The 54,525-nt window shown below is 72.2% G+C and carries 58 protein-coding genes, 1 rRNA gene and 1 riboswitch (1 of these 60 only partly in view); of the genes, 36 read left to right on the plus strand and 23 right to left on the minus strand.

Going from position 1 to position 54,525, the window contains the following annotated elements; genetic code table 11:
* The 11 genes from rrf to ACFYMU_RS24970 all read left to right on the plus strand — a co-directional run.
* Nucleotides 1–94 (plus strand): 5S ribosomal RNA (gene rrf, locus ACFYMU_RS24920); the annotation flags it as partial.
* A 157-nt stretch (nucleotides 95–251) separates the two neighbouring features.
* Entirely contained in the window at nucleotides 252–860 is a 609-nt protein-coding gene (locus ACFYMU_RS24925) for a CDP-alcohol phosphatidyltransferase family protein (protein ID WP_388377133.1), read from the plus strand.
* A 114-nt stretch (nucleotides 861–974) separates the two neighbouring features.
* Nucleotides 975–3,470 (plus strand): sugar phosphate nucleotidyltransferase, encoded by a 2,496-nt coding sequence (locus ACFYMU_RS24930; protein WP_388377135.1) that lies wholly within the window; start codon nucleotides 975–977, stop codon nucleotides 3,468–3,470.
* 98 nt (nucleotides 3,471–3,568) lie between these two features.
* On the plus strand, nucleotides 3,569–4,471 hold the full coding sequence (locus ACFYMU_RS24935) for a DUF881 domain-containing protein (RefSeq protein ID WP_388377138.1): 903 nt from the start codon (nucleotides 3,569–3,571) through the stop codon (nucleotides 4,469–4,471).
* Entirely contained in the window at nucleotides 4,468–4,800 is a 333-nt protein-coding gene (locus tag ACFYMU_RS24940; protein WP_019708255.1) for a small basic family protein, read from the plus strand. The genes ACFYMU_RS24935 and ACFYMU_RS24940 overlap by 4 nt, the downstream gene beginning before the upstream one ends.
* Nucleotides 4,801–4,805: 5 nt before the next feature.
* The gene (locus ACFYMU_RS24945) at nucleotides 4,806–5,666 is read left to right on the plus strand and encodes a DUF881 domain-containing protein (RefSeq protein ID WP_388377141.1); all 861 of its coding nucleotides are present in this window, start codon (nucleotides 4,806–4,808) and stop codon (nucleotides 5,664–5,666) included.
* 61 nt (nucleotides 5,667–5,727) lie between these two features.
* A complete protein-coding gene (locus ACFYMU_RS24950) occupies nucleotides 5,728–6,600 on the plus strand; it encodes an FHA domain-containing protein (RefSeq protein WP_388377144.1) in 873 nt (290 codons plus the stop codon).
* Nucleotides 6,601–6,643: 43 nt separating this feature from the next.
* Complete coding sequence (locus tag ACFYMU_RS24955) at nucleotides 6,644–7,411, plus strand: MerR family transcriptional regulator (protein ID WP_388377147.1); 768 nt, start codon at nucleotides 6,644–6,646, stop codon at nucleotides 7,409–7,411.
* A 107-nt stretch (nucleotides 7,412–7,518) separates the two neighbouring features.
* On the plus strand, nucleotides 7,519–7,992 hold the full coding sequence (locus tag ACFYMU_RS24960) for a bifunctional nuclease family protein (protein WP_004002801.1): 474 nt from the start codon (nucleotides 7,519–7,521) through the stop codon (nucleotides 7,990–7,992).
* A gap of 280 nt (nucleotides 7,993–8,272) precedes the next feature.
* Nucleotides 8,273–8,959, plus strand: a complete 687-nt coding sequence (locus ACFYMU_RS24965; protein ID WP_388377151.1) for a MerR family transcriptional regulator — start codon at nucleotides 8,273–8,275, stop codon at nucleotides 8,957–8,959.
* A 56-nt stretch (nucleotides 8,960–9,015) separates the two neighbouring features.
* On the plus strand, nucleotides 9,016–10,467 hold the full coding sequence (locus tag ACFYMU_RS24970) for a DNA polymerase IV (RefSeq protein WP_388377152.1): 1,452 nt from the start codon (nucleotides 9,016–9,018) through the stop codon (nucleotides 10,465–10,467).
* Between the two features lie 10 nt (nucleotides 10,468–10,477).
* Here the strand turns inward: ACFYMU_RS24970 and ACFYMU_RS24975 are convergent, their stop codons facing one another.
* Complete coding sequence (locus tag ACFYMU_RS24975) at nucleotides 10,478–10,849, minus strand: PRC-barrel domain-containing protein (protein ID WP_388377155.1); 372 nt, start codon at nucleotides 10,847–10,849, stop codon at nucleotides 10,478–10,480.
* A gap of 112 nt (nucleotides 10,850–10,961) precedes the next feature.
* Nucleotides 10,962–11,057: riboswitch (glycine riboswitch) on the plus strand.
* Nucleotides 11,058–11,232: 175 nt separating this feature from the next.
* On the opposite strand from ACFYMU_RS24975, the gene gcvP reads away from it, so the two are divergent.
* Nucleotides 11,233–14,118 (plus strand): aminomethyl-transferring glycine dehydrogenase, encoded by a 2,886-nt coding sequence (gene gcvP, locus ACFYMU_RS24980; protein ID WP_388377158.1) that lies wholly within the window; start codon nucleotides 11,233–11,235, stop codon nucleotides 14,116–14,118.
* Between the two features lie 92 nt (nucleotides 14,119–14,210).
* On the opposite strand, the gene ACFYMU_RS24985 is transcribed toward gcvP, so the two are convergent.
* Together ACFYMU_RS24985 and ACFYMU_RS24990 are read right to left on the minus strand one after the other, a co-directional pair.
* Nucleotides 14,211–14,417, minus strand: coding sequence for a DUF5999 family protein (locus ACFYMU_RS24985; RefSeq protein WP_388377161.1), 207 nt, complete (start codon nucleotides 14,415–14,417; stop codon nucleotides 14,211–14,213).
* A 395-nt stretch (nucleotides 14,418–14,812) separates the two neighbouring features.
* Nucleotides 14,813–15,397, minus strand: coding sequence for a hypothetical protein (locus ACFYMU_RS24990; RefSeq protein ID WP_388377164.1), 585 nt, complete (start codon nucleotides 15,395–15,397; stop codon nucleotides 14,813–14,815).
* 530 nt (nucleotides 15,398–15,927) lie between these two features.
* Between ACFYMU_RS24990 and ACFYMU_RS24995 the strand changes: the two genes are divergently transcribed.
* Both ACFYMU_RS24995 and ACFYMU_RS25000 read left to right on the plus strand, forming a co-directional pair.
* Nucleotides 15,928–17,445, plus strand: a complete 1,518-nt coding sequence (locus ACFYMU_RS24995) for a glutamate-cysteine ligase family protein (RefSeq protein WP_388377166.1) — start codon at nucleotides 15,928–15,930, stop codon at nucleotides 17,443–17,445.
* 249 nt (nucleotides 17,446–17,694) lie between these two features.
* Nucleotides 17,695–18,495 carry a CPBP family intramembrane glutamic endopeptidase gene (locus tag ACFYMU_RS25000; RefSeq protein WP_388377169.1) on the plus strand — a complete coding sequence of 267 codons (801 nt, stop codon included), beginning with the start codon at nucleotides 17,695–17,697 and terminating at the stop codon, nucleotides 18,493–18,495.
* Nucleotides 18,496–18,549: 54 nt separating this feature from the next.
* Here the strand turns inward: ACFYMU_RS25000 and ACFYMU_RS25005 are convergent, their stop codons facing one another.
* The gene (locus tag ACFYMU_RS25005) at nucleotides 18,550–19,359 is read right to left on the minus strand and encodes a PhzF family phenazine biosynthesis protein (RefSeq protein WP_388377172.1); all 810 of its coding nucleotides are present in this window, start codon (nucleotides 19,357–19,359) and stop codon (nucleotides 18,550–18,552) included.
* A 138-nt stretch (nucleotides 19,360–19,497) separates the two neighbouring features.
* Between ACFYMU_RS25005 and ACFYMU_RS25010 the strand changes: the two genes are divergently transcribed.
* Nucleotides 19,498–20,145, plus strand: a complete 648-nt coding sequence (locus ACFYMU_RS25010; protein WP_388377175.1) for a PadR family transcriptional regulator — start codon at nucleotides 19,498–19,500, stop codon at nucleotides 20,143–20,145.
* Between the two features lie 65 nt (nucleotides 20,146–20,210).
* Here ACFYMU_RS25010 and ACFYMU_RS25015 read toward each other — a convergent pair whose 3' ends face one another.
* Nucleotides 20,211–20,639 (minus strand): SRPBCC family protein, encoded by a 429-nt coding sequence (locus ACFYMU_RS25015; protein ID WP_388377178.1) that lies wholly within the window; start codon nucleotides 20,637–20,639, stop codon nucleotides 20,211–20,213.
* Nucleotides 20,640–20,919: 280 nt separating this feature from the next.
* On the opposite strand from ACFYMU_RS25015, the gene ACFYMU_RS25020 reads away from it, so the two are divergent.
* The 3 genes from ACFYMU_RS25020 to ACFYMU_RS25030 all read left to right on the plus strand — a co-directional run bounded on the left by ACFYMU_RS25020 (nucleotide 20,920) and on the right by ACFYMU_RS25030 (nucleotide 23,715).
* Nucleotides 20,920–21,480 (plus strand): Clp protease N-terminal domain-containing protein, encoded by a 561-nt coding sequence (locus tag ACFYMU_RS25020; protein WP_388377181.1) that lies wholly within the window; start codon nucleotides 20,920–20,922, stop codon nucleotides 21,478–21,480.
* 89 nt (nucleotides 21,481–21,569) lie between these two features.
* Nucleotides 21,570–22,574, plus strand: coding sequence for a DMT family transporter (locus tag ACFYMU_RS25025; protein WP_388377184.1), 1,005 nt, complete (start codon nucleotides 21,570–21,572; stop codon nucleotides 22,572–22,574).
* A gap of 190 nt (nucleotides 22,575–22,764) precedes the next feature.
* Entirely contained in the window at nucleotides 22,765–23,715 is a 951-nt protein-coding gene (locus tag ACFYMU_RS25030) for a DMT family transporter (protein WP_388377187.1), read from the plus strand.
* 102 nt (nucleotides 23,716–23,817) lie between these two features.
* On the opposite strand, the gene ACFYMU_RS25035 is transcribed toward ACFYMU_RS25030, so the two are convergent.
* Together ACFYMU_RS25035 and ACFYMU_RS25040 are read right to left on the minus strand one after the other, a co-directional pair.
* The gene (locus tag ACFYMU_RS25035; RefSeq protein ID WP_388377190.1) at nucleotides 23,818–24,450 is read right to left on the minus strand and encodes an FMN-binding negative transcriptional regulator; all 633 of its coding nucleotides are present in this window, start codon (nucleotides 24,448–24,450) and stop codon (nucleotides 23,818–23,820) included.
* The gene (locus ACFYMU_RS25040; RefSeq protein ID WP_388377193.1) at nucleotides 24,450–25,133 is read right to left on the minus strand and encodes a pyridoxamine 5'-phosphate oxidase family protein; all 684 of its coding nucleotides are present in this window, start codon (nucleotides 25,131–25,133) and stop codon (nucleotides 24,450–24,452) included. Before ACFYMU_RS25040 ends, ACFYMU_RS25035 begins: the two co-directional genes overlap by 1 nt.
* 39 nt (nucleotides 25,134–25,172) lie before the next feature.
* On the opposite strand from ACFYMU_RS25040, the gene ACFYMU_RS25045 reads away from it, so the two are divergent.
* On the plus strand, nucleotides 25,173–26,504 hold the full coding sequence (locus ACFYMU_RS25045) for an aminotransferase class I/II-fold pyridoxal phosphate-dependent enzyme (protein ID WP_388377196.1): 1,332 nt from the start codon (nucleotides 25,173–25,175) through the stop codon (nucleotides 26,502–26,504).
* Here ACFYMU_RS25045 and ACFYMU_RS25050 read toward each other — a convergent pair.
* Nucleotides 26,495–27,475, minus strand: coding sequence for a DMT family transporter (locus ACFYMU_RS25050; protein ID WP_388377199.1), 981 nt, complete (start codon nucleotides 27,473–27,475; stop codon nucleotides 26,495–26,497). The two genes, ACFYMU_RS25045 and ACFYMU_RS25050, sit on opposite strands and share 10 nt — an antisense overlap.
* A gap of 74 nt (nucleotides 27,476–27,549) precedes the next feature.
* Here ACFYMU_RS25050 and ACFYMU_RS25055 point away from each other — a divergent pair, with 74 nt between their 5' ends.
* Nucleotides 27,550–28,458, plus strand: coding sequence for a LysR family transcriptional regulator (locus tag ACFYMU_RS25055; RefSeq protein ID WP_388377202.1), 909 nt, complete (start codon nucleotides 27,550–27,552; stop codon nucleotides 28,456–28,458).
* Between the two features lie 148 nt (nucleotides 28,459–28,606).
* Here ACFYMU_RS25055 and ACFYMU_RS25060 read toward each other — a convergent pair whose 3' ends face one another.
* Nucleotides 28,607–29,074, minus strand: coding sequence for a pyridoxamine 5'-phosphate oxidase family protein (locus ACFYMU_RS25060; protein WP_388377204.1), 468 nt, complete (start codon nucleotides 29,072–29,074; stop codon nucleotides 28,607–28,609).
* A 139-nt stretch (nucleotides 29,075–29,213) separates the two neighbouring features.
* On the opposite strand from ACFYMU_RS25060, the gene ACFYMU_RS25065 reads away from it, so the two are divergent.
* Complete coding sequence (locus tag ACFYMU_RS25065; RefSeq protein WP_388377207.1) at nucleotides 29,214–29,864, plus strand: cysteine hydrolase; 651 nt, start codon at nucleotides 29,214–29,216, stop codon at nucleotides 29,862–29,864.
* A 12-nt stretch (nucleotides 29,865–29,876) separates the two neighbouring features.
* Here the strand turns inward: ACFYMU_RS25065 and ACFYMU_RS25070 are convergent, their stop codons facing one another.
* Complete coding sequence (locus ACFYMU_RS25070) at nucleotides 29,877–30,368, minus strand: Rieske (2Fe-2S) protein (RefSeq protein ID WP_388377210.1); 492 nt, start codon at nucleotides 30,366–30,368, stop codon at nucleotides 29,877–29,879.
* A 168-nt stretch (nucleotides 30,369–30,536) separates the two neighbouring features.
* On the opposite strand from ACFYMU_RS25070, the gene ACFYMU_RS25075 reads away from it, so the two are divergent.
* From ACFYMU_RS25075 to ACFYMU_RS25105, 7 genes are all read left to right on the plus strand, one after another.
* On the plus strand, nucleotides 30,537–31,310 hold the full coding sequence (locus ACFYMU_RS25075) for a HipA family kinase (RefSeq protein ID WP_388377212.1): 774 nt from the start codon (nucleotides 30,537–30,539) through the stop codon (nucleotides 31,308–31,310).
* Nucleotides 31,307–31,708, plus strand: coding sequence for a DUF3037 domain-containing protein (locus ACFYMU_RS25080; protein ID WP_388377215.1), 402 nt, complete (start codon nucleotides 31,307–31,309; stop codon nucleotides 31,706–31,708). Before ACFYMU_RS25075 ends, ACFYMU_RS25080 begins: the two co-directional genes overlap by 4 nt.
* A 159-nt stretch (nucleotides 31,709–31,867) precedes the next feature.
* Complete coding sequence (gene fabG, locus ACFYMU_RS25085; protein ID WP_388377218.1) at nucleotides 31,868–32,629, plus strand: 3-oxoacyl-ACP reductase FabG; 762 nt, start codon at nucleotides 31,868–31,870, stop codon at nucleotides 32,627–32,629.
* A 16-nt stretch (nucleotides 32,630–32,645) separates the two neighbouring features.
* A complete protein-coding gene (locus tag ACFYMU_RS25090; protein WP_388377221.1) occupies nucleotides 32,646–33,407 on the plus strand; it encodes an SDR family oxidoreductase in 762 nt (253 codons plus the stop codon).
* A 198-nt stretch (nucleotides 33,408–33,605) separates the two neighbouring features.
* Nucleotides 33,606–35,186 (plus strand): ABC transporter substrate-binding protein, encoded by a 1,581-nt coding sequence (locus ACFYMU_RS25095; RefSeq protein WP_388377224.1) that lies wholly within the window; start codon nucleotides 33,606–33,608, stop codon nucleotides 35,184–35,186.
* Nucleotides 35,187–35,278: 92 nt separating this feature from the next.
* Entirely contained in the window at nucleotides 35,279–35,962 is a 684-nt protein-coding gene (gene ung / locus ACFYMU_RS25100) for a uracil-DNA glycosylase (RefSeq protein ID WP_388377227.1), read from the plus strand.
* A 233-nt stretch (nucleotides 35,963–36,195) separates the two neighbouring features.
* Nucleotides 36,196–36,753, plus strand: a complete 558-nt coding sequence (locus tag ACFYMU_RS25105) for a hypothetical protein (protein WP_388377230.1) — start codon at nucleotides 36,196–36,198, stop codon at nucleotides 36,751–36,753.
* 176 nt (nucleotides 36,754–36,929) lie between these two features.
* Here the strand turns inward: ACFYMU_RS25105 and ACFYMU_RS25110 are convergent, their stop codons facing one another.
* From ACFYMU_RS25110 to ACFYMU_RS25120, 3 genes are all read right to left on the minus strand, one after another.
* The gene (locus tag ACFYMU_RS25110) at nucleotides 36,930–37,394 is read right to left on the minus strand and encodes a hypothetical protein (protein WP_388377233.1); all 465 of its coding nucleotides are present in this window, start codon (nucleotides 37,392–37,394) and stop codon (nucleotides 36,930–36,932) included.
* Nucleotides 37,395–37,505: 111 nt separating this feature from the next.
* A complete protein-coding gene (locus tag ACFYMU_RS25115) occupies nucleotides 37,506–38,018 on the minus strand; it encodes a DinB family protein (RefSeq protein WP_388377236.1) in 513 nt (170 codons plus the stop codon).
* Between the two features lie 54 nt (nucleotides 38,019–38,072).
* A complete protein-coding gene (locus tag ACFYMU_RS25120; protein ID WP_388377239.1) occupies nucleotides 38,073–38,663 on the minus strand; it encodes a TetR/AcrR family transcriptional regulator in 591 nt (196 codons plus the stop codon).
* Between the two features lie 92 nt (nucleotides 38,664–38,755).
* On the opposite strand from ACFYMU_RS25120, the gene ACFYMU_RS25125 reads away from it, so the two are divergent.
* Together ACFYMU_RS25125 and ACFYMU_RS25130 are read left to right on the plus strand one after the other, a co-directional pair.
* Nucleotides 38,756–39,979 (plus strand): FAD-dependent monooxygenase, encoded by a 1,224-nt coding sequence (locus tag ACFYMU_RS25125; RefSeq protein WP_388377242.1) that lies wholly within the window; start codon nucleotides 38,756–38,758, stop codon nucleotides 39,977–39,979.
* A 10-nt stretch (nucleotides 39,980–39,989) separates the two neighbouring features.
* Complete coding sequence (locus ACFYMU_RS25130) at nucleotides 39,990–40,901, plus strand: Gfo/Idh/MocA family protein (protein WP_388377245.1); 912 nt, start codon at nucleotides 39,990–39,992, stop codon at nucleotides 40,899–40,901.
* Here the strand turns inward: ACFYMU_RS25130 and lnt are convergent.
* From lnt to ACFYMU_RS25145, 3 genes are all read right to left on the minus strand, one after another.
* Nucleotides 40,819–42,393, minus strand: a complete 1,575-nt coding sequence (lnt, locus tag ACFYMU_RS25135; RefSeq protein ID WP_388377248.1) for an apolipoprotein N-acyltransferase — start codon at nucleotides 42,391–42,393, stop codon at nucleotides 40,819–40,821. The genes ACFYMU_RS25130 and lnt overlap by 83 nt on opposite strands.
* Before the next feature lie 86 nt (nucleotides 42,394–42,479).
* Nucleotides 42,480–42,959 carry a nuclear transport factor 2 family protein gene (locus ACFYMU_RS25140; RefSeq protein WP_388377251.1) on the minus strand — a complete coding sequence of 160 codons (480 nt, stop codon included), beginning with the start codon at nucleotides 42,957–42,959 and terminating at the stop codon, nucleotides 42,480–42,482.
* A 115-nt stretch (nucleotides 42,960–43,074) separates the two neighbouring features.
* A complete protein-coding gene (locus ACFYMU_RS25145; protein ID WP_388377253.1) occupies nucleotides 43,075–43,506 on the minus strand; it encodes a nuclear transport factor 2 family protein in 432 nt (143 codons plus the stop codon).
* 92 nt (nucleotides 43,507–43,598) lie between these two features.
* Here ACFYMU_RS25145 and ACFYMU_RS25150 point away from each other — a divergent pair, with 92 nt between their 5' ends.
* Nucleotides 43,599–44,207, plus strand: coding sequence for a PadR family transcriptional regulator (locus ACFYMU_RS25150; protein WP_388377256.1), 609 nt, complete (start codon nucleotides 43,599–43,601; stop codon nucleotides 44,205–44,207).
* Between the two features lie 26 nt (nucleotides 44,208–44,233).
* A complete protein-coding gene (locus tag ACFYMU_RS25155; protein WP_388377259.1) occupies nucleotides 44,234–44,974 on the plus strand; it encodes an SDR family oxidoreductase in 741 nt (246 codons plus the stop codon).
* A 49-nt stretch (nucleotides 44,975–45,023) separates the two neighbouring features.
* Here ACFYMU_RS25155 and ACFYMU_RS25160 read toward each other — a convergent pair whose 3' ends face one another.
* The 3 genes from ACFYMU_RS25160 to ACFYMU_RS25170 form a co-directional block, all read right to left on the minus strand.
* Nucleotides 45,024–45,203: a hypothetical protein gene (locus ACFYMU_RS25160; RefSeq protein ID WP_388377262.1), complete on the minus strand. Its 180-nt coding sequence runs from the start codon at nucleotides 45,201–45,203 to the stop codon at nucleotides 45,024–45,026.
* 128 nt (nucleotides 45,204–45,331) lie between these two features.
* The gene (locus tag ACFYMU_RS25165; RefSeq protein ID WP_388377263.1) at nucleotides 45,332–46,207 is read right to left on the minus strand and encodes an undecaprenyl-diphosphate phosphatase; all 876 of its coding nucleotides are present in this window, start codon (nucleotides 46,205–46,207) and stop codon (nucleotides 45,332–45,334) included.
* Between the two features lie 208 nt (nucleotides 46,208–46,415).
* Entirely contained in the window at nucleotides 46,416–46,886 is a 471-nt protein-coding gene (locus ACFYMU_RS25170) for a winged helix-turn-helix transcriptional regulator (RefSeq protein ID WP_388377265.1), read from the minus strand.
* 115 nt (nucleotides 46,887–47,001) lie between these two features.
* Between ACFYMU_RS25170 and ACFYMU_RS25175 the strand changes: the two genes are divergently transcribed.
* Nucleotides 47,002–48,171, plus strand: a complete 1,170-nt coding sequence (locus ACFYMU_RS25175) for a thiolase family protein (RefSeq protein WP_388377267.1) — start codon at nucleotides 47,002–47,004, stop codon at nucleotides 48,169–48,171.
* A gap of 4 nt (nucleotides 48,172–48,175) precedes the next feature.
* Here the strand turns inward: ACFYMU_RS25175 and ACFYMU_RS25180 are convergent, their stop codons facing one another.
* Nucleotides 48,176–48,955, minus strand: coding sequence for a TVP38/TMEM64 family protein (locus ACFYMU_RS25180; protein ID WP_388377269.1), 780 nt, complete (start codon nucleotides 48,953–48,955; stop codon nucleotides 48,176–48,178).
* A 375-nt stretch (nucleotides 48,956–49,330) separates the two neighbouring features.
* Here ACFYMU_RS25180 and tuf point away from each other — a divergent pair, with 375 nt between their 5' ends.
* Together tuf and ACFYMU_RS25190 are read left to right on the plus strand one after the other, a co-directional pair.
* Nucleotides 49,331–50,500 carry an elongation factor Tu gene (gene tuf / locus ACFYMU_RS25185; RefSeq protein ID WP_388377272.1) on the plus strand — a complete coding sequence of 390 codons (1,170 nt, stop codon included), beginning with the start codon at nucleotides 49,331–49,333 and terminating at the stop codon, nucleotides 50,498–50,500.
* Between the two features lie 367 nt (nucleotides 50,501–50,867).
* On the plus strand, nucleotides 50,868–51,713 hold the full coding sequence (locus ACFYMU_RS25190; protein ID WP_388377275.1) for a spermidine synthase: 846 nt from the start codon (nucleotides 50,868–50,870) through the stop codon (nucleotides 51,711–51,713).
* 92 nt (nucleotides 51,714–51,805) lie between these two features.
* Here ACFYMU_RS25190 and ACFYMU_RS25195 read toward each other — a convergent pair whose 3' ends face one another.
* Nucleotides 51,806–52,819 (minus strand): hypothetical protein, encoded by a 1,014-nt coding sequence (locus ACFYMU_RS25195; RefSeq protein ID WP_388377278.1) that lies wholly within the window; start codon nucleotides 52,817–52,819, stop codon nucleotides 51,806–51,808.
* Between the two features lie 217 nt (nucleotides 52,820–53,036).
* On the opposite strand from ACFYMU_RS25195, the gene ACFYMU_RS25200 reads away from it, so the two are divergent.
* Complete coding sequence (locus tag ACFYMU_RS25200) at nucleotides 53,037–53,489, plus strand: DUF4442 domain-containing protein (protein WP_388377280.1); 453 nt, start codon at nucleotides 53,037–53,039, stop codon at nucleotides 53,487–53,489.
* Nucleotides 53,490–53,535: 46 nt separating this feature from the next.
* Here the strand turns inward: ACFYMU_RS25200 and ACFYMU_RS25205 are convergent, their stop codons facing one another.
* A complete protein-coding gene (locus tag ACFYMU_RS25205; RefSeq protein ID WP_388377282.1) occupies nucleotides 53,536–54,117 on the minus strand; it encodes an NUDIX hydrolase in 582 nt (193 codons plus the stop codon).
* A 111-nt stretch (nucleotides 54,118–54,228) separates the two neighbouring features.
* On the minus strand, nucleotides 54,229–54,525 hold the 3' portion of the coding sequence (locus ACFYMU_RS25210; RefSeq protein WP_388377284.1) for a hypothetical protein. It continues 3 nt past the right edge of the window; only the last 297 of its 300 coding nucleotides appear in the window; its start codon lies beyond the right edge, outside the window; its stop codon occupies nucleotides 54,229–54,231.

The following is a 54,525-nucleotide window of genomic DNA, read 5'->3' on the forward strand; positions in this document are numbered from 1 at the left end:
AACGCCCGGTTACATTCCGAACCCGGAAGCTAAGCCTTACAGCGCCGATGGTACTGCAGGGGGGACCCTGTGGGAGAGTAGGACACCGCCGAACTCCCTTTGGAGCTCCGGCTCTTGGGCATCCGCCCGAGGGCCGGAGCTTTTGTGTGCCCGCTGGGCGTCGGTGGCACCGCCCCCTCCGTACCACGGTGGAAACCCTGCGGGTAGGGTCAGGTGGCATCGTCGGCTCGTTTCCCGCAGGAGGCTCCCGGGTGGAGGTCCAGGAGACCCGTGTCCAGACGGACCGGGTCCTCACCATCCCCAACATCCTCAGCATGGCGCGGCTCGTCGGCGTGCCCCTCTTCCTCTGGCTGATCCTCAGGCCCGAGTTCGGCGGGCCCAAGAGTGACGGCTGGGCCCTGCTGGTGCTGGTGCTGAGCGGCGTCAGCGACTACCTGGACGGCAAGCTCGCCCGGCGCTGGAACCAGATCAGCAGCCTCGGCCGGCTCCTCGACCCCGCGGCCGACCGGCTCTACATCGCGTCCACTCTGGTGGGCCTCACCTGGCGCGGCATTCTCCCCCTCTGGTTGACCGCTGTACTAGTGGCGCGAGAGCTGGTCCTGCTGGTGATGGTGGGGGTCCTCAGGCGCCACGGCTATCCGCCGCCGCAGGTGAACTTCCTGGGCAAGGCCGCGACGTTCAACCTGATGTACGCCTTCCCCCTTCTGCTCCTCAGCGACGGAAGTGGATGGATCGCGTCACTCGCTGCTATTTTCGGATGGGCGTTCGCCGGATGGGGTACAACGCTGTACTGGTGGGCAGGAGTCCTCTACGTGGTTCAGGTCCGCCGACTTGTCAAGGTGGACGCCATGGCCGATTGAGCCCGCCGATGGGGCGGCCGTAATGGCTCGATGGCCCGCGCAGGAAAACTGCGGGACAATCTAGACGGGTGAAGTCGGCTAGACCGTCGTCTCTTCGAGGAGGACGCTTCCGACATGAAGGCCGTCGTAATGGCGGGAGGCGAAGGCACGCGCCTTCGCCCCATGACCTCAAGCATGCCCAAGCCGCTCCTGCCTGTGGCGAACCGCCCGATCATGGAGCACGTGCTGCGGCTGCTCAAAAGGCATGGGCTCAACGAGACCGTCGTCACCGTCCAGTTCCTGGCCTCACTGGTCAAGAACTACTTCGGTGACGGTGAAGAGCTCGGGATGGAGCTCACCTATGCCAACGAGGAGAAGCCACTCGGTACCGCCGGGAGCGTCAAGAACGCCGAGGAAGCACTGAAGAACGACGCGTTCCTCGTCATCTCCGGTGACGCCCTGACCGACTTCGACCTCACCGACCTGATCAGCTTCCACAAGGAAAAGGGCGCCCTGGTCACCGTCTGTCTGACCCGTGTGCCCAACCCCCTGGAATTCGGCATCACCATCGTCGACGACGAGGGCCAGGTCGAGCGCTTCCTGGAGAAGCCGACCTGGGGCCAGGTCTTCTCCGACACCGTGAACACGGGCATCTACGTCATGGAGCCCGAGGTCTTCGACTACGTCGAGCCCGATGTGCCCGTCGACTGGTCGGGCGACGTCTTCCCGCAGCTGATGAAGGAGGGCAAGCCGATTTACGGCTATGTCGCCGAGGGCTACTGGGAGGACGTAGGCACCCACGAGAGCTATGTGAAGGCACAGGCCGACGTCCTGGAGGGCAAGGTCGACGTCGAGATAGACGGCTTCGAGATATCGCCGGGCGTGTGGGTGGCGGAGGGCGCGGAGGTGCACCCCGACGCGGCCCTGCGCGGGCCGCTCTACATCGGCGACTACGCCAAGGTGGAGGCCGGTGCGGAGATCCGGGAGCACACCGTCGTCGGCTCGAACGTCGTGGTGAAGAGCGGGGCCTTTCTGCACAAGGCCGTCGTCCACGACAACGTGTACATCGGCCAGCACAGCAATCTGCGCGGGTGCGTGGTCGGAAAGAACACCGACATCATGCGCGCGGCCAGGATCGAGGACGGCGCCGTCATAGGCGATGAGTGCCTCATCGGTGAAGAATCGATCGTTCAGGGGAACGTGAGGGTCTACCCCTTCAAGACCATCGAGGCCGGTGCCTTCGTCAACACCTCGGTGATCTGGGAGTCCCGGGGGCAGGCGCATCTCTTCGGTGCCCGTGGTGTGTCCGGGATCCTGAACGTGGAGATCACGCCGGAACTGGCCGTCCGGCTGGCCGGCGCGTATGCCACCACGCTCAAGAAGGGGTCCACGGTCACCACCGCCCGCGACCACTCGCGAGGGGCCCGCGCCCTCAAGCGCGCGGTCATCTCGGCCCTCCAGGCGAGCGCCATCGACGTACGGGACCTGGAGAACGTGCCGCTGCCGGTCGCCCGGCAGCAGACCGCGCGAGGCAGTGCCGGCGGAATCATGATCCGGACATCGCCCGGCGTGCCGGACTCCGTCGACATCATGTTCTTCGACGGGCAGGGCGCCGATCTGTCGCAGGCCGGCCAGCGGAAGCTGGACCGGGTGTTCGCGCGGCAGGAGTACCGCCGGGCGTTCCCTGGGGAGATCGGGGACCTGTACTTCCCGTCCAGCGTCTTCGACTCGTACACCGGATCGCTGCTGCGGAGCGTCGACACCACCGGGATCGCCGAGTCGGGCCTCAAGGTCGTGGTGGACGCCTCGAACGGCAGTGCGGGGCTGGTCCTGCCGAGCCTGCTCGGCAAGCTCGGCGTGGACTCGCTGACGATCAATCCCGGTCTCGACGAAGCCCGGCCGACGGAGTCCGCCGACGCGCGCCGGTCCGGACTGGTGCGGCTCGGGGAGATCGTGGCGTCGTCGGGAGCGGCGTTCGGGGTGCGGTTCGACCCCGTCGGCGAGCGGTTGTCCCTCGTCGACGAGAAGGGGCGGATCGTCGAGGACGACCGGGCGCTGCTGGTGATGCTGGACCTGGTGGCCGCCGAGCGACGCAGCGGCCGGGTGGCACTGCCGGTGACCACGACGAGGATCGCCGAGCAGGTGGCGGCGTACCACGGGACGCAGGTCGAATGGACGACCACCTCGCCCGATGACCTCACCCGTGTGGGCCGGGACGAGTCGACCATCTTCGGCGGCGACGGGCGCGGCGGCTTCATCGTGCCCGAGTTCAGCAGCGTCTTCGACGGCACGGCCGCCTTCGTACGGCTCATCGGACTGGTGGCGCGGACGCAGCTCACCCTCAGCCAGATCGATGCGCGGATCCCACGTGCGCACGTCCTCAAGCGCGACCTCGCGACTCCCTGGGCCGTCAAGGGCCTGGTGATGCGCCGTGTCGTGGAGGCGGCGGGGGAGCGCTTCGTCGACACGACCGACGGCGTACGGGTGGTGGAGGCCGACGGGCGGTGGGTGCTGGTGCTGCCCGACCCCGCAGAGGCCGTCACCCATCTGTGGGCCGAAGGGCCCGACGACGCGTCCGCGCAGGCCCTGCTCGACGAGTGGTCGGCGGTCGTGGACAGCGCCGGCCGATAAAACGCACACCACGCGCGCGTGCCGGACAAGTGCCCCCCAGGGTGCCTGTCCGGCACGTCGGTGGGGCCATTCGGAGGTAGCGCACGCGACGTGCGACGATGTGCGGCATGCCGCAGCCGCCCCCCGTTCGGAGCACAACCCCGCCCCCGCGCCCTGATGCCTCCATGTCGTTGCTCACCAACGTCATGGACCACAGCCTGGACGACGGATACGCGGAGGCCGCCGCCCGGAAGACGGCCGACGACGCCGGTGGCATGCCCAGGACGGTCCGGGCCAGACTCGGTCTCGCGGCCGGTCTCGTGCTCGCCGCGGTCGTGGTGACCGTGGGCGCCGCGCAGGCGCGCGTGGCCGCCCCGACGGTCGCCAGGGAACGCCAGGAACTGATCGACCGGATCCAGCGGGAGACCGCGGCCGCGGACAAACTGGAAGGCACCGTCGACAAGCTGCGCGACGACGTGAGCGCACGGCAGCGTGAGGCCCTGAAGAAGGACGGTGGCGGCGACCGAGCGGATCTGGTCGGGCTTCTGTCCGGTGCCGTCGCGGTGCACGGCCCGGGTGTGAAGCTCGTGGTGAACGACGCCGAGGAAGCCAGCACGGGGGGCGGCGGCAACCCGCGTGAGACCTCCGGGTTCTCCGACACCGGACGCGTCCGCGACCGCGACATGCAGCGCGTCGTCAACGGCCTGTGGGAGTCGGGCGCCGAGGCGATCGCGATCAACGGGCAGCGGCTGACCGCCCTGTCGGCGATCAGGGCCGCGGGTGACGCGATACTGGTCGACAACAGACCGCTGGTGCCGCCGTACACGGTGCTCGCGGTGGGGGACGGGCGACGGCTCAGCACCAGGTTCCAGAACAGCGCGGACGGGCTGTACCTGCACGCGCTGCAGGAGAACTACAAGATCCGGACCGGCATCTCCGCCGAGGGCGACGTCCGGCTGCCCGCCGCACCGAGTGTGACCGTACGTACAGCACAGCCGAGCACAGGGAAGGGCACATCGTGATCGCCGTACTGGGCCTCGTCGTCGGAGTCGTGGTCGGCCTGTTGGTCCGACCCGAGGTTCCGGCGGTCGTCGAGCCTTACCTCCCGATCGCTGTCGTGGCGGCGCTCGACGCCGTGTTCGGCGGCCTGCGGGCCATGCTCGACGGCATCTTCGACGACAAGGTCTTCGTGGTGTCGTTCCTGTCGAACGTGGTGGTCGCGGCGCTGATCGTGTTCCTGGGCGACAAGTTGGGCGTCGGCGCGCAGCTGTCCACCGGTGTGGTGGTCGTCCTCGGCATCCGTATCTTCTCCAACGCGGCGGCGATCCGCCGGCACGTGTTCCGGGCGTGAGGGCGATGAGCAACGAGGATCACCGGCCGGAGCCGTCGCAGGCCCCCGAGCACCGGCTGCGCAGGGAGTTGCCGCAGGAGGTCCCGGCACCGGCACCCGGGACCACGCGGACGCCGGACGAGGAGCAGGAGCCCGGGCCGGCGCTGAGCGGCCGCGGGCGTCTGGCGAAGGCCCTGTGGCCGCCGCGCGTCACGCGAGCCCAACTCATCGTCGCCCTCCTGCTCTTCGGCCTCGGCTTCGGCCTGGCCGTCCAGGTCGCCTCCAACAGCGACGGAGGCAGCGCCCTGCGCGGCGCGCGTCAGGAGGATCTTGTGCGCATCCTCGATGAACTCGACGACCGCACGCAGCGTCTTCAGGACGAGAAGCAGGGTCTCGAGCATCAGCGGTCCGAGCTGGAGAACAGCTCGGACCGGGCCGAGGAGGCCCGCAGGCAGACCGACGAGAAGGAGAGGCAACTGGGCATCCTCGCGGGCACCGTGGCCGCACAGGGGCCCGGCATCACGATGACGATCGAGGACACGAAGGGAACGGTCCAGGCGGACATGCTGCTCGACGCGGTTCAGGAGCTGCGCGCGGCCGGCGCGGAGGCCATCCAGGTGAACGGCGTGCGTGTCGTCGCCGACACGTATCTGTCGGATTCCGGCAAGAGCGTGAGCGTCGACGGGAACAAGATCACCCAGCCCTATCGTTTCAAGGTCATCGGCAAACCGCAGGACCTCGAGCCGGCGCTCAACATTCCTGGAGGCGTGGTGCAGACTCTGGAGAAGGAGCAGGCCACGGTCACCGTGGAGCGTTCCGCGAAGATCGTCGTGGACGCCTTGCGAGCGGCGAAGCAGCCTGACTACGCTCGGTCGTCCTCCCAATGAACCGCCGGTGCATGGTGACGGTCCGGCAGGGGCATGAGGTTGCGGGGGGTCGGCGCACCGAATGGGTGGTGCGTGGTGGAAACTGTCTGGTGGATACGGACGTTGTGAAGATGTCCGGGTCGGCCGGTGTATGCAGTCAGGGTTCGTCCTGCCCCACGGGCGGGTCTGTTTCGGTCAAGGGGAATCGCCCGTGAAGTTGTTTGCGAAGTTGTTCGGCAAGAGCGCGCGAGAGGGCGGCGAGAACGCGACCGCCCGCCATCGCGCACAGCCGGGAGAAGCCGAGGGCCAGCGCCCGCTGTTCCGGGACCAGGTCGCCGGGCCGGGTGGCGACATGTCCGGAGGTCAGGGCGCGTCGTCGGTTGACCCCGGCGCTTCCGGCCGCATAGGTTTCGGGGACATGTCGGCCCTGGTGTGTTCGAGGTGCGGTCACCGCAATGCGGAGAACAGCCGCTTCTGCTCCAACTGCGGTGCGCCGCTCAGGGCCGGAGCGGTCCCGGAGCGTGCGTCGGAGACGACCTCCACGATCTCCATCTCGGGCCTGGAGGCATACGACGCGGAGGCGACCGGCCAGACGCCGATGCCGATGCTGTCTCCCGAGGCGCAGGCGGCCGTCGACGCGCTGCCGCCGGGCTCGGCGCTGCTGGTGGTGCGCCGCGGCCCCAACTCGGGCAGCCGCTTCCTGCTGGACGCCGAGCTCACCACGGCGGGCCGTCATCCGCAGAGCGACATCTTCCTGGACGACGTGACGGTCTCCCGCCGGCACGTGGAGTTCCGCCGGAGCCCGGACGGCTCGTTCACGGTCGCCGACGTCGGCAGCCTGAACGGGACGTATGTGAACCGGGAACGGATCGACCAGGTGGCGCTCTCCAACGGTGACGAGGTGCAGATCGGCAAGTACAGGCTGGTCTTCTACGCAAGTCAGCGGGCCATCTGACCCTCCTCCGGACGCCGTCCGGGGGGACCCCCAGGGAAGGTCCATGCTTCAAACACCGAGCGGCGGTGCCGACAGCGGCACCGCCGCGGCGGACGGCGGGCTGATGAGCATCGGCACGGTGCTGAACGTGCTGCGCGACGAGTTTCCCGAAGTCACCGTCTCCAAGATTCGTTTCCTGGAGTCGGAGGGGCTCATCGATCCGCGGCGGACCCCGTCGGGGTACCGCAAGTTCAGTGACCGCGACGTCGAGCGGCTCGCTCAGGTGCTGAGGATGCAGCGGGACCACTATCTGCCGCTGAAGGTCATCCGCGAGTACCTGGACGCCCTGGAGCGCGGCGAGGAGGTACGGCTGCCGTCCCTGGGGCGTCAGCGCGACACCGGCGACGGAGAACTGCTCGGAGAGCTGCTGGGAGACCTCCTGGGCGAGGGCGACCCCGCCCCGGGCGCGCGGATCGGCCGGGACGAGCTGCTGACAGCCGCCGGGATCTGTGCGGAGCAGCTCGCGGAGTGGGAGTCGTACGGGCTCGTCGCGCCGCTGCCGGACGGGACGTACGAGGCGGAGGCGGTCGCGGTGGCCACTCTGGTGGCGGAACTGGGCCGGCACGGGATCGAGCCGCGCCATCTGCGGATGATGAAGGCCGCCGCGGAGCGCGAGGCGGGCCTGGTGGACCAGGTGGTGGCTCCGTTGCGCCGGCACCGCAATCCGCAGACCAGGGCGCACGCCGAGGCACGCGCGAAGGAACTGGCCGCGCTGGTGGTGAGGCTGCACGCCGCGCTGGTGCAGTCCGCCCTGGGTGTGCGCCTGCCCTGAGCCGTAGCGTTCGCCGTCGGCGGATCGGTCGGCCGATCTGTGCCCGACTCCCCAGCCGATCTGTGCCCGACTACCCAAACGTCCCGGGCACGGCCTAGGGTTGCTGTGTGAACGAGCTCGATGTCGTAGGTGTCCGGGTCGAGATGCCCTCCAACCAACCGATCGTGCTCCTGCGTGAAGTGGGAGGCGACCGTTACCTCCCCATCTGGATCGGCCCCGGAGAGGCGACGGCGATCGCCTTCGCCCAGCAGGGCATGGCCCCCGCGCGACCGCTGACCCACGACCTGTTCAAGGACGTGCTGGAGGCCGTCGGCCAGGAGCTCACGGAAGTACGCATCACGGACCTGCGTGAAGGCGTCTTCTACGCGGAGCTGGTCTTCGCCAGCGGCGTCGAGGTGAGCGCCCGGCCGTCCGACGCCATAGCGCTGGCGCTGCGCACCGGAACGCCGATCTACGGCAGTGACGGGGTGCTCGACGACGCCGGTATCGCGATCCCGGACGAGCAGGAGGACGAGGTCGAGAAGTTCCGCGAGTTTCTCGACCAGATCTCACCGGAGGACTTCGGTACGAGCAGCCAGTGACGGTTCCCTGCGGGCCGGGCCGACGGTGTGCGGCGACCGGGGCCCTGGTGGGGGCTGTGCGTATGGGCGGTGCGCATATCGGCGGGGGACGAGACGGACCGAAGACCAGTGCGACGTCCGGCGATCCTTCGCTCGGGCATTCGGCTAGCCTTTCCCCACGGGAGGGCACGGGAAACCACTCCTAGGGTGATTATCACTCGGCGTGCCGAGTGTGGCGATCGTTGACGCACCCCTGGTGACTGCCTACCGTCGAGAAGGCAGGTCAAGGACGGAGGTCGGCGTGAGAAGCAGCGGCGGCGGTACGGCTGGGGGCGCCCCCGGACACAGTCCGGGAGAGAGCGGTCCGTATCCTTCCCCAAGCTCTCGGCTCCGTTCGAGCGGGGGGTACACCCATCCCGGCGGCCCCGCGGGCTCCGCCGCTCAGCGGCCCACGGCCGTGCCGGGCGGTGCGGAAACGGCCACCGAGCAGGCCACCGAGCACATCGGCTACCGCGGTCCCACGGCGTGCGCCGCCGCGGGCATCACCTACCGGCAACTGGACTACTGGGCCCGGACGGGCCTGGTCGAGCCGAGCGTGCGCCCCGCCTACGGATCGGGGACGCAGCGGCTGTACAGCTTCCGGGACGTCGTGGTCCTCAAGATCGTCAAACGCTTCCTCGACACCGGTGTGTCGCTGCAGAACATCCGCGCCGCCGTCCAGCACCTCAGGGAGCGCGGTTTCCGCGACCTGGAGCGGATGACGATGATGAGCGACGGCGCGACGGTGTACGAGTGCACGTCGCCGGACGAGGTGCACGCGCTCCTGCAGGGCGGACAGGGCATCTTCGGCATCGCCGTGGGCGTCGTGTGGCGCGACGTCGAGAACGCCCTGTCGCAACTGCACGGGGAGCGCGTCGACACCGGCGAGACCATCGTCGGCCCCAATCCGGCGGACGAACTGGCGCGGCGCCGCAACCGGGCCGTGTGAGACGCGCCGCCGGCGTCCGTGCCGCGTTGTCAGTGCCGTAGGGCAGCATCGGAGATGTGAGAACCGCGCCCACGATCCTGCATCTCGACATGGATGCCTTCTACGCCTCGGCGGAGCAGGCGGCCAAGCCGAGCCTGCGGGGGAAGGCCGTCGTCGTGGGCGGGCTCGGGCCGCGGGGCGTGGTGGCCACGGCCTCGTACGAGGCGCGGGTCTTCGGGGTCCACTCGGCGATGCCCATGGCCCAGGCGCGCAGGCTCGCGCCGCACGCGGCCTATCTGGTGCCGCGCTTCGGGTTCTACCGCGAGATCAGCGAGCAGGTGATGGGCCTGCTGCGGGACCTGTCGCCGCTGGTGGAGCCGCTGAGCCTGGACGAGGCGTTCGTGGACCTGGAGGCCGGGGGCACGGCCTGGGACGAGGAGTCGGCCCGGCTGACCGGGGTCAAGCTGCGCGCGGACATCCGCGCCGCCACCGGGCTGACCGGCTCGGTGGGGCTCGCCGCCTCCAAGATGCTCGCGAAGATCGCCTCCGAGCAGGCCAAGCCGGACGGACTGGTGCTGATACGGCCGGGCAGCGAGCGCGCGCTGCTGGGCCCCCTGTCCGTGCGGACGCTGCCGGGCGTCGGCCCCGCCACCGGGGACCATCTGAGACGGGCCGGGATCACCACGGTCGACGAGATCGCCGAGGCGGGCGAGGACGAGCTGGTACGGCTGGTGGGCAAGGCCCACGGCCACGCGCTGTACGCCATGGCGCTGGCCCGGGACGATCGGCCCGTGGTGGCCGAGCGGGAGACCAAGTCGGTGTCCGTCGAGGACACCTACGACGTGGACATCCATGACCGGCTCCGGGTCGGCCTGGAGGTGCAGCGGCTCGCGGACCGCTGCGTGCGGCGGCTGCGGGAGGCGGGGCTGTCGGGCCGGACCATCGTGCTGAAGGTGCGGCGGTACGACTTCTCGACGCTGACCCGTTCGGAGACCCTCCGCGGGCCCACGGACGATCCCGCGGTGGTGCGGGAGGCCGCGGCGCGGCTGCTGGACTCCGTGGACACCACGGGCGGCGTACGGCTCCTCGGCGTGGGCGTCAGCGGCCTCGCCGACTACACCCAGGAGGATCTGTTCGCCCAGGCCCACGTGGCCGCGGGAGAGACCGTGACGGAGGAGCCCCCGGGGGCGGAGGGCGCGGAGGGGCCCGCCGAGGAAGAGCCCGCGGCGCTGGCCGAGCGTGTCTGGCGCCCGGGGCACGACGTCCGGCACACGGAGTACGGGCCCGGCTGGGTGCAGGGCAGCGGCCTGGGCCGGGTCACCGTCCGGTTCGAGACCCCCGGCTCGGAGCCCGGACGTGTGCGCACCTTCCGCAGCGACGACCCCGGGCTGGAGCCGGCGGATCCGGTGCCCCTGGTGCCGCGACCGCCTGGGGGCCCGTCCGGGGCGCCCCGAAGACCCGGAGGCGCCGAGCCGGGTGCGGCACAGAACGCGGCCCGGGCTCGGTCGAGGGACGCCCGGGCCCGGTGACGGGCAGGGGTCAGGTCTCGTCCGATCCGGCGAGATGCCCGAAGTCGCGGTCCGCCGGTGCGGGCGGTGCGGCCACGTCCAGGCCGTAGTGGTGGTAGAGCTGGAGCTCCTGCTCGGGGGAGAGGTGGCGTCCGACACCGAAGTCCGGGGCGTCCTTGATCAGAGCCCGGTCGAAGGGCACCCGCAGCGTCCCCTCCACCAGCTCGCTGGGCTCCAGCGGGACGAACGCGTCCCTGCTGAACAGGCCCGTTCGTATGGCCGCCCACTCCGGCACCCCGGTCGCGTCGTCGAGGTAGACCTCGTCGACCGTGCCGATCTTGGCTCCGTTGCGGTCGAACGCCTTGCGGCCGATCAGATTCCGCGGATCGATGTCGGTCTGCACGGTCCCTCCAATGGGTCGCAATGCGGCATCAGCTCTACAAAAGAGCACATTCGGCCATACGGCCACTCGAAGCTTCCGCGGAATCCCCGCTGGTACCCTGGCAAGCGGCTGCTGAACCCGTGCGGGAGAGTCCTCCGGAGCGATCCGGAGGCGCCGAAGGAGCAAATCCTCCCCGGAATCTCTCAGGCCCACGTACCGCACGGACGAGGTCACTCTGGAAAGCAGGGCGGGTGTCGAGGCTCCCGCCCTCACCGACGGTGAAAGCCGGAGCGCCTTGCGGCGGTCCGGTGAAGCTCTCAGGTCGAGATGACAGAGGGGGAGGCCGTCGGGGCACCGTGCCGTGGTGCCCTTCGCAGGTCGTGTCAGACCAGGAGGCCTCCGCAATGACCGCCCACCGCATTCCGCTCGCCGAGCTCGAACAGGGGACGCCCTTCGAGCAGCGCCACATCGGGCCCGACCAGGAGGCGCGGGCCAAGATGCTCGCGCAGGTCGGCTACGGCTCGCTCGACGACCTCACGGCCGCCGCCGTCCCGGATGTGATCAAGAACGCCGACGGCCTGGAGCTGCCGGGCGCGCGCACCGAGGCCGAGGTGCTGGCCGAGCTGCGCTCCCTCGCCGACCGCAACCAGGTCCTCGGCTCCATGATCGGTCTCGGGTACTACGGGACCTTCACGCCGCCGGTGATCCTGCGGAACGTGATGGAGAACCCGGCGTGGTACACCGCGTACACGCCCTACCAGCCGGAGATCTCGCAGGGCCGGCTCGAGGCCCTGCTCACCTTCCAGACCATGGTCGCCGACCTCACCGGCCTGCCGACCTCGGGCGCCTCCCTGCTCGACGAGGGCACCGCCGCCGCCGAGGCGATGGCGCTGTCCCGGCGCATGGGCAAGAACAAGCACGGCCTCTTCCTGGTCGACGCGGACGCGCTGCCGCAGACCGTCGCCGTGATCCGGACCCGTGCGGAGCCGACCGGCGTGGAGGTCGTGGTCGCCGACCTGAGCGACGGCATTCCGGCCGAGATCGCCGAGCGGGAGATCAACGGCGTACTGATCCAGTACCCGGGCGCCTCCGGTGCCGTCCGCGACATCAGGCCCGTCGTCGAGCAGGCCCACGAGCTGGGCGCGCTCGTCACCGTGGCGGCCGACCTGCTCGCGCTGACGCTGCTGGCCTCGCCGGGTGAGCTGGGCGCCGACATCGCCGTCGGTACGACGCAGCGCTTCGGCGTACCGATGGGCTTCGGCGGGCCGCACGCGGGCTACATGGCCGTGCGGGAGAAGTTCGCGCGCAGCCTGCCCGGCCGGCTCGTGGGCGTCTCCGTGGACGCGGACGGGCACAAGGCGTACCGGCTGGCCCTGCAGACGCGGGAGCAGCACATCCGCCGCGAGAAGGCGACCAGCAACATCTGCACCGCGCAGGTGCTGCTCGCCGTCATGGCCGGGATGTACGCCGTCTACCACGGGCCCGAGGGCCTGCGCACCATCGCGCGGCGCACGCACCGGTACGCCGCGATCCTCGCCGCGGGTCTGGCGGCGGGCGGGGCCGAGGTCGTCCACGGCGCCTACTTCGACACGCTCACCGTGCGGGTGCCGGGCCGCGCCGACGCGGTCGTCGCCGCCGCGCGCGAGGGCGGGACCAATCTGCGCCTCGTCGACGCCGACCACGTCTCGATCGCCTGCGACGAGACGACCACACGGGCCCAGCTGGGCGCCGTGTGGAGCGCCTTCGGCGTCGAGGCGGACATCGAGGCGCTGGACGCGGGCGCCGCGGACGCGCTCCCGCAGGCGCTGGCGCGCACCGACGACTACCTCACGCACCCGGTCTTCCACCAGTACCGCTCCGAGACGGCCATGCTGCGCTACCTGCGCCGGCTCGCCGACCGCGACTACGCCCTCGACCGCGGCATGATCCCGCTGGGCTCCTGCACCATGAAGCTCAACGCGACCACGGAGATGGAGCCGGTCACCTGGCCGGAGTTCGGGCAGCTGCACCCCTTCGCGCCCGCCGAGCAGGCGCAGGGCTACCTCACGCTCATCCACGAGCTGGAGGAGCGCCTCGCCGAGGTCACCGGGTACGACAAGGTCTCCCTGCAGCCCAACGCCGGCTCGCAGGGCGAGCTGGCCGGCCTGCTCGCCGTGCGCGGCTACCACCGGGCCAACGGCGACGACCGGCGCACCGTCTGCCTCATCCCCTCCTCCGCCCACGGCACCAACGCCGCGAGCGCCGCCATGGCGGGGATGAGGGTCGTGGTGGTGAGGACCGCGGAGGACGGCGAGATCGACGTCGAGGACCTGCGGGCCAAGATCGAGCAGCACCGCGACGAGCTGGCGGTGCTGATGATCACGTACCCCTCCACGCACGGTGCGTTCGAGGAGCACGTCGCCGACATCTGTGCGACCGTGCACGAGGCCGGCGGACAGGTGTACGTCGACGGGGCCAACCTCAACGCGCTGGTCGGCCTCGCCAAGCCGGGCCACTTCGGGGGCGACGTCTCGCACCTCAACCTGCACAAGACGTTCTGCATCCCGCACGGCGGCGGCGGTCCGGGCGTCGGGCCGGTCGGCGTGCGCGCCCACCTGGCGCCGTACCTGCCGAACCACCCGCTGCAGCCCGCGGCCGGCCCGGAGACGGGCGTCGGCCCGATCTCGGCCGCCCCGTGGGGTTCCGCGGCCATCCTGCCGATCTCGTGGGCGTACGTCCGGCTCATGGGCGGTGAGGGCCTCAAGCACGCCACACAGGTGGCCGTGCTCTCCGCCAACTACATCGCCAAGCGCCTGGAGCCGCACTACCCGGTGCTCTACACCGGCCCGGGCGGTCTGGTCGCGCACGAGTGCATCATCGACCTGCGTCCGCTGACCAAGGCGACCGGTGTGTCCGTCGACGACATCGCCAAGCGGCTGATCGACTACGGTTTCCACGCGCCGACGATGTCGTTCCCGGTGGCCGGCACGCTGATGATCGAGCCGACCGAGTCGGAGGACCTCACGGAGCTCGACCGGTTCTGCGAGGCGATGATCGCCATTCGTGCGGAGATCGAGAAGGTCGGTTCCGGCGAGTGGCCCGCCGACGACAACCCGCTGCGGAACGCCCCGCACACCGCCGCCGCGCTCGGCGGGGAGTGGGAGCACCCGTACGCCCGTGAGGAAGCCGTCTTCCCGGCCGGCGTCTCGGCCGCCGACAAGTACTGGCCGCCGGTGCGCCGTATCGACCAGGCCTTCGGCGACCGCAACCTGGTCTGCTCCTGCCCGCCGCTGGACGCCTACGAGGAGTGATCGACGCCTGGCACGCGTCGGGGCCGGTTCCGGAGCGTATGTCTCCGGGCCGGCCCCTCGTGTGCGGGGCGGCGGTGCCCCGGGTGTGCGGCTCAGGCGGCCGTCATCACCTGCTCGGTGCCCAGCGGGCGGTGCGGGGCGATGATCTGACCGTCCGGCAGAAGCTCACCGGTGTCCTCGAAGAGCAGAACGCCGTTGCACAGCAGGCTCCACCCCTGCTCCGGGTGGTGCGCCACAAGGCGGGCGGACTCCCGGTCGGCGGATTCGGCTGTCGGGCACGGTGGCTGGTGCTGGCACATGGTGGTGGGGATCTTTCGCTCTGTTGTGAACTCTGAGATGGATGGCGTGTCTGTCCTGCGGCTCGTCGCGTCCTTCATGGCCGCCCCCCGTTGGCGATACGTCGGTCTGGAACCCAGTGTTGCCCCACGGGCGTCGATCCGCAGGGATTTCGCAGCACCGCTCCTCACAGGTTCATGACGCACCACCCGCGCGGACGGTTCATCCCAACTCCACTGTCCTTTTGGGTGGTTCGCAGTGGCCTCAAGGGGCTAGTCCATGTGGGCCGACCAGCGCATCGTCCCTCGTACGAGCACGGTGGGACACGTACGAGCGGCGCGGCGGGAGCATGCTCGACGGCCGGACACGCGTCGTGCCCCGCGGCCGTTCCCGGCGGCGGGGCACGACGGGTCGGGAGCTACGCCGGCGAGCCGAGCAGCGGCGCCGGAGTCACCCGGAGGGTGAGCACCGGGAGCAGTTCGGCGACGCGGTGCGGGCGGTGGGCCGCGATGCCGGGCGGGGCGGGGGCGAGCGGCACCAGGAGGTCGGTCGCGGCCGGGTGGCCCGTCGCGCCGTCGGCGGCGCAGTCGCCGTGCAGCCACAGCGTGAGCATGTACAGCTCGGGCACGGACAGGAGCCTGGGCTGGTACGGCTGTTTCATGGCCTCCGCCTGGGCCAGGGCGAGCTCGGTGGCGGCGATGTACGGGCCCTCGAAGAAGCGGGAGAACGCCCAGCCGTCGGGGGTGAGCATCGTCTCGGCGGCGGCCACGGCGCGGTTGCCGGCGCGGATGAGGAAACGCCACCCGGCGAGCCGGGTGGCCGACGCGCCGGTGGGGGTGATCCGGTCGAGCACATGGACGGGCAGCGGCATCTCCGGGGAGGCGGGTCCCTGGGCGGCGCGCAGGGACGGGGTACGGGCCTCATGGACGGCGGTGGGGGAACCGAGTGCCGTGAGGACGGAGCGAAGAGCGGGCGCGGGAGCCGGGGGGACATGCAGCGGCATGGTGGGTCGCCTCTCATTCGACAGGCACGGGTGCGCGGGGGCGGGCGGACGGCGCTGTCAGCTCTTGGGGTCAGAGAGGCGGGAACTGTGCCCGGGCGAATGGAAGGCGCTTTGACGACAGGGCTCAGGACCGCGATCGCCAACTCTCTGCCCCGTGTGCGAAGTTTATATGACACGTGTTCACGGGGCGTTTCCGCTAGCCGTCCCTGGCATGACGAACAAGGGGATATCCAGCCGATGATTCGTGCGGTTCGTCCCGATGCTGCGCGAGCGCCCCGGCGGCGACCTCGGAATACTTGTCCGTGGCGGTCGGCTGATTCTCGCCGGTGCTTTTCCTCACACTGGTTGCGCCCTGAAACTGCGTTCGGCCGCATGCCTCGGGAATGTGCCCGGACACGCCGTCCTCCCAGCGTAGCGGGTGACGGCCGCCACGGGGACGTTATCGATCGCCTTGCCGGGGCATCATCCACCGTGACCCGGGACAGCAGCGGCCGGATCCTCGGCCTGCCCATCCAAGGAGGGACGCTTCGATGGGAGAGAAGGTCGTGGCAGGGCCGTTCGACCTGTCCGATCGCCAGCGCTACCGCGGCAAGCTCAGGCAGTGTCTGGCGGGACTGGAGCGCCTGCTGGAGGAGAAGCGGTTCGACCGCCCGAAGAACCTCATGGGCCTGGAGATCGAGCTGAATCTCGCCGGGCCCGACGGCATGCCCAGGATGATGAATGCGCAAGTACTCGAAAAGATAGCGAGCCGGGATTTCCAAACAGAACTCGCCATGTTCAATCTGGAAGTCAACATCGCTCCCCACCGGCTGGGCGGCCGGGTATTCGACCGGCTCGCCGAGGAACTGCACACCTCACTCGCCTATGCCGACCGGAAAGCGAGTGAGGTCGACGCCGGAATCGTGATGATCGGCATTCTGCCGACGCTCGACCGCGACGACCTCGTCTCCTCCAACCTCTCCGCCGTGGACCGCTACACCCTGCTCAACGACCAGATCGTGGCCGCGCGCGGTGAGGACTTCATGCTGGACATCGAGGGGGTGGAGAGGCTCGTGTGCACCTCGCGGTCGATCGCGCCCGAGGCCGCCTGCACCTCCGTCCAGCTGCACCTCCAGGTCACCCCGGCGCGCTTCGCCGACGTGTGGAACGCGGCGCAGGCGGTCGCGGCGGCGCAGATCGCCGTCGGCGCCAACTCGCCGTTCCTGTTCGGACGCGAGCTGTGGCGCGAGTCCCGGCCGCCGCTGTTCCAGCAGTCCACGGACACCCGGCCGCCCGAGCTGCAGGCGCAGGGTGTGCGGCCGCGCACCTGGTTCGGGGAGCGCTGGATCACGTCGGCGCACGAGCTGTTCGAGGAGAACCTGCGCTACTTCCCCGCGCTGCTGCCGATCTGCGACGAGGAGGACCCGCTGCGGGTGCTGAACGAGGGCGGCGTCCCCAAGCTCGCGGAACTCGTCTTGCACAACGGCACGGTGTACCGCTGGAACCGGCCCGTGTACGGCATCGCCGACGGGGTTCCGCACCTGCGGGTCGAGAACAGGGTGCTGCCCGCCGGGCCCACCGTCACCGATGTGATCGCCAACGCGGCCTTCTACTACGGCGTCGTCCGTGCCCTCGCGGAGGAGGCGCGGCCGGTGTGGGCGCGGCTGCCGTTCGAGGCCGCCGCCGCCAATTTCGATGCCGCCTGCCGCTACGGCATCGAGGCACGCCTGCGGTGGCCGCGGCGCGGGCGCCACGCAGGGACCGTCGAGGTGGAGGCCGTGGACCTCGTGCGGGACGAACTGCTGCCGCTCGCCGAGGCGGGGCTGGACGCATGGGGCGTCGAACCCGCGGACCGTGACCTCTACCTCGGAGTGATCGACGAGCGGTGCAGGCGGAGGGCCAACGGCGCGAGCTGGCAGGCCGCCACCTTCCACCGGGCCCTGGAGCAGGGTCTGGACCGCAACGCCGCGCTGGCCGCGACGACACGGCGGTACTGCGAGCTGATGCAGGCGGGAGAGCCGGTGCACACCTGGCCGGTCGGCCTGCCGGAACCGGTGCCGCTGGGGTGAGCCGCCGGTCGGGGCGCCGGGCGTCCGCCGCCCCCGCCGCCCCGCGGCCCCCGCGGCCCCCGCGGCCCCCGCGGCACGCGCCGCCCCCGCGGCACGCGCGGCGCCGAGGGCCGGCGGTGCCCGCGCCGTGACCGTAGGGCAAGCTGTGACGTGCCACGACGGTGGTGCCCTTCTCCGATGAGCCCGTGCCGTGCGGAAACCGTATGGCAGAACAAAAGGGGGAGGTACGCCCTTCGACTGGAGGCGGGAGTGCAGGTGGAGGCAGGGGCGGCGACCGGTTCTCATCCCATGGAGCGGCCGACGCGGCGGATTCTGCGGGACGAGACGCTGCTCGTCCTGGCGCTCTCGCTCGGTGCGAGCGGAGTGTCCGCGCTGATCAGCTTTGTCGGATCGGTCACCAAGCCGGGAGGTCTCAAGGAGCAGGCGGCCACCATGAACGCCTCGGCCGCACCGGGGCGTCCCTGGCTCGACCTGGCCTGGCAGCTCTTCGGGATCGCGTCGGCGCTGGTGCCCGTCGCACTCGTCGCGCACCTGCTGCTGCGCGAGGGGGCGTCGTTGCGCACGCTCGGCTTCGACCGGACCCGGCCCTGGCCGGACCTGGGGCGCGGCGCCGCGGTCGCCGCGGTGATCGGATCCACCGGCGTGGCGTTCTACCTGGCTGCCCGCGGTTTCGGCGCGAACCTCACGGTGGTGCCGGAGGCCCTGCCGGACGTCTGGTGGAAGTACCCCGTCCTGGTGCTGTCGGCGGTGCAGAACGCCGTCCTGGAGGAGGTCATCGTCGTCGGCTATCTGCTGCGCCGGCTGGGCCAGTTGGGCTGGGGTCCCGGCGCGGCCCTGGTGGCCTGCTCGATGCTGCGCGGTTCCTACCACCTCTACCAGGGCGTCGGCGGCTTCCTCGGCAACATGGCGATGGGCGTCGTCTTCGTCTGGCTGTACCGGCGCTGGGGCCGTGTCGGCCCCCTGGTGGTGGCCCACTCCCTGCTCGACATCGGAGCCTTCGTGGGATACGCGCTGCTGGCGGGGAAGGTGGGGTGGCTGCCGACGGCGTGACGGGCGCGGGCGGGGGCGTACGGCACCGTCGTACGCCCCCGCCCCGCGATGCCGTCACGCGAGCAGTTCGCCCTCGATGACGGTGACCGCGCGGCCGGTCAGCAGGGTGCGGTCCCCGCGGAGCTCCGTGCGGACACGGCCGGAGCGCGGGGAGGCCTGGAGTCCGGTGAGTTCCAGGCGGCCGAGGCGCTCGGACCAGTAGGGGGCCAGGGCGGTGTGGGCGCTGCCGGTGACCGGGTCCTCGTCGATGCCGACGTTCGGGAAGAAGCAGCGCGAGACGAAGTCGTACCCCCGGGAGGGGTCCTCGGCGCGGGCGGTGGCGATGACGCCGCGCGCGGAGTGGCGGCGCAGCGCCTGGTGGTCGGGGGCCAGGCCCAGCACCGTCTTCTCGTCGGCGAGTTCGAGGACCAGGTCGCCCACGCCCGGTCCGGTGTCGAAGGCGGTGCGGGGCTGGGCGCCGAGGGCTTCGGCCACGCCCTCCGGGATCTCGGCACGCGTGAGCGGCGCGGTGGGGAAGTCCAGCGTGATGGAGCCGTCCTCGCGCGGTGCGGCACTCAGGACGCCGCTGCGGGTGGCGAACCGCACGGGCCCCTGGTGGGCGCCCGTGGTCCGCAGCACATGGGCGGTGGCGAGGGTGGCGTGGCCGCACAGGGCCACCTCGGTGGCGGGCGTGAACCAGCGCAGCGCCCAGTCGGCCTCGCCGCCCTCGGGCAGGCGGTGCGCGAACGCGGTCTCGGCGTGGTTGACCTCGCGGGCCACGTTCTGGAGCCATCCGTCGTCCGGGAAGGCGTCGAGGAGGAGCACCCCGGCCGGGTTGCCGGCGAAGGGGCGGTCGGTGAAGGCGTCGACGATACGAATCCGCATGGCCCGACGCTAGAGGCAGGCGGACCCGGCGGGCCAATGCCACTGGGCGACGACTGGACCGGGTGTCTTGCCACACCCAGTCTTCCGATATATCGTTGACGCATCGCGACCGATCAACGATGGAATGGGGTGAGCGTCATGCGCTCCCAGGGGCACGACTTCGGATTCGAACGGCACGGACACCACGGCGGCCCCGGTCGTCACGGCAGGGGCGGCTTCGAGAGCCTGCGGGGAGCCTTCGGGCCCTTCGGGCCGGGTGGCCCCGGCGGGCCCGGTTTCGGCGGGCCGGGGTTCTTCGGCGCGGGCGGCCCCTGGGCCGGGCGTGGCCGGGGCGGACCGCGAGGAAGGGCGCGGCGCGGCGATGTGCGCGCGTCGATCCTGGCCCTCCTCAAGGACCGGCCCATGCACGGCTACGAGATGATCCAGGAGATCGCCGAGCGCAGCGGCGGCGCCTGGAAGCCCAGCCCCGGCTCGGTCTATCCCACTCTCCAACTGCTGGAGGACGAGGGGCTGATCACCAGTGAGAGCGAGGGCGGCAAGAAGCTCTTCTCGCTCACCGAGGCGGGCCGCGGCGCGGCGGAGGAGGGCCCCGACGCCCCCTGGGAAGAGGCCGCGCGCGGCGTCGACTGGGAGTCCCTGCACGAGATCCGGCAGGCCGGCTTCGGTCTGATGGAGGCGTTCGGCCAGGTCTGGAAGGCCGGCGACAAGGACCAGCGCGACAAGGCGCTGGCGGTCATCAACGAGGCCCGCAAGAAGCTGTACCTGATCCTCGCCGGCGAGGACTGACGGCGGGCCGGGGCGCCCCGCGGCGAGAGGTCCGCGGGGCGCGTCCTCGTCCGTGCGCGGCGTGCTCAGGCCACCAGTGCCCCGAGCTTGCGCAGCGACTCGTTCAGGGCCGCCGTCGCGGAGTCCTTGAGCTTGCCCGCCATGAGGGAGACCGCCGCTCCGGTGAACTCGCCGTCGATGCGGACGGAGGTCGCCTCGCCGTCCGGCGTCAGGGTGTAGCGGGTGGCGACGTTCACGGCCATCGGGCCCTTGCCCCGGATGGCCAGAACACGCCCGGGCTGCAACTCGTCGATGGTCCAGGTGACCTCGGCCGGGAAACCCATGAGCTTCATGTTCTCCTCGAAGGTCCCGCCCACTTCCAGGGTCTCGGGGCCGCCCTTCGGGAAACTGGTGTGGGTGGCGTTCCACTCGCCGTACGCCGACCAGTCCGTGAGCTGGGCCCACACCTTCTCGGCGGGTGCCTCGATACGCGCTTCCGCGCTGACTTCGGCCATGCGACCACCCCTTTGCGTCGGCTGCTGCGCCGGGCGCAGCTACGGTGTCGCGGAACGTAGCCGCAGGGCCTGGAACATTCAATACTGATGAACCGTCAGAAATTGTGGAGGCCGTTCCGGGCTGCGGCCCCGCAAGGCGGCGCGCGGTCTCCGGGGGAAATACGACGTGATGTCATCCGCAAGGAGGAGGAGTCGGCCGGCCATGCCCACCCTGTGCGGGACACGAGAATGCTGCCCGCCGGGGATGACCCGCAGTCATGGGGCTGATGAGGTGGGGGACGTGTCAGCCCGTCACACGCAGCAGCCCGCCGCCGAGCGCGGCGCGCACCGCACGGACCAGGGCGCCCGGCTCACCGACGAGCTGGTCGCGGTGGTCGCGGGTGCCCGCAGGAGGGCGGTGCGCGACGGGGACCGGCAGATCGACACGGCCCATCTGCTGCACTCCCTGCTGGAGTCCGACCCCGAGGTGCGCGGCGCCTTCGAGGGTCCGCAGGCCGCTCGGCTGCTCGGCTACCTCGTCCAGCGCGCCATCGGCTACGGCCTGCGGTGGCGCGGGACCGTCGAGGGCTCCGGTGCGAGGCCGGTGCCGAGTGGACCGGAAGGCTGGTCGCCGACGGCCGTGAGCGCCATGGACGTGGCGTACGCGCGTGCGGAGCGGCGCGGCGACGCCTGTGCGCGCGGGCTGGACCTGCTCGCTGCGATCACCGCCGACCCCGGGTCGCGCGCCGTCGAGGTGCTCGGCCGTACCGGTGTCGACGTACGGGCCCTGGCGGCACGGATCGACGCGGTGGCCGCCGTCGAGGAGTGTGCCGCGGGCGGCGGGTGCGGCGTCGCCCGCTGATCGGCCGGTCCCGCCGCGACGGGTGTCGAGGTCCACTCCGTGAGACAGGTGCTATCAGGGGTGACGCTCATGTCGTCGCCTGTCATCATGTGCCGGTGCATACGTCTCGGGGCAGTCAGGGCAACCAGGGCAGGGGCGTCGGACCGGGGCTCGCCCTGGTGTCGGCGGTCGCGTTCGGCGGATCGGGCGTCGCGGCCAAACCGCTGATCCAGGCCGGGCTCGATCCGCTCCACGTGGTGTGGCTGCGGGTCGCGGGCGCGGCCCTCGTGATGCTGCCGTTCGCCGTGCGCCACCGTGCCCTGGTGCGTGGCCGCCCCGTCCTGCTCGCCGGTTTCGGTCTGCTCGCCGTGGCCGGTGTCCAGGCCTGCTACTTCGCCGCGATCTCCCGGATCCCCGTCGGTGTCGCCCTGCTCGTCGAGTACCTCGCGCCCGCACTCGTGCTCGGCTGGGTGCGGTTCGTGCAGCGGCGGCCCGTGACGCGCGCCGCGGCGGTCGGCGTCGTCCTCGCGGTGGGCGGACTCGCGTGTGTCGTCGAGGTGTGGTCGGGGCTCGGCTTCGACGCCCTCGGCCTGTTGCTCGCGCTCGGCGCCGCCTGCTGCCAGGTCGGCTACTTCGTCCTGTCCGACCACGGCGGCGACGCCGGGGAACAGGCCCCGGACCCGCTCGGTGTCATCGCCTACGGCCTGCTGGCCGGGGCCGCCGTGCTCACCGCCGTCACCCGGCCCTGGCGCATGGACTGGTCCGTCGTCGCGGGCACCGCGCGGATGAACGGCGCCCAGGTGCCGGCGTTCGTCCTCCTGGCCTGGATCGTCCTCGTCGCCACGGTCCTGGCGTACGTCACCGGGGTGCTGTCCGTGCGCCGGCTCTCTCCTCCGGTGGCGGGCGTCGTGGCCTGCCTGGAAGCGGTCATCGCCACGGTCCTGGCCTGGGTGCTGCTCGGTGAGCACCTGTCGGCGCCTCAGCTCCTGGGCGGCGCGGTCGTCCTGGTGGGTGCCTTCATCGCCCAGTCGTCGGCGCCGGCGAAGGGGGCCGCCGAGCCGGTGGCGAGCGGCGGCGGGGAAAGGGAGTTGCCGGCGCGTGAAACGGCCGCATAGGGTTCCGATCATGCATTCGGGCGCACGCGTTCTTCCGCCTCCGGCCGCCTGAGGCGGGCCTCCCGGACCACGCGCCCGGCCTGTCGCCGGGCGGAACGGCGCTGCCCGCAGAAGAGGTCCACGGACCCCGCCGCTCGGACGCCGACCCGGGGTCTCCTTCCGAACTTCTGCGTATCTGCGGAGACGACTCGTGTCGAATGCTTCCTCAGGCCTGCCCGTCGGGCGTGGCCTCCTCTATCTGATCGTCGCCGGTGCCGCCTGGGGCACCGCGGGCGCCGCCGCCTCCCTGGTCTACCGGATCAGCGACATGGGGCCCGTCGCCCTCTCCTTCTGGCGCTGCGCGGCGGGACTGCTCCTGCTGCTCGCCACCCGCCCGCTGCGCCCGCGCACGCGGAGTGCCGCACCCGAACCGCTCGCCCGCAAGGCGGTGCGGGCCGGTGCCACCGGTCTGGGGCTCGCCGTGTTCCAGACCGCCTACTTCGCGGCGGTCTCGGCCACCGGACTCGCCGTGGCGACCGTCGTCACCCTGGGTAGCGGACCGGTGCTCATCGCGCTCGGCGCACGTCTGACCATGGGGGAGCGGCTCGGCGGCGGCGGGGTCACCGCCGTCGTCGGGGCGCTCGCCGGGCTGGGGGTGCTCGTGCTCGGCGGCGGCGAAGCGACCGTGCGTGCGTGGGGCGTGCTGCTCGCGGTCGTGTCGGCGGCCGGCTACTCCCTGATGACGCTCCTGACGCGGTGGTGGGGACGCGACGGCGGGGCGGACGCGTCCGGCACGACCGTGTGGGCGTTCGCGGTCACCGCGCTGTGCCTGCTGCCCTTCGCCGTGGCCGAGGGCCTGGTGCCGCACACCGCCGAGCCCGGAGACGTCGTGGGGCTGCTGGCGTACATCGCCGCGATCCCCACGGCGCTGGCCTACGCCCTGTACTTCGCGGGTGCCGCCGTCGTACGGTCCACCACCGTGTCGGTGGTCATGCTGCTGGAGCCGGTCAGCGCGGCGGTGCTCGCGGTCGCCCTGCTCGGTGAGCGACTCACGGCGGCGACCCTCGTCGGCACCGCGCTGATGCTGGGCTCGGTCGCGGGGCTCGCCCTGGCCGAGGCGCGCGGGGCACGGCGACCGGAGGACGAACCGGTCCTCGTGTGACGGGGCCGGGCACGGGCCGAACCGGTCGTTCGGGCCGGCGGGTCGGGGCGCCCGGCGGCCCGGGACGGGCGCCGAGCCGCGTGGAGACGGGCCGTGTCCGGCTCAGGTACTGCGCCTGCGCAGCAGGTGGTCGCGCGCGGCGGTGTCGCGCGGAGCACCGCGGCCCGCCAGCCCGGCCGCGATCCGGTCCTGGACCTCGCCCTGCCTTTTCCCCGCGTACTTGAACTTCGCACGGACGCCGGTGACTTCGAGGCGCAGCCCGCGGATGCCGGACAGCAGGCGGCCGTAGGGCGCCTCGCCCGCCGCCGCCCGCGCGGAGCCGCCCTGCGGCTGGAAGTGGCCGAGCTGGCGGTTCAACAGGTCCGCCTTCTCGTCCGGATCGTCCACCAAACGGGCCGTGCACCTCAGCTGTACCGCCGCGTAGAAGCTGGTCGGCACGCCGTGCTCGGGCGGGGCGTCCGGCGCGGCCTGCCAGGGGCCCGGCACGTACACGTAGTCGTCGACCACGCTCAGCAGCACGTCCGGGTCCGCCTCCAGCGCGGGCCACAGCGGGTTCGGGCGGGCCAGGTGGCCCAGCACCTCGCCGCGCCCGGCGTCGTAGGCGAAATGAAGCGGCTGGACGTACGGCGGTTCGCCCGGCAGGCCGTTCACGGCGAGTTGCCCGAAGTCGTGGGCGGCGAGCCATTCCCGCCACTCGGAGTCGTCGCGGGCTGCGTCCCAGGGGTGGACGAGCATCACAGGACCGTCAGGTAGTCGGGGAGCGCGACGCCGGGGGCCAGGTCGGACTCGGCGAGCGGAGTGCCGTACACCGTGTGGACCGGGACCACGCCCGCCCAGTGCGGGAGCGGGAGGTCCTCGGGCTCGTCGTTCACACCGCCGGTGCGCACCTTCGCCGAGACCTCGTCCAGGTCGAGGCGGATGACGGCGGTGGCGGCCAGTTCCTTCGCGTTGGCGGGGCGGGCGTCGCGGGAACGGCCCGGCACGACGTGGTCGACCAGCGCGTCCAGGGCCGTCCGCTTCTCCTCGGGGTCGGTGACCTGGCGGGCGACCCCGTGCACCACCACGGAACGGTAGTTGACCGAGTGGTGGAAGGCGGAGCGGGCCAGCACCAGACCGTCCACGTGCGTCACCGACACGCAGACGGCGAGCCCGGGGTCCGCCACGCCCGTCATCCGCAGCGGGCGCGAGCCCGTCGAACCGTGGAGGTAGAGCCGCTCGCCGACGCGCCCGTACAGCGTGGGCAGCACGACCGGAGCGCCGTCGCGGACGTAGCCGAGATGGCACACGTACCCCTCGTCGAGTATCTCGTGCACCAGCTCCTTGTCGTACGCCGCCCGGTCCGCGGAGCGGGTGGGGACGGTGCGGTCGGTCGGTGTGTAGGCGCCGGGCGGCGACGTCGGCGGCTGAGTCCCCTGCATGAGGTGCGCTCCCTACTGCACTAGTGCATAATCTCTTTTGTGCTAGGAGAATATCGGATCGAGGGGCGGGGCGCAGCGGAGATCGCGGCGAACATCGAGCGAGCGGTGGGGGAGGGGGCGCTGGGGCCGGGTCAAGTCCTCCCGCCGCTGCGGGAGCTGGCCGTCGCGCTGGGCGTGAATCCCAACACGGTCGGAGCCGCCTATCGCATCCTGCGTGAGCGCGGAGTCATCGAGACCGCGGGACGGCGGGGCAGCCGGGTGCGGCCGACGCCGGCCACGACGGGGCGGGACCATCTGCGGGTGGAGGTGCCCGAGGGGGTGCGCGACGTCGCGAGCGGCAACCCCGATCCGGCGCTGCTTCCACCGCTGAGGCGGGCGTTCGCGGCGGCCGCGGCGCAGGGCGAGCGGGAGCCCGTGCTCTACGGGGACGTCCCCGTGGAACCCGAGCTGGGGCGCCTCGCGCGGGCCGGTCTCGACACGGACGGGGTGCCCGGCGGGCCGCTCGCCGTGCTGTCCGGATCGCTGGACGCCGTCGAGCGCGTCCTGACGGCCCACCTGCGGGCCGGGGACACGGTCGCCGTCGAGGACCCGGGGTGGGGCAGGATCCTCGACCTGGTTCCGGCGCTCGGGCTGCGCACGGTGCCCGTCGGTGTCGACGACGAGGGGCCGCTGGCCGCCGATGTGCGCGACGCCCTGCGGGCGGGGGCGCGCGCCCTGATCGTCACGGACCGGGCGCAGAACCCGACCGGTGCGGCGGTGAGTGCCCCCCGCGCGGGTGCCCTGCGTTCCGTGCTCCGGGACCACCCGGGGACCCTGCTGGTCGAGGACGACCACGGTCACGGGATCGTCGACGTGCCCCTCCACCCGCTCGCAGGAGTCACCCGGCACTGGGCCTTCGTGCGCTCGGCCGCCAAGGCGTACGGGCCGGATCTGCGGCTGGCCGTCCTCACCGGGGACACCGTCACCGTCGACCGGGTCCTGGGGCGGCAGCGGCTGGGGCCGGGGTGGGTGAGCCGGATCCTGCAGCGCGCCCTGGTGCGGCTGTGGACCGACGGCGAGGTGGACGCGCGGGCGGTGGCGGCCGCGTACGGGTGCCGTCGGGACGCGCTGATCGGGGCGCTCGCCGAGCGTGGCGTCACGGCCCGCGGACGCAGCGGGATGAACGTGTGGGTGCCCGTGCCGGACGAGACGGGAGTGGTCGCGCGGCTGCTGCACGCGGGCTGGGCCGTCGCGCCCGGCGCGCGCTTCCGGATGAGCGCGCCGCCCGGCATCCGGATCACCGTCTCCACCCTGACCCCGCAGGAGACCGGGCCACTGGCGGACGCGGTCGCCGCCGCCCTCGGTCCCGCCCCCGCCCGCAGTTACGTCTGACTCCGCCCCGCCCGCAGCCACGTCCGATTCCGCGGCCCGCTCCTGGGCCGGGCCTGTGTCAGCGCGGCGCCCGCCAGCACGACCGCCGCGCCCACCGGGGTCGACCAGGTCAGCGACTCGCCCAGGACCGCGACGCCCGCCGCGGTGGCGATGACCGGGATGAAGTACGTGACCATCTGGCCCGTGGTCGGGCCGACCTCGGCGACCAGGCCGTACTGGACGAGCACGGCGAGCCCGGTGCCGAGGGTGCCAAGGGCCGCGACCGAGAGCAGCGGGACGAGCGGGAACCGGCTCGGCAGGGTGGTGAACAGCGGCGTGACCACGGCCAGTTGGACGGTGGCCAGCAGCAGTTGCGCACCGGTCAGCGACAGGTGCGAGTGCGGGGAGCCGGCCAGGGTGCGGCGGACGTAGATCCAGCCGACCGGGTAGCTGAGCGAGGCGAGCAGGGCCATCGCCGTGCCCGTCAGGTCCAGGCCCTCGAAACCCTGCCAGGCGCCGAGCACCGTCAGCACCCCCAGGAACCCGATGCCCAGCCCCGCGACACGACGCCGGCTCGGCCGGTCCTCGGAGAGCGCGACCAGGGACAGCGCCATGCCCCACAACGGCGAGGTGGCGTTGCAGATCCCGGCGAGCGTCGAGGGGATCGTCAGTTCCGAGTAGGCGAAGAGGGAGAACGGCAGCGCGTTGAGGAGGAACGCCGCGACGGTGAGATGCCCCCAGGTGCGGGTACCGCGTGGCAGGCCCTGCCGCTTCAAGGCCATCGCCGCGGCGAGCACCGCGGTGCCGAACACCAGACGGCCGAGGGTGACCTGGAACGGGGCGTACGCCTGTGTGCCGACCTTGATGAACAGGAAGCTGAAGCCCCAGATCAGCGAGAGGAGGCCGAAGCGGATCCGCCAGTCGAGCGCGGGCCGACGGCGAGGGGCGAGGGCGGGGGCGCTGGCGGTTCGTCGGGTGGCGGCGGTGGTCATGGCGGTAACGATCGCGCAGGTCATCTCGTAGCACAATCGAGATTTCGCATGCAGTATCTCTTAGCATTGCTTACATGTTGAACCTGGAGCGCCTGCGCACCCTCGACGCCCTCGCCCGGCACGGCTCGGTCAGCGGGGCGGCCGAGGGGCTGCACGTGACGACCTCGGCCGTCTCCCAGCAGATGGCCAAACTGGAGCGGGAGGTGGGACAGCGGCTCCTGGCCAGGAACGGGCGGGGGGTGCGGCTCACGGACGCCGGCCGGCTGCTCGCCGACCACGCGGCACGGATTCTGTCGCAGGTCGAACTCGCCCAGGCCGATCTGGAGGCCCAGCGCGGCCAAGTGGCCGGTGAGCTGCGCCTGTCGGCCTTCCCGACGGCCGCACGCGGACTGTTCCCGACCGCGTTCGCCGCGCTGCGCGCCGGTCATCCGGCGCTGCGGCTGCGCTCGTGCGAGCTCGAGCCGGAGGCCGGGGTCGCCGGCGTGGTGCGCGGCGACCTCGATCTCGCGGTCGTCCTCGACTGGTACAACAAGCCGATGCCGCTGCCCGACGGCCTGGTGAAGGCGGCGATCCTCGACGATCCCGCCGATGTGGCGATGCCCTTCGGACACCGGCTCGCGGGCGAGGCGGAGGTGGACCTCGGGGACTTCGCCGATGACGAGTGGATCACCTGGGGAGAGGGCGAGTTCTGCCACGAGTGGCTGATGTTCACGCTGCGTTCCAGGGGCATCGAGCCGCGCATCGGGCACCGCGCCTGCGAGACGCACACGCAACTGGGGCTGGTCGCGGCCGGACTGGGGGTGTGCATCGCACCGTTGCTCGGGCGCCATCCCACGCCGGAGGGTGTCGTGACCGTGCCGCTGCGGCAGCGCGTGCGACGGCATGTGTTCGTGGTGTGGCGGGCCGACGCCGACCGCCGCCCGTCGATCAGGGCGGCGGTGGAGGCGCTGCGCACGGCGGGGCGGGCCATAGCGGCGAGGTGAACCGAGCCGGAGCGGCGGCCGAGACCGAGCGGCCGGGGGAGGCGGGTGCGGCCGGGGGAGGGGGTGCCGCAGGGTGAGGGGGAGCCGCCGGGTGAGGGGAGCCGCCGGGTGAGGGGAGCCGCCGGGTGAGGGGGAGCCGCCGTGCGCGTCAGAGCGACCCGAGCTTGCGGAAGTCCCAGGAGACGATCTTCGCCGGCGTCAGCCGCAGCCACGCATGGCGGCCGTCGTGCGGCATCTCCTCCAGGCCGAAGTTCTTGCGCGCGAACAGCGTCTCGGGCACGTCGAGCTCGGCGCACAGCTCCCCGGTGCGCGGAGCCTCGCCCACGAACTCCACCGTGCCGGACAGCTCGACGCCCCGCAGCTGGTCGTACTCCTCGCCCGTGTCGATCACCACGGCGATGCGCGGATCGCGCCGCAGGTCGGCCCAACGCTTGCTGCGCACCACCGAGTACAGCCACAGTGAGGTGCCGTCCCAGGCGAACCACAGGGCGCTCACATGCGGGCTGCCGTCGGCCGACACGGTCGCCACCCGGCAGGTGCGCTGGGTGGTGAGGAATTCGTCCAGCTCGCCGGAGGTCATCATGATCTTCCGGCCCCGGCGCTGCGTGACGGTCATGGGGTACCCCTCTTCTTCTCCCACGTCGTGCCAGAGAGATCCTCTGACATCACGTCAGAAAAGAGAAGGGGTCGTCTTCCGTCCGGTGACGAGGGCCGATACTCTCCCCCGCGCCGGCCGCCGACGACAAGGGCAAGCCATGCCGTCTCCCGAACAGCTCCGCGCACTCCTCGACCCCCGGACCACGGTGCTGCTCACCGTCGAGTGCCAGCAAGGGGTCGTGGGCCCGGACAGCGCCCTGCCCGAACTCGCCGAAGAGGCCCGCGCGTCGGGGGCGCTCGCCAACGTGGCACGCCTGGTCGCGGCCGCGCACGAGGGCGGGGTGCAGGTGATCCACACCATCGCCGAGCGCCGCCCGGACGGCCGTGGCGCCAGCCGCAACGCGCGCCTCTTCCGCGCGGCCGAACGGCTGCCGGTGCAGCAGCTGTCCGGCACCGCGGCGGTCCGCGTCGCGGAACCCGTCGAGGTGACGGAGGAGGATCTCGTCGTACGGCGGTTGCACGGCCTGTCGCCGGTCGCGGGGACCGAGGTCGACGCGCTGCTGCGCAATCTGGGCTGCCGTACGCTGGTCGTCACCGGGGTCTCGGCCAACGTGGCGGTCCCCAACGCCGTGTTCGACGCCGTCAACGGCGGCTACCAGGCCGTCGTGCCCGCGGACGCCATCGCGGGAGTGCCCCCCGAGTACACGCCCGCCATGGTCCGCAACACCCTGGCCCTGGTCGCCACGATCGCGACCACCGACGAGGTCCTGGCCTGCCTCGCGCCCCGGGGCCGGCCGGCACAGGGGTGAGGAGACACCGGGTCAGGCCAGCTTGATCTCGTCCCCGGCCACGGTGATCTTCGCGGCGGGCAGCGGCTGGGTCGCCGGACCCTTCTTCACACTGCCGTCGGTCGCGGAGAAGTGGCTGCCGTGGCAGGGGCAGGTGATCACGCCGTCCGAGATGTCCTTCACCGCACACCCCTGGTGCGTGCACTTGGACGAGAACGCCTTGAACTGTCCCGCCGTCGGCTGGGTCACGACCACCCCCTGGTCGGCGAAGACCTTGCCGCCGCCCTCGGGGATGTCCGAGGTCTTCGTCAGCACCGTGCCGCCGGAGCCGGCCGCGGCGTTCTCACCTCCGCCCGTGCCGCCGTCGGTCGGGCTGGCGTTGTCCTGTGGGCCGGTCGAACTCGACGATGTGTCGTCCGAACCCCCGCACGCGGTCAGCGCGACGGCGAGCCCCGTCGCTCCGACCGCCGCCACGACCGTGCGGCGGGCCGGTGCCCGGACGGGCTGAAGCGGTTCGCTGGTCATGCTGACGTTCCCTTCCACGGATGCTTCGCAGATCTGTACGGAGGTACGGCCTGTGGGCGCCGCCCGTTCAGACGACGTCCACATTTTGACCCGCTCGCGACGCGCGTCGCCGCACGGCGCACACGGGCCGCGCCGGATGGCCCCCGAACGCCCCAGTAACCTGGGACGGTGCTCAAGGAAGTCTTCGCGACCCGCTACATCACGCCGCTGCGCGAGGGCGGTTCGCTGCCGGGGCTCGTCGAGGCCGACGACCTGGGCCTGTACGTCATGAAGTTCACCGGAGCCGGTCAAGGCCGCAAGACGCTCGTCGCCGAGGTCGTGTGCGGGGGACTCGCCCGGCGGCTGGGCCTGCGCGTGCCCGCTCTGGTGGCCATCGGCCTCGACCCGGTGCTGGGCCTCGGCGAGCCGGACCAGGAGGTGCAGGGGCTGCTCAGGGCGAGCGGCGGACTCAACCTCGGCATGGGCTTCCTCAGCGGGGCGATCGGCTTCGACCCGCTCGCGTTCCGGATCGGCCCCGAGGAGGCCGGGCGGATCCTCTGGTTCGACGCGCTCGTCGGCAACGTGGACCGCTCCTGGCGCAATCCCAATCTGCTGATGTGGCACGGCGGCCTGTGGCTCATCGACCACGGCGCCACCATGATCTGGCAGCACAACTGGCCCGGTGCCGAGGTCTCGGCCGCCCGGCCCTACGACGCCTCGGAGCACGCCCTCGCCTCCTTCGCGCCGGACGTGGCGGGCGCCGCCGCGGAGCTGGCGCCGCTCGTCACCGACGACCTGCTGGCCGAGGTGACCGCGGACATCCCCGACGAGTGGCTGGCCGGCGAGCCCGGTTTCGACACACCGGACACGCTGCGCCGGGCGTACGCGGCTGCGCTGCTGGCGCGTGCCGTCGTCATCCACGAACGCATCCAGGGCCTCGAGACCCGTCGGGGGGACCAGTGAGCACGGCCGGACAGGCGAGCGGGCGGGACGTGTTCGAGTACGCGCTGCTGCGGGTGGTGCCGCGCGTCGAACGCGGCGAGTGCTTCAACGCGGGCGTGCTCGTCTACTGCCGCGCGAAGTCGTTCGTCACGGCGCGGACCCACCTCGACGAGGGGAAGCTGCGCGCGCTGGACCCGGACGCCGACGTGGCCGGGGTACGCGCCGCGCTCCGCGCCGTCGAGGGTGTGTGCGCGGGTGGCGAGGCGGCCGGACAGGCGGCGTGCGACGACGCCGGGCGGCGCTTCCGCTGGCTGATCGCGCCGCGTTCGACGGTCGTCCGGCCCGGGCCCGTGCACACCGGACTGACCGCCGACCCGGCGGCGGAGGCGGAGCGGTTGCTGGACCTCCTGGTGAGGTAATGGATCACATGCACCGGGTGTGCCGTTGACACCGGGTGCCAGGGCTTCTAGCGTCACGTCTGCTGAAGGTACTAAGCGGTCGCTCACCTGTGGGGCGTACCGTGGGGCCGCAGACTTTCGAAGGTGTTCCAGGCTTTCCAAGGGCGAGGAGAACCAGCAATGTCCACCACTGAGCAGCGGGTCGCCGTCGTGACCGGCGGTGCGCGCGGCATCGGCGCCGCCACCGCCGTACGACTGGCCGCCGAGGGCCGTGCGGTCGCCGTGATCGACCTCGACGAGGCCGCGTGCAAGGACACCGTGGAGAAGATCACGGCCGCGGGCGGCAAGGCCGTCGCCGTCGGCTGCGACGTCTCGGACGAGGCGCAGGTCGAGGCCGCCGTCGCGCGCGTCGCCGAGGAGCTGGGCGCGCCCACGATCCTCGTCAACAACGCGGGCGTGCTCCGCGACAACCTGCTGTTCAAGATGAGCGTCTCGGACTGGGACACCGTCATGAACGTGCACCTGCGCGGCGCCTTCCTCATGTCGCGTGCCTGCCAGAAGCACATGGTCGACGCGGGCTTCGGCCGTGTCGTCAACCTCTCCTCCTCGTCCGCGCTCGGCAACCGAGGCCAGGCGAACTACTCGGCCGCCAAGGCCGGCCTGCAGGGCTTCACCAAGACGCTGGCCAAGGAGCTCGGCAAGTTCGGCATCACCGCCAACGCCGTCGCCCCCGGCTTCATCGCCACCGAGATGACCAAGGCCACCGCCGACCGCGTCGGCATGGGTTTCGAGGACTTCAAGGCCGCGGCCGCCACCCAGATCCCCGTGCAGCGCGTCGGTGAGCCGGACGACATCGCCAACGCGATCGCCTTCTTCACGGGCGACGCCGCCGGATTCGTCTCCGGCCAGGTGCTGTACGTCGCCGGCGGACCGCTCGACTAGGGCCGGGAGCGCACACATGACTGCACTGCCTGAACTCTCCGGCAAGGTCGCCCTCGTCACGGGCGCCAGCCGCGGCATCGGCTACGGGATCGCCGAGGCGTTCGTCGCGCGCGGCGACCGCGTCTGCATCACCGGCCGCAACGAGGAGGCGCTCAAGGAGGCCGCCGAGAAGCTCGGCGCCGACCGGGTCATCGGCGTCGCCGGCAAGGCGCACGACGAGGCCCACCAGGCCACCGCCGTGCAGCGCACGATGGAGGCGTTCGGCCGCGTCGACTTCCTGGTCAACAACGCCGGCACGAACCCGGTCTTCGGGCCGATCGCGGACCTCGACCTGGGTGTCGCGCGCAAGGTGTTCGAGACCAACGTGATCTCTGCGCTCGGCTTCGCGCAGCGGGCCTGGCACGCCTGGCAGAAGGACAACGGCGGCGCGATCGTCAACATCGCCTCGGTCGCGGGCCTCGCGCCCTCGCCCTTCATCGGCGCCTACGGGGTCAGCAAGGCCGCGATGATCAACCTGACCCAGCAGCTGGCGCACGAGTTCGCGCCCCGCGTGAGGGTCAACGCGATCGCGCCGGCCGTGGTGAAGACCAAGTTCGCGCAGGCCCTGTACGAGGGCCGGGAGGCGGAGGCCGCCGCGGCCTACCCGCTCGGCCGGCTCGGCGTGCCCTCCGACATCGGCGGCGCCGCCGCATTCCTGACGTCGGACCAGTCCGACTGGATCACGGGCCAGACGCTGGTCGTGGACGGCGGCATCTTCCTGAACGCCGGCGTCGCCTGACGCGTATCTCGACACGGGCGCGGATTCGGCCGGAACCCTTGACAGAATCCGCGCCCCTGTCGTCGAGGCCCGGGAGCGACGACGATGACAACGTCGTCATCACACACTGGTCACAGGCCGGGTCGGAGCACGGTGAACCGGGCCGGGCACTGCGGTATCGTCTGCCGATCCCTGGTGTGGCAGCTCGAGGAGCATGGCGTGTTCAACAGGAACAGAAGTCTGCGTCAGCTGGCGATGATCGCGTCCATATCGTTGGTGACCGGGTGTGGGATCTTCTCGTCGGGCTCGTCGGGAGGCAAAGGTCCGATCGTCGTCGGGACCACCAGCTCACCGAGCACGCTGGATCCCGCCGCGGCCTGGGACAGCTCCTGGGAGCTGTTCCGCAATGTGTACCAGACGCTGCTCAACTACCCGGACGGGGCGACCGAGCCGGGCCCCGACGCCGCACAGAGCTGCTCCTTCACGGACAACACGAACCGGACGTACCGCTGCGTCCTGCGGGACGGACTCACCTTCTCCAACGGGGACGAGCTCGACGCCCGCGCGGTGAAGTACTCGATCGACCGCATCAAGCGGATCAACGTGTCGGGCGGCCCGGCCGGACTGCTCGGCAGCCTCGAACGGGTCCAGGTGAAGGGCGACCGCGAGGTGCTCTTCCACCTCAACGAGGCGGACGCCACGTTCCCCTTCGTCCTCGCCACGCCGGCCATGTCGATCGTGGACCCGGCCGACTACCCGGCCACGGAGCTGCGCAAGGACGGCAAGATCACCGGGTCGGGCCCCTACACGCTGGATTCCTACGAGGAGGGCAAGCAGGCCCGGCTCGCCGGGAACAGCCACTACAAGGGCTACGCCAAGCGGAAGAACGACGCGGTCACCATCCGCTACTTCCAGGACTCCGCCAGCATGGTGAACGCCCTCAAGAGCGGGAAGATCGACATCACGTACCGCGGCCTCGCGGCCTCCGACATCGTCTCCCTCCAGAGCGGCGGCAACGACAAGTCCATCCAGCTCGTCGAGAACTCGGGCATCGAGATCAGCTACCTGGTCTTCAACCCGAAGGACCCCTGGGCCGGCAAGCTCGCCGTCCGCAAGGCGGTGGCCCAGATCGTGGACCGGGACGCGATCGCCCACAACGTCTACAAGGACACCGTCGAGCCGCTCTACTCCATGGTCCCCGCAGGGCTCACCGGCCACACCACGGGCTTCTTCGACCACTTCGGGGACCCCAGCACGGCCAAGGCCCGCAAGATCCTCTCCGAGGCGGGCATCAACCAGCGCGTCCCGCTGACCCTCTGGTACACCACGGACCGCTACGGCTCCGAGACCGCTCCGGAGTTCCGGGAGATCAAGCGCCAGCTCGACGGCTCGGGTCTCTTCCAGGTCACCCTCAAGAGCCGTCCCTGGAAGACGTACGTGGCCGGCTACCAGAAGGGCGAGTACCCGGTGTTCGGCCGCGGGTGGTTCCCCGACTTCCCCGACCCGGACAACTACATCGCGCCCTTCGTCGGCAACCAGAACGCGCTCGGCACGCCCTACCCGGCGCCGGAGATCACCGGGGTGCTGCTGCCCCAGTCCCGGCGCGAGAGCGACCGTGGCAACGTGGTCAAGCAGTTCCAGGAGGCCCAGCAGGTCCTCGTCGACGACGCCCGGCTGCTGCCGCTGTGGCAGGGCAAGCAGTTCCTCGCGGCGAGCGAGGAGATCTCCGGCGGCGAGCGCGCCCTGGACCCGTCGACGATCATGATGGTGTGGGAACTGTCCCGCAAGACCAGTTGGTAGTCCCGGCGGCGGGCGGGGCCCGCGGGCCCGTTGTCAGTGGTCGCCTGTAGGTTCTGAGACCTGGAAGTGACCGCACATCGGAGGAAGTTGACGTGACCGACATCGCCATGCTGCCGGAGTCCTGGCGGGGCGTTCTGGGCGACGAAGTGCAGCAGCCCTACTTCAAGGAGCTGATGGAGTTCGTCGAGGAGGAGCGCGCCAAGGGTCCCGTCTACCCTCCGCGCGAGGAGGTCTTCGCCGCGCTCGACGCCACGCCGTACGAGCAGGTGAAGGTCCTCGTCCTCGGCCAGGACCCGTACCACGGGGAGGGCCAGGGGCACGGCCTGTGCTTCTCCGTGCGGCCCGGCGTGAAGATCCCGCCCTCGCTGCGGAACATCTACAAGGAGATGAAGGAGGAGCTGGGCACCCCCGTCCCGGACAACGGCTATCTGATGCCGTGGGCCCAGCAGGGCGTGCTGCTGCTCAACGCGGTGCTGACGGTCCGCGGCGGCGAGGCGAACTCGCACAAGGGCCGCGGGTGGGAGAAGTTCACGGACGCCGTGATCCGCGCGGTCGCCGGCCGGCAGGACCCGGCGGTGTTCGTGCTGTGGGGCAACTACGCGCAGAAGAAGCTGCCGCTGATCGACGAGACGCGGCACGTCGTGGTCAAGGGCGCGCACCCCTCGCCGCTGTCCGCGAAGAAGTTCTTCGGTTCGCGCCCGTTCACGCAGATCAACGAGGCGGTGGCCCGGCAGGGGCACCAGCCGATCGACTGGACCGTTCCGAACCTCGGGTGATCCCCGGTCGGGGCCGGGCGGCGGCCCGGCCCCGACTGCGCCCGCCCGGCCGTCCCTGTCCGCCCGCCCCCGTCCGGTCCGGCGGTCGCCCGGCGTCCGTCACCGGCTTGGCCCAGTGTCCGTACGGAGCGGCCTGGGCACGATTGCCCCCGGGGGCGGTTAGCGTCGTGGAGGGTGCACCCCCGCTCGAGCGAAGCCGAGAGCGGGGGAGGGCGACGAACGTGGAGGACGCGGTGGCCGAGCGACAGGAGCAGGCGGCGCCGGACGCCGTCATGACCCGGATCGGGCAGGTCGTGATGCTGCACCACGGCGGCGACCGCGAGGAGGCCCGGGACCGCTTCCTGCGGCTGTGGGCCGAGATCGGCGAGGAGGGTGACCCGCTGCACCGCTGCACCCTGGCGCACTACATGGCGGACACCCAGGACGACCCGGCGGACGAACTGGCCTGGGACCTGAGAGCGCTGTCGGCCGCCCAGGAACTCGCCGACGAGCGCCTCGCCGGGCACGACGGGGTGCTCGCGGTCCGTGCGTTCTACCCCTCGCTGCATCTCAACCTGGCCGCCGACTACGTGAAGCTCGGCCGGTGCGAGGCCGCCCGCGTCCATCTGCACCGGGCCCGTGGGGCGGTCGGCGCCCTCGGTGACGACGGCTACGGCGACGGCGTCAGGGCGGCGATCGGACGCCTGGAGCGCAGGCTGGCGGGGGAGGGGCCGACGGACGGCGCGCCCGAGCCCGGCCCCCTGGACGGCCCCGGCGGGGGGAGGCTGGGGCCGCCGAGACGGCGGCCGTAGGGGCCGTCACGCCGCCCTGGTGGCGTGCGACGGCGACGACGGGGCGGAGCAGCCTGCGGAGCCCGGAGGTTCGGGGCGGCCCGGAGGCCGCCGGGCGGCCCCGAGGCGCCCGTACGCCCGCACCCCTCTCCGCGCCCGCGCCCCTCGCCGTACACGCGTTCGCCTCGAGTGTCGTCTCAAGGCCCGTAGACGCGTCCGCAGATGGTCGCCTCGGGGCTGTCCGGTCGCCACCGCCCGTAGCTGCGGCCGAGCGCGCACACGTCGGCGTTCCCCGGGATCGCGACGGAGGCGGTCGGCTGCCCACCGGTGTACGGCCCGGGCAGTGACCTGCTCGGGGTCGTGGACGGGCGGTGGGGGCCGGCCGTCCACGCCGCGCCGGGGTCCGGCCGTGCCGTGCTCCCGTGCCGGGCGGCGGCCGACGGCGAGGGGACGTCGGAGGGGCGGACCATCTCCAGCGCCTCGCGCGCGGGGGCCTGTACGGCGTGCGGCTGTCCGCTGCCGTCCGGGCGCGGCGCGGAGGGGCGCGAGGGCGCCGGCGGCGCGCCGGGTGCGGGCGGTCGCTGGACGGTGACGCAGCCGGAGAGGGCCGAGACGGCCACGGTGACCAGGAGCAGCGTTGCGGTCGTCGTCGTTCGATGCACCCGCGTAACTCTGCTGCGTCCGGGCCGCTTTGGGGGGCGGACAGGCGCAGGATGCCCCGCACGGGTGATGTCGGCCCCCGTACGGAGGGTGCGGGCCCGACGCGGGTGACGTCACTCCCCCGTGGCCCCGTCGATCCGCTCGCGGATCAGGTCGGCGTGGCCGTTGTGTCGGGCGTACTCCTCGATCATGTGGGTGTAGATCCAGCGCAGGCTGAACGGCTCGTCGGTGAACCTGCTCCGTCCCTCGGACAGGTCGTCCAGGCCGAAGCGGGCCGCGTGGCGGCGCGCGATCGCGATCTCGGCCTGCCAGGTGGCGTACGCCTCCTGCCAGGTGTCGGCCTCGGTGAGACGGAAGCCGGCGTCCGGGTCCTCGCCCGCGCCGTGGACCGGTCCCGGGTCGTCACCGACGAGAACCTTGCGGAACCAACTGCGCTCCACCTCGGCCATGTGCCGCACGAGACCCATCAGGGAGAGCGGGGAGGGCTCCACGGAGGCGGTCCTGAGCTGGGCGTCGGTGAGGCCCTCGCACTTCGACGCGAGCGTCTGGCGGTGGTAGTCGAGCCAGCCCTCCAGCATGGCGCGTTCGTCGGCGTCCAGGGCGGGTCTGTGGCGCTGAATGGTCATGACCGCATCCTGACCCGGCCGAGCCGGTCACCGCCACGCCCGGCGCGCGGACGGTCAGCGCCCGAGCATCCCGTCGAGCAGTTCCCGCAGGCCGGCGCGCACCGCGTCGAGGCTCGGGGCCTGCGCCGTGAAGGACCCGGCCACGCACGAGAACAGCAGCCCGTCCAGCCAGGCCAGCAGCGACAGGGCGTGCCGGGCCGGGTCGGTGGAGCCCATGGCGGTGACGAGGCCGGTGAGCTGGTCGCGGAAGCGGGCTCCGGCCGCGTCGAAGTGCCGGCGCAGTTCGGGCCGACGGGTGGCCTCCAGGGCCAGTTCGTAGCGCGCCAGCGTCAGGTCGCGGTTGCGGGTCAGAGAGCGGTGGGCCGCCAGGGCCAGGCCGTCCGCCACCGCGTCGGGCCCGGCCTCGGGGTCGGGCGTCTCGTGCCGAGCGAGCACCCGCGCCTCCCGGTCGGCGAGACGTCGCACCGCGAGTTCCAGGAGCGCCAGGCGGGTCCGCGCCAGGTTCGAGGTCGAGCCCTGGGGCAGCCCCGCCGCCTCGTCCACCGCCCGGTGCGTCAGCCCGCGCATGCCGCGCTCGGCGAGCAGGGCGAGGGCGGTGTCGGCGACGAGGTCGGCGCGGGAGGCGCCCGTGGCGCGTACGGACATGGGGTCAACCTACCGGCGGCACTACGCCCGTAGTAAGGTCGCCGCATCGCTCACTACAGGCGTAGTGTCATCCGTGGGCATGAGGAGGAGCCATGGCACAGTCGTCGCACGCCGTCGTCATCGGAGGCGGGATCGGGGGCCTGACCGCGGCGGTCGCCCTGCACCGCGGCGGCCGACGGGTCACCGTCCTGGAACGGGCCGGCTCGCTGGAGCCGGTCGGGGCGGGGATCTCGCTGTCGCCCAACGCCCTGCGCGCCCTGGACGTCATCGGACTCGGGGACGAGATCCGGGGCCTCGCCGCCTGGCAGGGCGACGGAGGGCTGCGCACCCCGAGCGGGCGCTGGCTGATGCGCTCCGACGGGGCCGCGGTCGCCGAGCGCCTGGGCGGCCCGATCGTCCTGCTGCACCGCGCCACCCTGATCGACAGACTGGCGGACCGGCTCCCGCCCGGCACCGTCCGCACGGGGACGCCCGCGGTCCTCGCCGACCCCGGTGACGCCGGCCGCCCGGCCCGCGTCACCACCCCCGACGGGGACATGGAGGCCGACCTGGTGGTCGCCGCCGACGGCATCCACTCCGCCGTACGCCGTGCGCTGTTCCCGGCCCATCCCGGGGTCGTGTACAGCGGATTCACCACCTGGCGGCTCACGTTCCCGCTGCCGGGGGCGGAGGTGGCGCCCCACGAGACGTGGGGCCGGGGCCGCCTGTGGGGGACGCAGCCGATGAAGGACGGCACGGTGTACGCGTACGCCGCGGCCCTGGCCGGCGCCGGAGAACGCGCGCCGGACGGCGACGAGAGGGCCGAACTGGTGCGCCGGTTCGGAGACTGGCACGATCCGATCCCGGCGGTCCTCGCCGCGGCCCGTGCCGAGGACGTCCTGCGGCACGACGTCCACCACATCGCCGAGCCGCTGCCCGCCTACCACGCCGGCCGGGTCGCGCTGCTCGGCGACGCCGCGCACGCCATGCCGCCCCTGCTCGGCCAGGGCGGCAACCAGGCCGTCGAGGACGCGATCGTGCTGGCGCACGCCGTCCGCCGGCCTCGCTCGGACGAAGGGACCCCCACCGCCGACGGTCTCGCCGCCTACACGGCGGCCCGGCTGCCCCGCACCATGGCGATCGTCCGCAGGGCCGTCGGCACGGCACGGCTGGACCTGATGCGCAGCCGCCCCGGCATCGTCGTGCGCGACGCACTGATCTCCGGGGTGTCCCGGGTCGCCCCCACGCTCCTCCTGCGCGGATTCGACGACATCGTCGGCTGGCGGCCCCCGGGCCGGCCGTATGCTTCCGGTGAGGCACCCGTCGCCAACCCCTAGGAGAGGTCCTGTGAAGGTCGGCTGCATCGGACTCGGCGACATAGCGCTGAAGGCGTATCTGCCGGTGCTCGCGCTGCAGCCGGGGCTCGAACTGCACCTCCAGACGCGGACCCCCGCGACGCTCCACCGTGTCGCCGACGGCCTGCGTCTTCCCCCGGAGCAGCGGCACGCCGACCTGGACGCGCTGCTGGCCCAGGACCTCGACGCGGCGTTCGTGCACGCGCCCACCGCCGCCCACCCGGAGATCGTCGCCCGGCTCCTGGAGGCCGGTGTGCCGACGTACGTCGACAAGCCCCTCGCCTACCGGTTCGCCGACTCCGAACGGCTGGTGCGGCTCGCCGAGGAGCGCGGCGTCGGCCTGGCGGTCGGCTTCAACCGGCGCTACGCACCCGGGTACGTGCAGTGCGCCGACCATCCGCGCGAGCTCATCCTGATGCAGAAGAACCGCGTCGGACTGCCCGAGGAGCCGCGCACGATGATCCTCGACGACTTCATCCATGTCGTGGACACGCTGCGGTTCCTGGTGCCGGGACCCGTCGACGACGTGACGGTGCGGGCCCGCACGGAGCGCGGGCTGCTGCACCACGTGGTGCTCCAGCTGGCAGGCGACGGATTCACCGCGCTCGGCGTGATGAACCGGCTGAGCGGTTCGACGGAGGAGATCCTGGAGGTCTCCGGGCAGGACACCAAGCGGCAGGTGCTGAACCTGGCGGAGATCGTCGACCACAAGGGCCAGCCGACCGTGCGGCGGCGCGGGGACTGGGTGCCGGTGGCCCGGCAGCGCGGCATCGAGCAGGCCACGCTCGCCTTCCTCGACGCGGTCCGGGCCGGCAAGGTGCTCAGCGCCCGTGACGCACTGGCGACCCATGAACTGTGCGAGCGGGTGGTGGCTGCGGTGCGGGAGCGCGCCGTCGGCCGCTGAGCACCCGGAGGCCGTCCGCCGCGCACAGCAGGGCGAGGATCCCCAGGGACGCGTACACCGGCCAGTCGCCGTAGCGGACGTACGGAGTGACGCCGTCGGCGAGCGGGACGTCGTACACCGCCGACGTGCTCGCGTCCGTGCCGAGCCAGGAGCCGACGCGCTCGCCGCCGGGACCGTAGACGGCGGAGACACCGGTCAGCGTGGCGTGCACCATCGGGCGGCCGGTCTCGGCGGCGCGCAGCGCGGCCAGTGAGGCGTGCTGCGCGGGTGCCCAGCTCTGCTGGAACGTCGAGGTGGACGACTGGGCGATCAGCACCCCCGCGCCGTCGTCCGCGAGACGGCGGCTCATGTCCGGGAACGCGGACTCGAAGCAGATCATCGGGCCGACCCGCAGCCCGTGCCCCACGTCCATCACCACCTGCTCGGTACCGCGCCTGCGGTCCTCGGCGGCCGCCCTGCCGACCGAGGTGGCCCAGCCGAGCACGGATCGCGCCGGTATGTACTCGCCGAACGGGACGAGCCGCATCTTGTCGTACCGCTGGCCGGTGAGGCCGTCCGGGCCGACGAGCACGGAACTCTTGTAGATGCCCGGGCGGTCGGAGCGGCGGGCGTCCACGTCGACCAGGATGTCGGCCTTCACCAGCCGGGACAGCGCCGCGATACGGCCGGCGAGATCAGGACGCCGCGCGAGGTCGAAGCCGACGCTGCTCTCCCCCCAGACGACCAGGTCCACGTGCTGCCCCGCGAGCCCGCGGGTCAGCTGCTCCTCGCGGGCGAACCGCTTGTCGCCGCTCTCCGTACCGTCGATGATCCCGGGCTGGACGACCGCGATCCGCACCCGCCCGTCGGGGACGGGGCGCGGCGCCCAGACCCAGGCCGCCGACCCTGCGACGGCCGCCGCGACGAGTCCGGCCACGGCGGGGACGCGCGAGCGGCGCAGCGACACGAGCACGGCCACGGCGACATTGACGACCACGACGAGGAAGCTCAGCAGCCACACTCCGCCGACCGACGCGAGCCGCAGCGCGGGCCGCACCTGCCACTGGCTCGACCCGAGCAGCCCCCAGGGGCCGCCGAGCCCCTGCCAGGAGCGGACGAGCTCGACCATCAGCCAGCCCGACGGCAGCACGAGGAGGGCGGCGCCGATCCGGACCGGGGAGGGGATCCCGCCGAGGAAACGCCGCACCAGCCAGCCCCATGGGGCCCACAGCGCGCCGAGCAGCGCCGCTATGACGAACGTGAACACGTTCAGGTTCGGTATCAGCCAGTGGTGCACGGCCGTCATGAAGCCGAAGCCGCCCAGCCAGCCGTCGTACGCGGCCCGCCCGCCGGTCGGGGCGGAGCGGGCGAGCAGGATCCACGGGACCAGCGCCACGTACGCGAACCACCACCACGAGGGTGCGGGAAAGGCGAGCATCGGCAGCGCACCCGCCAGCACGGCGGCGGCACCGCGCCGCCACCGGGAGGCGAGCCAGTCGCCGGACATCGTCATGCGGCGTCTCCTCCCCGGTGCGTGCTTCTAGTGTGCGCGCCGCGGACGATCTCCGACAGAGGGGCTGGTGATCGAACCGGGTACGCTCAGCCGGCCGCCTCCTGCCCGCGCGGGGCACGGCGCCATTTCTCCCGTACCACGACCTCGCGCAGCCGCCAGCCCTCCTCCGTGCGCAGGAACGCGAACGCGTACCGGCCGCCGCAGACGAAGTCGGGCTCGGACGGGCCGTCGTCCGCTCCCGCGAACCGCATCGGATTGACGTAGTCGGCCTGGACCCGGGCCGTGTCGCCCACGTCCTGCTCCAGCACGCCGAACCGGACGCGCCGGTTGACGATCAGGTGCTGGCGCATCGGGAACAACCGCATCGTCCGGGCGAGCCACGCGGCGATCTGTCCGGCGTCCCCCTCGATCCCGCCGGCCGAGCGGTAGTCGGCCCGGCCGTCGGCCGTGAACAGCCGCCGGTAGGCCTCCCAGTCGCCGTCGTCCACGGCCACGGCGTACTCGGTGACGAGTCCGTCGACGGCCAGCCTGTCCAACACGGTCGCGAGCTCCACACGCTGCGTCATCGGCTCAGTGTTGGGGACGGGGCGGACGCAGCCAAGAGGGCGTGCGGGCACTTTCGGAGGTCGTGCCGGCCGGCCGGGGACGACGGCATCGCCGCGCGGCCGGAGCGGGGCCGCCTCACCCGGCGGCGGGCGCCGGGACGAGGCCGTCGGCGACCAGACCCGCGAGGACCGCCTCACCCAGTGCGTGCACGGCGGACTGCGGCCGGACCATCACGGTGAACTCCTTGATCCGGCCGTCGTCGTCCACGTGCAGCAGGTCGATGCCGTGGATGTCCCTGCCGCCCACGGTCGCCCGGAAGAGCAGGACCGTCGAAGGGGACTCGGTGCCGTCGGCGCCGGTCTCGCCCGTGCCCGCGTACTGCCCGATGTAGCGGAAGTCGTCGAAGGTGCGCAGCAGGACCCCGAAGAGCCCCAGCACCATCGGCCTGCCCTCGAAGGGCTGGAACTTCACGGGGCTGTAGAAGCGGACGTCCTCGGTGAACAGGTCCTCCAGGGCGGTGATGTCGCGGGCGTCGACGGCGGCGCGGAAGCGCTCGGCTGCGTTCACTGCTTCTCCTCACACTCATGAATGTGACTAGTCATATTCTTGAGTACCATGGTCGAGGTGCCCGTGGACAGCGGCAGGAGGGAAGCGGTCCGATGCCATTGCGCCACGCCGTGCTCGCGGCGCTGCTGAACGAGGAACTGAGCGGGTACCAGCTCGCGAAGGCGTTCGACCTGGGAGTGGCGAACTTCTGGTACGCGCAGCCGCAGCAGTTGTACGCCGAGCTGACCCGGCTCGAACGGGCCGGGCTGATCACGGGCCGCGACGTGGTCCAGGAGACCCGGCCCACCAAGCGCCTGTTCAAGGTCACCGACGCCGGCCTGGCCGAGCTGGAACACTTCTCGGCCGCGGCCGCCAAGCCCTCCTTCGTCCGTGACGACCTGCTGGTCAAGGTCCAGGCCGCCGACCATGTCGACACGGCGACGCTGATCGCGCAACTGACCGAGCGGGCCGCCTTCGCCCGGGCCAAGATCGAGGTGTTCGGCAAGCTGCTGCACACCATGCGGGGCGACCGCACCGAGGAGGAGTTCCTGCGCCACGGCGCCCGCATCGGTCCCTATCTGACGTGTCTGCGCGGTCTCGCCTTCGAGCAGGGCAACCACGACTGGTGCGAGCGCACCGTCACCGTCCTGCGGGCGAGGCGGGCCGTCGGCGACCGGCACCGATCGGCGCCGACCGGTACCACCGGCCGCGGCAGCGGCTGACGGGAATTCCAGTGGAAGGGGCACGTATGAAGCGTCCGGTCACGGTGGTGACGGGCGGCGGCCGCGGTATCGGAGCCGCGACGTGTGTGCGGCTCGCGGCGGACGGGCACGATGTGGCGCTCGGGTACGTGCGGGACGGCGAGGCCGCGGAGCGCACCGCCGCCGCCGTGCGGGCGGCGGGCGCCCGGTGTGTCACGGTGCGGGTGGACACCTCCGAGGAGGCCGACGTCGACCGGCTCTTCGTGACGGCCGCCGACGCGCTCGGACCGGTGACCGGCCTCGTCAACAACGCCGGGGTGACAGGTCCGCTGGGACGCCTGGCGGACGCGGACCCGGCCGATCTGCGCCGGGTCGTGGAGGTCAACCTGCTGGGCACGCTGCTGTGTTCACGCCGCGCCGCCAGGGAGATGTCGGCGCGGGGCGGCGGCGTGATCGTCAATGTGTCGTCGGCGGCGGCGACGCTGGGCAGCCCCGGCGAGTACGTGCACTACGCGGCGACCAAGGCCGCGGTCGACGCCCTGACGCTGGGCCTGTCCAAGGAACTCGGCCCGGAGGGCATCCGCGTCAACGCGGTGGCACCCGGAGTGATCGACACCGACATCCACCGGGAGATGGGGGATCCGGGCCGTCCCGAGCGCGTGGCCGGTACGACTCCGCTGCGCCGTGCCGGCCGGGCCGAGGAGATCGCCGCGGCGATCGCCTGGCTGATGTCGCCCGAGTCGTCGTACACCACCGGAGCCGTGCTGCGCGTGGCCGGCGGACGGTGAGCCCCCGCGCCGTGGACCGATCGTCGAACGGCGGCCGGTGAGGATGCGGTCAGGCCGCCGTGATGACCTCGTCGCGAATCGCGGCCGCCCATTCCACGACCAACAGCTCGTACTCCGCGCGCTCCTGGGCGGACAGGGAACCGCCCGCGCGCAACCACAGGGCCCGGATCCGCTCGTTTAAGTCGTCGGCGGACCGTGCGGAACCAGGGCTCAGGGAATCGGGGGACATGCGGACAAGCCTAGGGGCAAGGACTGACAGTGCGCTACCGCGCGGCTACAGGGGCCGTATGTGGTTGGTCACGATCGTCCGGGCGGGCGGATGCCGGGCGTTCGCGGGTCGCGCACGCCGCGCCGTGATCAGCCCGCCGACTCGGCCGCGTGCGGGCTGAGGACACCCGAGGCGACCAGCGCGACGATGGCGATGCCGAGTGCGATCCGGTACCAGACGAACGGCATGAAGCTCTTGCTCGAGATGAACTTCATGAACCACGCGATCACCGCGTAGCCCGACCCGAACGCGATGACCGTCGCGAAGAGCGTGGGCCCCCAGCTCACCTGCCCGGTCTCCGCGGCGTCCTTGAGTTCGAACACGCCCGAGGCCAGCACGGCCGGAACGGCGAGCAGGAAGGAGTAGCGGGCGGCGGCCTCGCGCCGGTACCCGAGGAAGAGGCCCCCGCTGATGGTGGCGCCGGAGCGGGAGACGCCGGGTATCAGGGCCATGGCCTGGCACAGGCCGTAGACCAGGCCGTCCTTGACGCCGAGATCCTGAAGCGTCTTGCGCTGCTGGGGTACCCGGTGCCGGCCGCCCGTCTCGTCGCGGGCCGCGAGGCGGTCCGCGACGGCGAGGATCACGCCCAGCACGATGAGCGTCGTCGCCGTGATCCGCAGGTCCCGGAACGGCCCCTCGATCTGGTCCTTGAGGGTCACGCCGAGCACGCCGATGGGTATGGAGCCGATGATCACCAGCCAGCCCGTCCGCGCGTCGCGGTCCTGGCGCATGGTGCGGTCGAAGAGCGAACGGAACCACGCGGAGAGGATGTTCGCGATGTCCTTGCGGAAGTAGATCAGCACGGCGGACTCCGTGCCGATCTGGGTGATCGCGGTGAAGGCCGCCCCGGGGTCCTCCCAGCCCGCGAAGGCCGCGGTCAGCCGCAGATGCGCGCTGGAGGAGACGGGGAGGAACTCGGTCAGCCCCTGGACGAGTCCGAGGACGAGGGATGCGAGCCAAGACATGGAGTGTGGTGGTCCAAGCGCTGATCGTGGAGGCAACGACGGCGGCACCGGGCCGCGGGCGTGCCGTGGCGGGGCCGGTGATCAAGTGTGCTGGGGGGCAGCGTAGCGCCCCGCCATGACGGTTCCATCACCGGGGCTTTACCGGCACTTGGGGTGCCGGGTGGTGCCTCCCGGCACCCCGCCACGCGGACACGGGCGGCGGCGGGGCCTATGCGGCGGCCGGTCCGGACACCGTCCATCCCGCCGCCTGCGGGTGTGCCGTCAGGTCCTCGTGGCGCACCTCTCCGCCGCAGGCCGAGCAGGTGACGAGCGGGACCAGCTCGTTGCCGCAGACGTGCTCGATCACCATGGGGCGATCGCCGTCCTTGTGGAGGTGGCGGTCCCCCCACGCCATGAGCGTCATCAGCACCGACTCCAGTTCCAGACCGGCCGTCGTGGGCCGGTACTCGAAGCGCTGCGGACGCTCGCTGTAGAGCCTCTTCGTCAGGAGACCGGCGTCCACCAGGCGCTTCAGCCGCGTGGCGAGGATGTCGCGCGGGGCGCCGATGTTGCGGACGAGCTGGTCGAAGCGGCCGTTGCCGAGACACGCCTCGCGCAGGACGAGCAGGGAGTACTTCTCGCCGACCAGGGCCAGGGTGTCGGCGATGGAGCAGGGGCGCGGGTCTTTGGGGGCGGCCATGAGGTCAGTCTAGGGGAGGGTTTGATTTTCCAACTCAAAGAGTTATGGTGAGTCCGGATTTCCTACTCACTGGTAACCGCTGCACCGGCACCCGCCGGACAAGGAGGCCCGCACCATGCGCGACGCCGTGATCGTCGAAGCCGTACGCACCCCGGTGGGCAAGGGCAAGCCGAACGGCGCCCTCGCCCACGTCCACCCCGTGGAACTCCTGGCCCACACCCTGCGCGCCCTCGTCGAGCGCTCCGGCATCGACCCGGCGCTCATCGACGACGTCATCGGCGGCACCGTCGACCAGGTCGGCGAGCAGGCCATGAACACCACCCGGTACGCCGTCCTGTCCGCCGGCTTCCCGGAGACCGTGCCCGCGACGACCGTCGACCGCCAGTGCGGCTCCTCCCAGCAGGCCGTGCACTTCGCCGCCCAGGGCGTGCTCTCGGGCGCCTACGACATCGTCGTGGCCTGCGGCGTGGAGTCCATGAGCCGCGTACCGATGTGGTCGAACGTGCCTCCCGGCGCCGACCCCTTCGGACCCGGCGTCGCCGAGCGCTACCCGGAGGGCCTGGTGCCGCAGGGCATCAGCGCCGAGCTGATCGCCGCGAAGTGGTCGATCACCCGGGAACAGATGGACGCCTTCGCCGTGTCCTCGCACCGCAAGGCGGCGGCGGCCTGGGACGGCGGCCTGTTCGACGCGGAGACCGCCCCGCTGGAGGGCCTCACGCGCGACGAGTGCATCCGCCCCGCCAGCACCACCGAGGTGCTGGCCAGCCTCAGGCCCGCGTACCACGACCCCGCCTTCGCGGAGCGGTTCCCGCAGATCGAGTGGAACGTCACCGCAGGCAACGCGAGCCCGGTCAACGACGGTGCGTCCGCCGTGCTGATCACCTCGAGCGAGACCGCGGCACGCCTCGGCCTGCGGCCGCTCGCCCGGCTGCACAGCTTCGCGGTGACCGGCTCCGACCCCGTGCTGATGCTCACCGGTGTCGTCCCCGCCACCGAGAAGGTGCTCCGCCGGGCGGGGCTGGCGCTCGGCGACATCGACCTCTTCGAGGTCAACGAGGCATTCTCCAGCGTCGTCCTGGCCTGGCAGCAGGAGACGGGCGCGGACCCCGCCAAGGTCAACGTCCACGGTGGCGCCATCGCCGTCGGCCACCCGCTGGGCGCGAGCGGCACACGTCTGACGACCACCCTGGTGCACGCGCTGCGCACGCGCGGAGCGCGGTACGGCCTGCAGACGATGTGCGAGGCGGGCGGGCTCGCCAACGCGATGATCGTCGAGGCGGTCTGACCGCTCAGCGGCCGCGCAGGTGGTGGCGCCCCCGCCAGGCCACCACCGCGCCGGCCAGCGCCGGCACCGCGATGAGGGCCAGCGCGATCAGGAAGGCGGGCGAGGTCGGCCTCGAGGCCCGGGCGCCGGCCACGACGTACGCGGCGGTGTTCGGGACGGAGCCGAGCGCCGTCGCGAGCAGGAACGCCGCCCAGCGCATGCGGGAGACGGCGGCACAGTAGTTGGCGGCCCAGAACGGCACCCCGGGGAACAGCCGCGCCGCCAACATCGAGCGGAAGCCGTGCCGGCTGAGCTGCCCGTCGGCGGCCCTCAGCCAGCGCCCCCGCAGCAGGGGCCGCAGCGCGCCCTGCCCCAGCACCCGGCCCAGACCGAAGGCGATCCCGGCCCCCAGCACCGTGCCCCCGAGCGCCGCGCCCGTGCCCAGCTGAGAGCCGAACAGGGCGCCCGCCGCCAGATTCAGCAACGGACGCGGCACGAACGCCACCGTGCACAACCCGTACGCCGCCGCGAACGCCATGGCCGCCAGGGCGCCGCCCAGTTGTGGCGGCCAGCCGTTCGCCAGCAGCTTCTGCGGCTCGAACAGCAGCACGCACGACGCGGCCGCGGCGAGCAGGGCCACGAGCAGCGACAGCCGCGACCAGGGCGAGAGCAGCACTCTCGTGCAGCGGGCCGCGAAACCGGGCGGCACGGCGACGGCCGAGGCGGTCGCGGCGCCGAGTTCCGCTGCCGCGGCCCGGGGAGAGGCCGTGGCGGTGCCCCCAGAGCGGGTGGTGGCATCGAGCATTCGGTGACAGTAACCGACCGAGGTGTCGGACCGCCGTGGGGTTCGTCTCAGCGGTGTCACAGGTGCCGCGGCCGCCCGGCGGCGGCCCGCCGCCCGCCCCGAAAACCATTCGACGCCGACGACGCCGGCGAGGATGATCGACGGCATGTTCCGGTACGCCTTCCTCCTCGCAGCATCCGCCGTCGCGGATGCCCCGAAGGCTGCCGTCCCGCTTCTCCTGGCCGCCGTCGACGGCGCCCGAAGCTGACCCTCCCCGGATCGTCCGGCGGACCCCGCAGGGGGAGGGTCGGCACGTCCCTCGGGGTCCCGTCCCGGCCGGATCTCCCGTTGCCGGGGCCTCACGCAGCACCACCGAAGAGACTTCGAGGTACCGCCATGTCCAAGACGGCATACGTGCGCACCAAACCGCACCTGAACATCGGCACGATGGGGCACGTCGACCACGGCAAGACCACCCTGACCGCCGCGATCACCAAGGTCCTCGCCGAGCGCGGCACCGGCACCTTCGTGCCGTTCGACCGGATCGACCGGGCCCCGGAGGAGGCCGCCCGCGGCATCACCATCAACATCGCGCACGTCGAGTACGAGACCGACACCCGGCACTACGCGCACGTGGACATGCCGGGCCACGCGGACTACGTGAAGAACATGGTCACCGGGGCCGCGCAGCTCGACGGGGCCGTCCTCGTCGTCTCCGCGCTCGACGGGATCATGCCGCAGACCGCCGAACACGTCCTGCTCGCCCGGCAGGTGGGCGTCGACCACATCGTCGTCGCCCTGAACAAGGCCGACGCGGGTGACGAGGAGCTCATCGACCTCGTCGAGCTCGAGGTCCGGGAACTGCTCACCTCCCAGGGCTACCCGGGCGACTCCGTGCCCGTGGTCCGCGTCTCCGGGCTCAAGGCCCTGGAGGGCGACCCGCGGTGGACCGCGGCGATCGACGCGCTGCTCGACGCGGTGGACACCTATGTGCCCATCCCCGAGCGGTACGTGGACGCGCCGTTCCTGCTGCCGGTGGAGAACGTGCTCACGATCACCGGCCGCGGCACGGTGGTCACGGGCGCCGTCGAGCGCGGCACGGTCCGGGTCGGCGACCGGGTCGAGGTGCTCGGCGCCGGACTGGAGACGGTGGTGACCGGACTGGAGACCTTCGGCAAGCCCATGGAGGACGCGCAGGCCGGGGACAACGTGGCGCTGCTGCTGCGCGGGGTGCCCCGCGACGCGGTCCGCCGTGGGCACATCGTCGCCGCGCCCGGCAGCGTCGCCCCGAGCCGCCGCTTCTCGGCGCGGGTGTACGTCCTGTCGGCGCGGGAGGGCGGCCGTACGACCCCGGTGTCGACGGGCTACCGGCCGCAGTTCTACATCCGCACCGCGGACGTGGTCGGCGACATCGACCTCGGCGGGACGGCGGTCGCCCGGCCCGGCGACACGGTCACCATGACGGTGGAGCTGGGCCGCGAGGTCCCGCTGGAGCCGGGCCTCGGCTTCGCGATCCGCGAGGGCGGCCGGACGGTCGGCGCGGGCACGGTGACGGCCGTGGGCTGAGCCGGGACGCTCCGACGGCGGCCGGCGCCCCGGGGAGCGGCGCGGGGCGGGGGGGGGGGCCCCCCCCCCCCGCGCCCCCCCCCCCCCCCCCCCCCCCCCCCCCCCCCCCGCCCCCCCCCCCCCCCCCCCCCCCCCCCCCCCCCCCCCCCCCCCCCCCCCCCCCTACGTGGCGGGGGGGCCCCGCGGCGGGGGGGGGGGGGGGGGGGCGGGGGGGGGGGGGGGCGGGGGGGGGCGGGGGGGGGGGGGGGGGGGGGGGGGGGGGGGCCCCCCGGGGGGGGGGGCCCCCCCCCGCCGCCCGTCACGGCCGGTGGCCCGGGACGCCACGGCCCCGGCGTACGGAGGGTCCCCCGCCCGGCACAATGGAGCCGTGAGCGAGCCCATACCCGTGACGCGTGCCGTGGACCACGGGACCGCCAAGCTGATGCCCGACGTGGACCGTGCGAGCGCCTGGCTGCTGACGGTCGACGGGGCCCCGCAGTCGTACGTCGACCTGGACGCGCCCGAGCACCTGGAGTTCGAGTACGCGCAACGGCTCGGCCATGTCCTGGAGACGGCCGCCGAGCCGGGGCGGCCCCTCGACGTGGTGCACCTCGGCGGCGGCGCGCTCACCCTGCCCCGCTACGTCGCCGCGACCCGGCCGGGCTCACGGCAGGACGTGGTCGAGGCCGACCGGGGCCTGCTGGACCTCGTCGTGGAACACCTGCCCCTGCCCGCCGACGCCGGCATCACCCTGCATTCCGCAGACGCCCGCGCCTGGCTCGGGGCCGCACCCGCAGACTCCGCCGACGTGCTGATCGCGGACGTCTTCGGCGGTTCCCGCGTCCCCGCCCATCTGACGACGGTGGCGTACGTCCGTGCCGCCGAGCGGGTGCTGCGCCCGGACGGCGTCTATGCGGCGAACCTCGCCGACGCCGCGCCGTTCGCCTTCCTCCGTTCCCAACTGGCCACGTTCGCCGTGGTGTTCGAGGAGCTGGCGCTGATCGCCGAGCCGGGCGTGCTGCGCGGCCGCCGTTTCGGCAACGTCGTGCTGGCCGCTTCCCACCGGCCCCTCGACATCGCCCTCCTCGCCCGTCGCGCCGCCGCGGACGCGTTCCCGGCCCGTGTCGAACACGGCGCGGAGCTCCGGGAGTTCACGGGTGCCGCCGAGCCCGTTCAGGACGCGGACGCCGTCCCGTCGCCCGAACCGCCCGACGGGGCCTTCACCATCGGCTGAACCGGGGGGCCGAGAGGTCGACGCGCTGTGCCGCCGCGCCACGGCCGTCATGGTGACGGCCGTGGCGCGCCCGCTGTGCCGGGTCGTGCGGCTCAGGAGGCCGTGGGGTCGCCGTGGAGGCGCACGGTGCTGAGGATCTTCATGATCGTCGCGTCCGGGAGTTCGTCCTTCACGCCGGTGGCGCCGTAGAGGTTCCATGCGACGAAGTCGCCCGCGGAGTTCTTGAATCCGAACGTGACGGCCTTGCCGTCGGAGGCGCACTTGCCCTTCTGCGGCGTGTTCTTGGACCGGGCCCAGGCGATGCTGCCCTGGATGCCGGACGCCGTCGTGTACGGCTTCGCCTTCTTGTCGAAGGTCAGGCTCTTCTTGTCGGGCTGTGTGTAGCCGCCGTACACCCACCAGGCCACCTGGTTCACGGCGACCTCATCGGTGTTCTTGGCCCCGCTCGCACCCTTGGTTCCCGCCGCGGCCAGCGCCGTGTCGTCGGTGCGCCCGTCCTTGTCGTCGTCGGACGTGCACCAGGTCTCCTTGAGGAAGGCCGGTGCGGACATGGTGATGAGGGGCTTGTCCCCGGCCTTGCCCTTGTCGTCCTCGAAGCCGATCAACAGGCCGGGCGACTTCACCACCCAGTCCGCCGGCACGTCGAAGGCCGTGCCCCACTTGGGGTTGATGACGACCTTCCAGCCGGGGACGGTCGGCTTCTCGGTCTCACCGCTGCGCGGGTTGTCGGACGCGGACGCGGACGCCGACGCGCTCTGCGAGGGAGAGGACGACACCTTGGCGTCCTTGCTGCTGCCGTCGGCGCTGTCGTCCTTGTCGCCGCCCAGGACGAGGAAGCCGGTGACCCCGGCGGCCACGACCACGGCCGTGGCCGCCACGATCGCCACGAGCTTGGTGCGGTTCCCGCCGCCCCCGTCGCCGGGCTGCTGAGGCGACCCCGCGGGAGTGGGCGCGCCCCACTGCGGCTGCCCCTGCTGCTGATAGGGATTCGGCTGCTGATAACCCGGCTGCTGGTACGGGTTCGGCTGCTGGTACCCCGGCTGCTGGTAAGGGTTCTGGTTCTGCGGGTTCTGCTCGCCCCCGGGCGGCTGCTGTCCTGGCCACATGGGCCATAACCCTAGTCCCGCTCATGACACGGTTGGGTCACCGCTCTTCGTCAGACGCGTACCGGAAAAGGGCGTTCGGGACCCCACGGGTGAAGGAGCACGTCATCGCCGTGCCGTCCGCTGCGCACTTTTTCGATTTCTCCACACCTGCGGACGTGCGGCGCCCGGACTGTCCCAAGGGTGGTCACTGTTGCTACTCGCAGGTAACATACGGCTCATGACAGTTGACAGTGCCGCGGTGGGTGACATGCTGGCCGCTGCCGTCCCGATGGTGCGCACCCTCAAGCTGGAGTTCGTCGAGGTGACCCCGGAGCGCGCCGTGCTGCGGCTCCCGGACCAGCCGGACTATCACAATCACCTTGGCGGGCCCCATGCGGGCGCCATGTTCACCCTGGCCGAATCCGCCAGCGGCGCCATCGTCCTCACGGCCTTCGGCGATCAGCTCTCCCGGGCGGTGCCGCTCGCGGTCCGGGCCGACATCGACTACAAGAGGCTGGCCATGGGCCCGGTGACGGCCACGGCAACCCTGGGCCGCCCGGCGGCCGACGTCGTCGCGGAACTCGACGAGGGCAGGCGACCGGAGTTTCCCGTCACTGTCGCCATTCGACGCGAGGACGGTGCCGTCACGGGCGAGATGAGAGTGGTGTGGACCCTGCGGCTGGACGGTTGAGGGGCCGGAAGGACCCCCTGAGCCCCATCCTCTTCGGGACGGCGGTTCAGCCGCGTGATTCGGAGCCGGGCAGCGCCTGCTTGGCCCGGGCCAGGGCCAGGGCGGACAGGGTGAAGCCGTCCTCGATGCGTCCCGCCCCCACCCATGACCACACGTCCTGGACCGGGAGCCAGCACACCTCTCGTACCTCGCGCATGTCCTCGGGCCGGGCGAACCGCTCGGGAAGGATCGCCAGGAAGACCGCGACTCGCGCGGAGAACAGGCCGGAGTCCGGCGTCATCGTGCCCAGCAGCCGGAACTCGCCGCCGGTGGCACCGATCTCCTCCCGGAGCTCTGCCCGTGCCGTCTCCTCCGCATCCGCGCCGTGGGAGAACCCGCGCGGCAGTGCCCACTGGTCCGCGCCCAGCGCATAGCGGTAGGTGCGCACGAGCCCGACGGCGCTCTCACAGACGGGCAGCACCACGCTTCCCAGCCCGGGCCTGGCAGGCTCGATGCGCACGTGGCGGCCGCGCCTCCCGTCCGGGAACCGCACCTCGTCGTCGAAGAGCCTGACGAACGGGTTGGCGTAGGCGAGGATCTCCCGGACGCGCTCGACGAGCCCCGGTGCGGCCTCCGTGTTCGATGTCATCGCACACCCCCGTGTCGACCCGTCCGGCCCGATCATGGCCGCGTCAGGCACCGAGCGTACGTGTTCGGACCCGGCTCATCGACCCGCGGGGTGCCGTAGCCCCGCGGAGACTCACGGAGCCGGGTCGGCAGCCGGGGTGCGCGCCGTACCAGGGGTGTGGGTGCAGCGTGACCGCCCCGCCGCCTCCTGCTCCGCCGCCGTCACCGCGGGCGGGCGCGACCTGCGCCATCTGCCCGTCTCCGCGGGCCCCTCGCGGGCCGGGCCGGCGGGGGACGCGGTGGGGGAGGGGCGGGTGGGGGGCGCGGTGGTGCGCGCCGCGTGTCCGGCGGCTCCGACGACGGCGAGCACGGCCGTGGCCGTCACTCCGGCGGCCAGGACGCGCAGCGACTTCGACGAGATGCGCCTGTG

Origin of the sequence: Streptomyces sp. NPDC007264 (assembly GCF_042869095.1) — a bacterium.
GTDB lineage: Bacteria > Actinomycetota > Actinomycetes > Streptomycetales > Streptomycetaceae > Streptomyces.

Coding starts and splice junctions, on each gene's coding strand:
- ACFYMU_RS25055 (WP_388377202.1), top strand. CDS start 27,550: ATGTTGAACCTGGAGCGCCTGCGCACCCTCGACGCCCTCGCCCGGCAC.
- ACFYMU_RS25040 (WP_388377193.1), bottom strand. CDS start 25,133: ATGCAGGGGACTCAGCCGCCGACGTCGCCGCCCGGCGCCTACACACCG.
- ACFYMU_RS25015 (WP_388377178.1), bottom strand. CDS start 20,639: ATGGCCGAAGTCAGCGCGGAAGCGCGTATCGAGGCACCCGCCGAGAAG.
- ACFYMU_RS25035 (WP_388377190.1), bottom strand. CDS start 24,450: ATGCTCGTCCACCCCTGGGACGCAGCCCGCGACGACTCCGAGTGGCGG.
- ACFYMU_RS25155 (WP_388377259.1), top strand. CDS start 44,234: ATGAAGCGTCCGGTCACGGTGGTGACGGGCGGCGGCCGCGGTATCGGA.
- ACFYMU_RS24995 (WP_388377166.1), top strand. CDS start 15,928: ATGGGAGAGAAGGTCGTGGCAGGGCCGTTCGACCTGTCCGATCGCCAG.
- ACFYMU_RS25090 (WP_388377221.1), top strand. CDS start 32,646: ATGACTGCACTGCCTGAACTCTCCGGCAAGGTCGCCCTCGTCACGGGC.
- ACFYMU_RS25195 (WP_388377278.1), bottom strand. CDS start 52,819: ATGTGGCCAGGACAGCAGCCGCCCGGGGGCGAGCAGAACCCGCAGAAC.
- ACFYMU_RS25160 (WP_388377262.1), bottom strand. CDS start 45,203: ATGTCCCCCGATTCCCTGAGCCCTGGTTCCGCACGGTCCGCCGACGAC.
- ACFYMU_RS25165 (WP_388377263.1), bottom strand. CDS start 46,207: ATGTCTTGGCTCGCATCCCTCGTCCTCGGACTCGTCCAGGGGCTGACC.
- ACFYMU_RS24990 (WP_388377164.1), bottom strand. CDS start 15,397: ATGCCGCTGCATGTCCCCCCGGCTCCCGCGCCCGCTCTTCGCTCCGTC.
- ACFYMU_RS25050 (WP_388377199.1), bottom strand. CDS start 27,475: ATGACCACCGCCGCCACCCGACGAACCGCCAGCGCCCCCGCCCTCGCC.
- ACFYMU_RS24935 (WP_388377138.1), top strand. CDS start 3,569: ATGTGCGGCATGCCGCAGCCGCCCCCCGTTCGGAGCACAACCCCGCCC.
- tuf (WP_388377272.1), top strand. CDS start 49,331: ATGTCCAAGACGGCATACGTGCGCACCAAACCGCACCTGAACATCGGC.
- lnt (WP_388377248.1), bottom strand. CDS start 42,393: ATGACGATGTCCGGCGACTGGCTCGCCTCCCGGTGGCGGCGCGGTGCC.
- ACFYMU_RS25125 (WP_388377242.1), top strand. CDS start 38,756: ATGGCACAGTCGTCGCACGCCGTCGTCATCGGAGGCGGGATCGGGGGC.
- ACFYMU_RS25200 (WP_388377280.1), top strand. CDS start 53,037: ATGACAGTTGACAGTGCCGCGGTGGGTGACATGCTGGCCGCTGCCGTC.
- gcvP (WP_388377158.1), top strand. CDS start 11,233: ATGACCGCCCACCGCATTCCGCTCGCCGAGCTCGAACAGGGGACGCCC.
- ACFYMU_RS25180 (WP_388377269.1), bottom strand. CDS start 48,955: ATGCTCGATGCCACCACCCGCTCTGGGGGCACCGCCACGGCCTCTCCC.
- ACFYMU_RS25150 (WP_388377256.1), top strand. CDS start 43,599: ATGCCATTGCGCCACGCCGTGCTCGCGGCGCTGCTGAACGAGGAACTG.
- ACFYMU_RS24985 (WP_388377161.1), bottom strand. CDS start 14,417: ATGTGCCAGCACCAGCCACCGTGCCCGACAGCCGAATCCGCCGACCGG.
- ACFYMU_RS25205 (WP_388377282.1), bottom strand. CDS start 54,117: ATGACATCGAACACGGAGGCCGCACCGGGGCTCGTCGAGCGCGTCCGG.
- ACFYMU_RS25005 (WP_388377172.1), bottom strand. CDS start 19,359: ATGCGGATTCGTATCGTCGACGCCTTCACCGACCGCCCCTTCGCCGGC.
- ACFYMU_RS25175 (WP_388377267.1), top strand. CDS start 47,002: ATGCGCGACGCCGTGATCGTCGAAGCCGTACGCACCCCGGTGGGCAAG.
- ACFYMU_RS25070 (WP_388377210.1), bottom strand. CDS start 30,368: ATGACCAGCGAACCGCTTCAGCCCGTCCGGGCACCGGCCCGCCGCACG.
- ACFYMU_RS24955 (WP_388377147.1), top strand. CDS start 6,644: ATGCTTCAAACACCGAGCGGCGGTGCCGACAGCGGCACCGCCGCGGCG.
- ACFYMU_RS25120 (WP_388377239.1), bottom strand. CDS start 38,663: ATGTCCGTACGCGCCACGGGCGCCTCCCGCGCCGACCTCGTCGCCGAC.
- ACFYMU_RS25115 (WP_388377236.1), bottom strand. CDS start 38,018: ATGACCATTCAGCGCCACAGACCCGCCCTGGACGCCGACGAACGCGCC.
- ACFYMU_RS24945 (WP_388377141.1), top strand. CDS start 4,806: ATGAGCAACGAGGATCACCGGCCGGAGCCGTCGCAGGCCCCCGAGCAC.
- ACFYMU_RS24930 (WP_388377135.1), top strand. CDS start 975: ATGAAGGCCGTCGTAATGGCGGGAGGCGAAGGCACGCGCCTTCGCCCC.
- ACFYMU_RS25170 (WP_388377265.1), bottom strand. CDS start 46,886: ATGGCCGCCCCCAAAGACCCGCGCCCCTGCTCCATCGCCGACACCCTG.
- ACFYMU_RS25010 (WP_388377175.1), top strand. CDS start 19,498: ATGCGCTCCCAGGGGCACGACTTCGGATTCGAACGGCACGGACACCAC.
- fabG (WP_388377218.1), top strand. CDS start 31,868: ATGTCCACCACTGAGCAGCGGGTCGCCGTCGTGACCGGCGGTGCGCGC.
- ACFYMU_RS24950 (WP_388377144.1), top strand. CDS start 5,728: ATGGGTGGTGCGTGGTGGAAACTGTCTGGTGGATACGGACGTTGTGAA.
- ACFYMU_RS25065 (WP_388377207.1), top strand. CDS start 29,214: ATGCCGTCTCCCGAACAGCTCCGCGCACTCCTCGACCCCCGGACCACG.
- ACFYMU_RS25060 (WP_388377204.1), bottom strand. CDS start 29,074: ATGACCGTCACGCAGCGCCGGGGCCGGAAGATCATGATGACCTCCGGC.
- ACFYMU_RS25140 (WP_388377251.1), bottom strand. CDS start 42,959: ATGACGCAGCGTGTGGAGCTCGCGACCGTGTTGGACAGGCTGGCCGTC.